Below are 56,325 nucleotides of genomic sequence, written 5' to 3'. Positions count from 1 at the left end.
ATGGCTATCCTGGCGATGGATCAGTATGGTCTTGAGCTTTGTGACCTCGCCACACAGGCTGCGCCGGCCTCCAGCTTGAATCAGGTCATAGAGGTGATCCGGAGCAGCCAACTTCCGGTCTATCTCCCCTCACGATCCCTTTTTCGCCACGATCCCTTTGCACATTCCTGGGGTGTCACCTCGGATTCGATCGCCGCCTATATTGCTGGACGTGTTGGAGCGGATGCCTTGCTGCTGCTGAAGTCTGTAGATGGGATCTTCGCACGCGATCCGACGGTTGACCCGTCGGCGCCCCTGCTGCCGTACATCACGCGCCCACACCTCTCGCGTTACAGCGGCGTGGATCGAGAGTTTGCCAGGTGGCTGAACGGGATCGACTGCTGCTGGATCATCAATGGGACGCATCCGGCTCGTGTCAAGGAGTGGCTGGAATGCAGGAGAACGGTAGGGACGTGTGTGGTTACGCGGAGCGCAAATCCCCCCCAGCCCCCCTTTGCAAAAGGGGGGCTGGGGGGGATTTGATATGCAAAGACACAGTCGCCTTCAGGCGTTCCACCAACGTCGTGGAAACGGAGCCGCTTCGTTGTCCTCCCTCACAGGCCGCAGTTCGTACGCCGACAATGTCGGCGCCAAGTGCCAGGGCTCTGGAGAGATCCGCCTGCTGTAGAGAACCCGCCAAGCCACAAAAGAGCCCCCGATCGTGACACTGCTGAACAAAGCGGCTGATGGCGTCCTCCGGGAGGCACTGAAAGAGCGTCCGTCCGTCTTTGATGGCGGTATCGATCAGGCACCCTTCGACAAAGGGGGCGGCGGCATCAGGAAGCTCAAGCGGATCGAGCGAACCAACGAGGGCGGCATCAGCGTAGGCGCAGGCTACCAGACCCACTGTGCCATTCGCCATTCGTAACGCGCTGCTGACGGCATCGAGCAGGTTGGCCGCCTCCGCTCCTGTCCGAGCCCCCAGCAGTCCCACCTTGACGAGTCGAACACCGCAGGCGGCCGCTCCCAAGCCGGCAAGTGCCACGGTCCCCGGAAGATTTGGGACGTCGCCGATCGATGCGCTGACAGGGACAGCAGCCCGGACAGTTCTTACGATTGCCGCGATGGTCTCCGGCCGCCCGGCGCCCAGCGATCCCTCGGCCGGGTTCTTCACATCGACGATATCGGCTCCCCCAGCCAACGCAGCTATCGCCTCTTGCTCGTCCCGCACACTGATCATGAGTTTCATCGCACTTCTCCCAAAGCTGTGCCTTCACGCGTAACCGTTGTCTTGTATCGGAAAGCGTCTGGAAGTGTCAAGGAAGAAATGCATGAACAACGCCGTTGGGTTTGACAGAGGTACGGCCTTTATGATACATATTCCCATATGAAGACTACCATAGAGGTGACTGACACGCTTCTTCGTGGCGCCAAGCAATTGGCTGCCAATGAAGGTACTACATTGCGGGCCCTCGTTGAAGAGGGTTTACGCCGAATTCTTGCTGAGCGGGAACAAGGTGGCAGGTTTCATCTCAGGAAAGCCACTTTTAAGGGTAGCGGGATTCAGCCCGGCCTGGCCACGGCCTCATGGGATCGCATCAGGGAGATGATCTATGAGGGACGCGGCGGTTGATCGGCGTTGACACGAATCTGCTGGTTTATGCTCATCGGGAGGACTCCCCGTGGCCTCCCGTCGCTTACGCACGGATTGCCGAGCTGGCGGAGAGTCGAGCGCCTTGGGCAATTCCATGGCCCTGTCTTCATGAATTCCTGGCCATCGTGACCCATCCCGCGATTTTCGATCCCCCAACACCCCTTGCTGTCGCGCTCGATCAGGTCGATGCCTGGTTGGAGTCGCCGAGCCTTATGCTCCTCACCGAGATGAACGGGTACTGGCTCCAACTGCGTAACGCCATCCAGAAGGGACAGATCGTCGGTCCACAGGTACACGATGCGCACATTGCCGCCCTCTGTCACCTGCATGGCGTGCGCGAGTTGTGGACCGCTGATCGCCATTTCGGTCGGTTTCCGGCTCTCTCCGTGCGTAATCCACTCGTCGAGTGAGAGAGAAATCCGGGCCGGCCTGCCATTCCCTCTTTACGCACTGAAGTCCAGAAATAGGTATGGTGTCCCTGGAATTCCTTGGGCCATACCGGAAGAACTCTGGGTGGCGATAGAAGAAGGCGCTACCTAGTTGACGGTGACTCCTTGTCCCCGCCAATGCCGCCGTGCGCTTTTCGCGCACCATACCAACCAACCGAATGAACGGACTGCGGCCCAGTAGAGCCGGCGTGGTGCGAATTCGGACGCCTCCATCAGTTTCAAGAACGCGTGATCCGCCTGGCGGCGACTAAGCGGGGAGCCCGCTCTGAGGAACTGATACAGCGCATCGTGCACCATGGAGGCGTAGTACGTCTTGGGGCGACCGGTCCTTTCGTACACGACCCCATCTGGTGTGCCAATGAGGAAATCAAAGAAACAGATCTTCGGACTGCAGCCATTCCAGGCGTAACCTCGGGTGACGGTGATTCGGCCCCCAACCTCCAAGATCAACCGGACCTTTCCACAGGAATCAAGGAAGTACATGTCCTTGGGGATATCGAAGCCAGATTCCCAACTGTAATTCTTATCGGCTTTGTACAGCCATGTAACGCTATTCTTACATGCAACCATACGGCCTCGTTGCAGGCTAACGCCTCAAATCAGCCTCGCTATAACGCCTCGGCTGCATATGATTGTAAGGCCCGCATCTAGGCTTCGACAATGTCTGGTTTCGTGCTTTGGACAAATGCAACGACCCCGTCACGTTCAGCCTGAGGGACCAGAAACGCCTCGAGCGTGGCATGGAGGTGCCCTAAAAATGCTGACCAATCGCTTTCACTGATTTTCATCCCTTTATGGGTGGTCTTCATATCTCGTCCGGTGTAGTACAGGGGGCCGCCTGCATTCGCACATAGAAAATCAATCAGGAGCTGCTTTTCCCGCTTGACACCATCCTTCCCTCGATGCTGCCAGAAGCGAGCCAGTTGCGCATCCCCTTGTAAGCGCGGCAAGAGGTCGTTAGCAACGGCACAGATGGCGTCATAGCCGCCAAGACGTTCGTAGAGTGTTGTCTTACTCATTGCTTTATCTCCTTCCGGTCAGAAACTGGCACAACTATTATGTACGTTGATCAGTCTATCCCGGCCAACCGTTTTTAAAGCCATGGCAAATAGTACCGTCTTCTCGCGTAGTTAGCAACAGGTTCCTATATAGCCTGACGACGACAGATGCTGCGCCTATGTCAGCGATTCAACCTTCCCGCTGGAACTGCTCAGGCTAAATTCGGCTCTATCGTTGAACTTTGGACACTCCTGTCGTCGTGAGATCTTGCGCCGGCTTTTGGCCCTGAACCTGAAGATTGCCGCCATGGAGCTCGCTCAGAGCCGACCAAGGGAAGCGCCTAGCACCCCGGAACGGTGAATGAGCCGAATGGCATGGTGTCCTCCTATTACTACTGATTGTTATGAATCTGTCCTTGGATGAAGGACACATCTCAGTGCGGCAGTTCGTCCGAGCGACGTTGCATAAACTGGTCTAGCGCGGTGTGATGCTCGGGCAAATCGCCGACCCTATTTGTGCTTGCCGACGTTACTTCCCTCCGTTATAGTGGCATCGATCCTTCCAATCACTAATCACTACTCACTAATCGCTGGAATCACATGGCATACGAGGATCTGCGGGCCTTTATTGCGGCGCTGGAGCAGCGGGGACTGCTGAAGCGGATCAAGACCCGGGTCGATCCGATTCTCGAGGTCACCGAAATCACCGATCGAGTCAGCAAGCGGCTCGGACCCTCCCTGCTCTTTGAGCGAGTCAAGGATTCGTCGATGCCGCTCCTGATCAACGCCTTCGGCTCTGAGGCGCATCTCTGCCTGGCGCTACAGCGCGCCTCGCTGGACGAACTGGCCGGAGAACTGGAAGGCCTCTTCGAGATCAAGAGCCCGGAAGGATGGATCGAGAAACTCCGGATGTTACCGAAGCTCACAGAGATGGCGAGCTACCTGCCCAAACGGGTGAAGGATGGCCCGTGCAAGGAGGTACGCATCACGAAGGATCCCTCATTTGACCTGTTGCCGGCCATCAAGTGCTGGCCGCTGGACGGCGGCCGATTTATCACGTTCCCCCTGGTCTTCACCAAAGATCCGGAGACCGGCACGCGCAATTGCGGCATGTATCGCATGCAGATCTTCGACGAACGGACTGCGGGTATGCACTGGCACATTCATCACGGCGGGGCGAGACACTATGAGAAAAACCGGCGGCTGGGACGGCGCACCGAGGTCGCCGTGGCCATTGGACCCGATCCGGCCACCACCCTGTCGGCGGTCATTCCGGCGCCAGACGGGATTGACGAAATGCTCATCGCCGGCTTCCTGCGGAAGCGGTCCGTCGAGCTGACCCAGTGCGAGACCGTCGAGCTGGAGGTTCCAGCCAATGCCGAAATCGTACTGGAAGGATACGTCGAGCCCGATGAGCTGCGCCTGGAAGGGCCGTTTGGCGACCACACCGGCTTTTACTCCCTCCCTGACTATTACCCCGTCTTTCACCTGACGGCCATCACCCATCGCCGGGACCCAATCTACCAAACCACCATCGTCGGCCGCCCACCTATGGAGGACTGCCACATGGGGACGGCCGTGGAACGGATGTCCCGCCCGCTCCTGAGAAAACAGTTGCCGGAGATCGTGGACTTCCACATGCCGTTCGCCGGGGTTTTCCACAACCTGGTCATCGTTAGTATCGATAAGGCGTATCCGGGCCACGCGCGCAAGATCATGCACGCGATCTGGGGCCTCGGCCAGGCGATGTTCTCAAAGGTGATCGTCGTCGTGGACAAGGATGTGAACGTCCGTGATCCGGCCGAAGTGGTCTGGAAGGTCCTGAACCACATCGACCCGGAGCGCGATATCGAGTTTGTCATGGGACCGGTCGAAACCCTGGATCATGCCAGCCGGCTGCCGCGGTATGGCTCAAAGATGGGGATCGATGGAACGCGGAAGTGGAAGGAAGAGGGGTTTACGCGCGAGTGGCCGGAGGAACAGGTCATGGATCACGAGATCAAGACCCTTGTGGACCGACGCTGGACAGAATACGGCCTGGATGGATGAGAAGCTGTCAGCCAACAGCTCTTTATTTGGAGGAATGAGATATGAGTCATCACCTGCGACGAGCGATGTTCACAACCCTGCTGATCGGCACACTGCTGATTGCCCAGGCAGCTCACGCTACGCCTGTCCCGGACTTTACGCTCTCGCTCCTGGATGGAAAGTCCATCGCGCTGAAAGACTTTCGCGGTAAGCCGGTTCTGATCAATTTCTTCCACTCCAAATGACCACACTGTCAACGGGAGGCTCCCGTTCTGGTAAAGATCTACCAGCAGTACAAGGGCAAGGGCCTCGTGATGCTGGGCGTGAACGTCGCCTGGGATAACGAAGCCGACGCGCGAAAGTTTATTGAGACGTACAAGATCCCTTACCCCGTAGGACGCGACAGCGTCGGTGACATCGGCAGGCGCTATCAAATCAAAGGTACGCCGACTACGATTCTGGTCAATAAAGACGGGAGCTTATACGGACGCTCGGACGGGGCGATGACGGAGGAGGAGTTTCAAAGATCGATCAATGCCCTGCTCAGTCAGAAGGGAAAATAATAGGCTGTCCGGATTGAGAGGAGGTTCCCCATGAAGCTCTCTTTTCTGCTCCTGGCGACCACGGCCCTGCTCCGTTCAGTCCGTCGGCAATGTCTCGATTGGCGTCAAGCCATGAGGCAGTCGCGCGTACTCCTCGCGCTCGGCGTCCTGCTCCTCGCGGGATGCGCCCCGACACTGACTCCATCGGAACGCACCTGGATGCTGGACCAATACGCCGCGTGGGCGCCCGACATTGCGTTGTACGCGCCCATCGCGCAGGCAGCCTATCGAACGTCGCCTGTCATGCCGACCCTTCCGAACACCGGGTTCGTCCGCGTGACCAACCTTCCCGTCGCCGGGGGCGTGCCGGGGACGACGACGGCGTACGTGCTCGGGACGGACGACACCACCCACAGGCACTATATCGGCATTGAGGGAACGCAGGACTTCCGCCAGTTGCTGACCGATGCCGAGGCGGTGCCCCGGGAGGATCACACACTCACCATCCGCGTCCATCCCGGCTTTGCGGCCGTTGCGCGCGCCGTGGATGAGGACTTGAAGGCAAAGCGGCTCCTGAAGCCGGGCTATACCGTGGGCCTGACCGGGCATTCTCTCGGGGGCGCCGCGGCGCTGCTGCTGGCGATGCGCCTCGAGCAGGCGGGTAGCACCGTAGAGCGGCTTGTCACCTTCGGTCAGCCGAAGGTGACCGACACTGCGGGCGTCTCCGCCTTCAATCGCCTGATGCAGAAGACCACGCGCGTGGTGGGTTGCGACGACGTGGTGCCGTTCGTCCCCTCCCTCGGCTACGCGCACGGCGGGAGCGTCCTGCTGTTGCTCGACTCCCCGTACTTCGAGGCCGCGCGGGAGGATCTGTCTCACAGGCCGTTCGGCATCGCGCTGCTGGACGATCTTAAGAACGTGCGCGATAGCGGCGCCTTCCACGGCCATCAGATGGTCACCTACATCGCGCGCCTCGCCCAGCCGCGCACCAAGCCGTGGATTTATACGGCCGCAGACCCGATAGTGTGTAGCGGGCGCTAACGCGCGACCACGCCGAACTGACACTGGCAAGGCACTAAGGCCAGGGTGCTCGCAATCGCAGTCGCACCGGACACGAGTACGGCCCTTGTGTTTTCAGGCTGGCATGGCCGGGCGGTAATTCTCAGATGGATATCGTGTCACATGGGCTCTGGGGCGGGATCGCCTTCGGAAGAGAAAACCGGCGGAGTTACGGGCTGGCGTTTTGCTTTGGCATCCTCCCGGATCTGAGTGCGTTCGGGCCCTTTTACCTCGCCGTGGTCCTCGGCCTAGCTGAACGTCCGCACTTTGGTCACGAACCCCCTGACCCTTCGCTCTTCCCGGCCTACGTCCATCGCGTGTACAGCGTCACACACAGTCTGGTCATCTTCCTCGTCGCGTTCGCGCTCCTGTGGGTGGTGGTCCGGAAGCCGATCTGGGAGACGGGCGCCTGGGGGCTGCATATTCTCGTTGACATCTTCACACATTCCTATCGATTTTTTCCCACGCCGTTTCTCTGGCCGATATCGGATTTCAAGGTCAACGGCTGGCCGTGGGGGAGGCCGGAGATCTTCATTCCCAACGTGATCCTCCTCACCCTGCTCTATGCCTGGTTCTTGCTTCGTCAGCGTAGGGTATCGAATTATTCATCGTGAGCTGTCCTCCAAGGGAATCAGGAGTCTCGGTAACCCGGCAACCCCGCGAAGCCGTACGAGACGTTCGAGCCATTTATCGAGAGGGCAAGCGTCAATGGGTGAGGCGTCCGGAGCGCATCAAGACGCCCAGACTAACTCCATGAACCGGAAGAAGTAGCCCGTCCTTGGGGTTAAGACGTGCGGGCTCTCGGCTGCTCCGCTCTGGCGATATGGTAGCTGAGCGTCTTCAAGAGGGCTGACAGGTCAACGTTCTGGACCTTCACCGAATCGGGGACTGTCAGTTGGGTGGGGGCGAAGTTTAAGACCGCAATGACCCCCCCCTTCACGAGCGCGTCGAGGATGGCCTGGGCGCCGGCGGCGGGAACAGCCAAGATCCCAATCTTGATTTTCCGCTTACGGATGACCGAAACGATCGTCCCGGTATCCATCACCTGGATCCCTTCAATCCGCCGACCGATCTTGGCGGGGTCCCGGTCGAACACGGCAGAGATCTTGAATCCCTTCTCCTGGAACCCCTTGTAGGCAATCAATGCAGAGCCCAGGTTCCCCAACCCGACCAAGGCCACCTCCCACGCCCGCTTGAGGCCAAGAATCTCCTCCAGACTATGCCGGAGAGGGGTCACGTAGTACCCCAGACCCCTGATGCCGAACTGGCCAAAGTAGGCAAGGTCTTTTCGCACCTGGGCGGAATTCAGGGCGAAACGATCGGCCAGTTGCTTGGACGAGACGCTCGCCGTCCCTTCATTCTCTAACTCTTCCACGCATCGCAGATAGATCGAAAGTCGGGTTATGGTTTTCTCGGGAATCTTGATCGCTTTCATGGATACAGACCCTCTCATCCTACAATAGCGGAGACCGACTGCCGCGCCAGATCGAGCAACCTCGCCGGGAACAGGCCAAGGTGAAGGGTTCCCAGCACAGAGACCAGCACGGCCAGGACGGCCGCCGCAGATGCCGGGACGAGCGGTGGCGGGGAAGCTGCCTCACTCATGTACATGATGACGATAACCCGGAGATAAAAGTAGACCGAGACCACGCTGTTCAGGACACCGATCACTGCCAGGCCAGGATAGTGACCTTCAAGGGCGGCGCTGAAGATGTACAGCTTACCCATGAAACCGGCTGTCGGAGGGATCCCGGCCAGCGAGAACATGAAGACAGCCATGCAGGCGGCCAGGACCGGCCGTTGCCATCCGAGACCGGCGTAGTCGGTCAGCAACAGCCGCTCTCGCTCATGACCTTGCAACGCGATGATGACAGCGAAGGCGCCCAGGTTCATCAGGGCATAGGCGACCAGGTAGAAGAGGATGCTGGCAACTCCGGATGATCCGCCGGCGACCAACGCGACCAACAGATATCCGGCATGGGCGATCGAGCTGTAGGCCAGCATCCGCTTGATGTTGCTTTGAACCAGGGCAACCAGATTGCCCACGGTCATGGTGAGGACCGCCAGAATCCAGATCGCAACCGACCAACGCACGTGAAGGGCAGGTAATGCCAGAAGAAATACCCGCAGGAAGGCGGCAAAGGCGGCGGCCTTGGTCCCGGCGATCATGAATGCGGTGACCGAGGTTGGCGCCCCCTCATAGACGTCCGGGGCCCACATATGGAACGGGACGGAGGCGATCTTGAAGCCGAACCCAACCAACAGCAACCCTCCCCCGATCATGAACAGGGGCGCGGGGGGATGCCCATCAGCCAGAAAGGCCGCAATCTGCCGGAGTACGGTCGTGCCGGTTGCCCCATACATCAGGGCAATACCATAGAGGAAAAATCCGCTGGCAAAGGCCCCGAGCAGGAGGTACTTCAGCGCCGACTCGTTCGAGCGAAGCTCGGCCTTCCGGAACCCGGCGAGCGTGTACAGGGCGAGCGAGAAGGTTTCCAGCCCCAGAAAAATCACGATCAGGTCCCCCCCTGCGGCCATGAGCATCATCCCCAACGCCGAGAAGAGCACCAGGCTGTAATACTCGCCCTGATCGGCGACGGTAGTGTCAAGATAGCCCATCGACAGCAGGATTGTCAGTATGCCAATCAAGCCAAGCACAAGATAAAAGAAGAGCGAGAATCGGTCTAAGACGACCGCGTCATGAAGCCCGTAGCGAACCATTCCCCGATCTGGGTCGAGGACAGGCTCCCATAAGCCGATCGACAGAAGGATCGACACAGCGAGGGCCATCAGGCTTAGGATAGCGGTGAGATGCTTCCGCTCTGGCGGGAGAAAGAGTTCTGCCATCAACGTCGTGAGACCGCCCAGGGCTACCGGTGCAAGCGGCGCAAAGGGAGCCCAGTCAATCTGAGGCAGCACAAGCTCCATCAATTCGCGCTCCGCACTTCGGACGTCGCGCTCCGCATGCCGTCCAAGAGCTGCCCCACCGACGCATCCATCCTTCTGAGGAGGGGATTGGGATTCAGGCCAATCCACAGAATGAGCAGGATAATCGGGATCAGTATCGCCATCTCACGGCGGCCGATATCGTTGAGCGTAAGATTCTCAACCCGTCGGCTTTGCCCCCACATTACGCGTTGCCACATCCAGAGCATATAGACCGCTGCCAGGATGACCCCAAGGGTCGCGAGGACCGCAAATCCTTTGTGGACGCGGAATGTCCCGGTCAGGATCAGAAACTCACCCACAAATCCGTTCAGGCCTGGCAGGCCAATGGACGACATCGTGACAACCAGGAAACAGAGCGCGAAGCGGGGAACCGTCCGGGAGAGTCCACCGAACTCTTCTATCATCCTGGTGTGGCGTCGCTCATAGATCATCCCAACCAGCAGGAAGAGGGCACCAGTGGAGAGGCCATGATTGACCATTTGGAGGATTGAGCCCTCGACGGACTGCAGGTTCATGGCAAAGATACCCAGCATCACGAATCCCAGGTGACTCACTGAGCTATAGGCCACCAGCCGCTTGAGATCATCCTGAACCATGGCGACCAGCGCGCCGTACAGGATGCCGATCACGGCAAGCGCAGAGATTAAAGGGGTAAAGGCGGCGGCCGCTTCCGGAAAGAGCGGAAGCGCGAATCGGAGAAACCCGTACGTCCCCATCTTCAAGAGCACCCCGGCCAATAGGACGCTTCCCGCCGTAGGCGCCTCCACGTGGGCGTCCGGAAGCCAGGTGTGAAACGGAAACATCGGCACCTTGATGGCAAAGGCGAGGGCAAAGGCGGCGAAGAGCCACAGTTGCGTCCCATACGGGATCGATCCGCCGATCAGTTCCAGGAGGTCAAACGACAACCGACTCGCGCTCCCTTGATGCAGGAAGGCTAGGGCGATCATCGCCAGCAGCATCAGGACGCTTCCCGCCATCGTATAGAGGACAAACTTCAACGTGGCATAGATCCGCCTTTGGCCGCCCCAGACCCCGATCAGAAAATACATCGGGATCAGCATCCCTTCCCAGAAGACGTAGAAGAGCACCAGATCCAGGGCGACAAACACGCCGATCATGCCGCCTTGGAGCAGCAGCATGCAGATCATGTACGCCTTTACCCGGCTCGTAATCCCGGAGAAGGAGGCAAGGATGGCGATAGGCGTGAGAAACGTCGTGAGGAGCAACAGCGGCAGGCTGATCCCATCCACGCCGAGAACATAGCTGCTGCCGATTGAGGGGATCCACGGCGCGCGCTCAACGAACTGCATGCCGGCCTTGGCCGGATCGAATTGCGCGTACACGATCAGGGAAAGGAGCACATCCAGGCATGAGACGGCCAGCGCGAGCCGCTTGATCAGCGCTTCTCGCGCCCCATCGACATATGTGAGCAGGAGAGCGCCACCCAGTGGAAGCGCGATAAGTATTGAGAGGATCGGACCACCCGTCTGAGTCATACCTTCCTCTGCGCGCTATCCGGAAAACACCAGGTACCCCAAGAGGACCACTGCACCTACCAGAATCGACAGAATATAAGCCGGAACATGGCCGGTTTGAAGCCGCCTCAGCAGGCTCCCGGTACGGGTTGCAATCGCAGCAACGCCGTTGACCGACCCATCGACCATGCGCGCATCGAACGACTCCGATATGGCGCGGGCCGAGGCGATGGTCGGGTGGATCACAGCCGCGTCGTATAGCTCATCAACCCAATATTTGTGAAAGAGGGTACGATACAGCGAGGGATATCGCGCGGCAAGCGCCTCAGCTCTTTCAGGGTTCAGAAGATAGTAACGAAAGGCTATGGCGATCCCACCTGCTGCCATCACAAGGGCCGCAACCGCAAGCACAGCCCCGGAACTCGACTCGGCCGAGCCTTCATGCACCGACGCGGGGAAGACTGAGCCCAGAAAGCGCTGAAACTGGCCAGACCCTGGCGGGACACCGACAAACCCTACAGTCGCGGATCCGAGCGCCAACAATACTAGTGGCAGCCGCATGCTCCACGGCGCCTCGTGCAGGTGGTTAAGCGTATGGGCGTCGAGCCTCGACTTCCCCTCGAAGGCAAGGAAGTAAAGGCGAAACATGTAGAACCCGGTGCCGGCCGCGGTCAGCACTCCAATGACCCAGAGCGCCTGATGCCCAGAGCCATAGGCGGCGGAGAGGATCTCATCCTTACTCCAGAAGCCGGCAAAGGGGGCAATCCCGGCATTCGCCAGCGCGCCGACAAGAAAGCTCCCCGCAGTGACGCGAAGGGATTGCCGTAGCCCTCCCATATTCCGTATATCCTGCTCGCCGTCCAGCGCATGAATCACCGATCCCGCCGACAGAAAGAGGAGAGCCTTGAAAAAGGCATGGGTCATCAGGTGAAAGACCCCCGCGGCGTATGCCCCGACTCCCAGGCCCAAAAACATGTAGCCGAGCTGAGAGATGGTCGAGTAGGCAACAATCCGCTTGATATCAGTCTGTACCAGGGCGATGCTTGCGGCATACAGGGCCGTGAGGCCGCCGACCCAGGCGATGACCTCCAGGCTGACGGGCGCGAGCTGGAACAGGGGAGCGGAACGCGCGACCAGATAGACGCCCGCTGTCACCATGGTAGCCGCATGAATAAGCGCTGAGACGGGCGTAGGGCCCTCCATCGCATCAGGCAACCAGACATACAATGGGAGCTGCGCCGACTTACCGGTCGCCCCAATGAAGAGGAGGAGGGTAAGCAGCAATGCGGTCACAGAGCCGTGCGTAAGCACGGTCGGCGCTTCTGTCAATACGGTCTGAAAGTCCAGCGACCCGAACAGCGCAATCATCCAGATCAGCCCCACAACCATCGCGCTGTCGCCGATCCGGTTCACCAGAAAGGCCTTGGTCCCGGCGGATGCCGCAGCCGGTCGCTCAAACCAGAAACCGATCAACAGGTACGAACAGAGGCCCACCCCCTCCCATCCTACAAAGAGCAGGAGGTAGTTATCGGCCAGGACCAGGACCAGCATCTCGGCCAGGAAGAGATTGAGCAGCGAAAAGAAGCGGTGGTAGTCGCGGTCCTCCCCCATATAGCCGATCGAGTAGATGTGGATCAGCAGGCCCACGCCGCACACCACCAGCGCCATGATGGCAGAGAGAGGATCAAACAGAAACCCGAACGAGACCGAGAAATCGCCGGAGGCGATCCAGGAGCCGAGGGAGGAGCGGAGCAGGCGCCCTTCCGCCGGCATCTGCAGGAGACGGACAAAGGCCATCAGGGAAAGTAGCAGCGAAAGCGATGGGGCGCCGCAGGCGATCACCGCCACCAGCCTTCGCGGCATCCGGCGGCCGATCAGACCGACGACGAGACTTCCCGCCAGCGGAACAACGGGAATCAGCCAGATCATCGTGCGTACCCCTCCCGCGTCATCGCGCTATCCCTTCAGCAGATTGATCTCGTCCACATTCACGGACTCTTTGTTTCTATACAGCGCAATGATGATGGCCAACCCCACTGCCACCTCGGCCGCTGCCACCGCCATCACAAATAACACAACGATCTGTCCATCCATGGAGTGAAGAAACCTCGAGAACGCCACAAAGGTGAGATTGACCGCATTCAGCATCAACTCGATCGCCATGAAGATCACCAGTACATTGCGCCGGATCAGCACCCCGGCGACCCCGATGACAAAGAGAGCGGCGCCCAGGATCAGATATGCGCTCAAAGGCACAGTTGCTGTCATCGCCCCCCGCACCTCGTACCAAATCTCCCCAACCCCCCTTTAATAAAGGGGGGTTGGGGGGGATTTTGCGCTTCGCACCGCATTTCGCTACCTCCTGGCCAAGACCATGGCGCCAATGATGGCGATAAGGAGGATGATAGAGGTGATCTCAAATGGGATGAGAAAATCGGTAAATAAGAGGCGTCCGACGAGTTGAGTATTTCCGACGGTGCCTACGAGTTCTGATGTATAGGGGCCCTGGGGAGCACGAGAAGTGCTGGAGCCGATGGGGATCGCCAGCTCAATGAGCAGCAGTAGCGTCAGACTGATGCCGAGTACGAGCCTGGGCCGATCTCGTTGCAGCCAGGCGGGTGGTTCATGACCCAGGTCGAGCAACATCACCACAAACAGGAACAAGACCATGATCGCTCCGGCGTAGACGATTACCTGTACGACGGCGACGAATTGCGCCTGCAGCAGCAGATAGATCCCCGACAGCGCGAAAAACGTCCCGATGAGCGAGAGCGCGCAGTAGACCGGGTTTCGCAGGACGATGACCAGTACCGCGGTGACAAGCGCCATTGCGGCCAGCGGCACAAACACCAGCCATTCCATCCTTACCTCAACGCCACAAACACAGCCGTCACCATAATGTTAGCCAGCGCGACGGGCAGCAGAACCTTCCATCCGAATCGCATCAATTGGTCGTATCTGAAGCGCGGCAGCGTGCCTCGGAGCCAGATAAAGAGGAAAATAAACAGGTAGAGCTTGGCGAGAAACCAGACCACCGGCGGCAACCACGGCCCCCTCCACCCGCCCAGAAATAGCGTCGTCGCCATGGCCGACACGGTGATTATGTTGGCGTACTCAGCCATGAAGTACATGGCGAACTTCATGGAGCTGTACTCGACGTGGAAGCCGGCCACCAGTTCCGTCTCGGCCTCTGGAAGGTCGAAGGGAGCGCGGTTGGTCTCGGCGACAGCGCAGATCAGGAAGATAATGAATCCGATCGGCTGAAGGACGATAAACCACGTCCTTGCTTGAGCGCCCACAATCCCCACCAGGCTCAGCGACTGCGACAGCATCACCACACCCACCACCGACAGGCCCAAGGAGAGTTCATAGCTGATCATCTGGGCTGAGGAACGCAGCCCTCCAAGCAGCGCGTACTTGTTGTTCGAGGCCCATCCGCCCAGGACGATCCCATAGACGCCGAGCGAGGCCACACCGAACACGTATAGCAGCCCGATATTAACGTCAGTGATGACCATGTCGATGGTCCGTCCGAAGAGTCGGACCTGGTCTCCGAAAGGAATCACTGCGAAGGAGATAAAGGCGGGGATCAGCGCGACCGCGGGGGCCAGGATGTACAGCGTCCGGTCTGCCGCCTGGGGAATGATGTCTTCCTTGAACAGGAGCTTGAGCGCGTCGGCGATCGGCTGTAGCAGACCGTGGGGCCCAACCCGCATCGGACCGAGCCGGACCTGGATGTCGCCGATGACCTTGCGTTCCAGCCAGGTCAGGTAGGTGACACTCAGCAACATCAGCCCGAACACCACGACGATCTTCGTCACCATGATGACGAAGAAGGCGCCCTCTGGCATCATGCTCCCTTGTCGCCCGTCTACGATCGGTGTATGGGTCCGAACGGGCAGCCGCGCTCCACGACGTGCTGCTCGAATTCATCGCGAAAGTACTTCAGGTAGCTTTCAATCGGCATAGCGGCGGCATCGCTTAAGGGGCAGATAGTCTTGCCCTTCATGTTGTCGCAGATGTCCAAGAGCAGATCGAGATCTGCTGTCCGCCCGCGACCCTCTTCGATCCTTCGCAGCGTTTTGTGCAGCCACGCCGTCCCCTCGCGGCACTGCGTACACTGCCCACACGACTCATGGTGATAGAATCGAGAGACGACCTCTCCCACTCGAACCATACAGGTGGTCTCATCCATCACGATGACGCCGCCGGACCCGGCCATAGAGCCTGCTGTGGCCAACGACTCAAAGTCCATCCTGGTATCCAGGTGTCGCTCAGTCAGCACCGGCACCGAGGAGCCGCCGGGAATGACCGCCTTCAGACGGCGCCCTTCACGCATCCCGCCCGCATGCTCAAAGATCAGCTCCCGCATCGGGACGTCGATCGGGCACTCGTAGATACCGGGCCGGCGAACGTGGCCGCTTACCCCGAAAATCCGGGTACCCGTACTCTTGGGGGTCCCAATGCTCGAGAACCACTCGGCGCCACGCATCACGATGTGCGGAATGGTGCTGAGGGTTTCCACATTGTTGACGACGGTGGGCTTGCGATAGAGCCCGGACGTGGCGGGAAACGGAGGCTTGAGTCGCGGTAACCCACGTTTGCCCTCCAACGATTCGAGTAGCGCGGTCTCCTCTCCGCAGATGTAGGCGCCGGCACCCCGGTGCGCGTGGACGTCCACGCTGAAGCTGCCCCCCAGGATATTCTTCCCCACGAGACCACGGGCGGCCGCATCGCTGATCGCCTGTTCGAGGATGCGCGCGCCCGCAATGAACTCGCCCCTGATGTAGATATAGGCGGTCCGACACCCGATGGCGAAACTGGCCAGCAGGATTCCTTCGATGAGCTGGTGCGGGTCCCGCATGATCAGTTCCCGATCTTTGAACGTTCCCGGCTCGCTCTCATCGGCATTACAGATGAGATACTTGGGTAGTTCCGAACCCTTGGGCACAAAACCCCACTTGACGCCGGTGGGGAAGCCTGCGCCCCCCCGTCCTCTGAGCCCCGACCGCTTTACCAGATCGATCAGGCTGGCGGGGGTATGCTCTTTGAGCGCCTTCGCAATGGCCTGATACCCTCCGGTGGCCACGTACTCCTCGCAGGTCCCGCCATACCCCGGGATCTCAAATCGCTTCGTGAGAATCTTTTCGCTCATAGAAGTGTAGGGGCGCTGCCTGCTGCGCCCCCTTTGGGCAGGGCATGCCCTGCCCCTATAATTGATCGCTGTCGGCTAATTCCTTTCGCAGTCGCGCTACCAGCTCATCGACATCTGTGGCCGAGACCGGGCCATAATAATCCGGTCCCACTTGGATCGCCGGGGCGCGCCCGCAGGCCGCAAGACACTCAACCCGCTTGATCGTAAACAGTCCATCGGATGTTGTCTCTCCAGCGCTGATCCCCAGCGCCTCTTCGAGACGCCGGATCACCTGTTCGGCGCCCAAGAGCGCGCAACTCAAATTATGGCAGACCCAGATCTCTCGCTGTCCGCCCGGCTTCAGGCGGAACATGTCGTAAAACGTAGCGACCTCCGCCACCTGGATCGGCGGCAGATCAAGACGGGCCGCCAGCTCACGCATAGCGTCCTCTGTCAGATACCCGGCCTCCTCCTGACACAGGTGCATCAGCGGCAACAGCGCGGAACGGCGATCCGGATATCGAGCCAAGATCGCTTGAATAGTCTCTTCCGTCATCGCATCCAATACCAGTTCCCCCCAACCCCCCTTTGATAAAGGGGGGCACGGGGGGATTTCGCGCGTCGTAACGTCCGTTTCACCGATCCACCTCGCCGAGCACGATATCGATGCTGCCGATGATCGCCACCAGATCGGCCACCAGTCGCCCCTCCACCATCCGGGGTAACGCCTGCAGGTTCACAAAGGAGGGTGCGCGAAAATGAACGCGGTACGGCTTGTTGCTGCCGTCGCTTACGAGATAGACACCGTACTCACCCCTCGGCGACTCGATACTCTGATAGACCTCTCCTGCCGGTACGGTAAATCCCGCCGACCAGAGCAGGAAGTGGTGAATGAGTGCCTCCATACTCTGTTTGATCATCGGCTTGGGCGGCGGGATGAGCTTCGGATCGGCTACCACGACCGGTCCGGCCGGAAGGCGTTCCAGAGCCTGACGAACGATGGCAACGCTCTGCCGCATCTCAAAGATACGGCAGAGGTATCGGTCGTAGACATCGCCATGGCTTCCTCGGGACATCTCGAAGTGAAATTGGTCATAGCCTGAATAAGGATTCGACTTGCGGATATCCCACGCGACTCCGCAGGCCCGCAGGCTTGGACCGCTTAAGCCGAGGTCCACTGCGTCTTCCGGCTTAATCACACCCACCCCCCTGGTCCGCTCGATCCAGATCGGGTTTCGCGTCAGCAGGTCTTCGTACTCGGCCAGGCGGTCGGGAAAGCTGGCGATAAACGACCGTACTGTCTGCTCGAACCCCTCCGGCAGATCGGCGAACAGGCCGCCGACCCGAAAGTAGCTGGACATCATCCGGGCCCCGGACACCTGTTCGTACATATCCAGGATCGCCTCGCGCTCCCGAAAGGCGTAGAGAAAGACGCTCATGGCTCCGATGTCGATGGCATGGGTCCCGAGCCAGACCAGGTGGCTTCCGATCCTGGTCAGTTCCGTCAGCATTACGCGGATGACCTGCGCCCGCGGAGGGACCTCGATGCCGAGCAGTTTCTCGACGGCCAGCACATAGGCGAGGTTGTTGCTGAGGGGGGCCAGATAATCCATCCGGTCCGTAATCGGGATCACCTGCTGGTACCGCTTGCTTTCTGCGATCTTCTCCATCCCGGTGTGCAGGTAGCCGATATGCGGCGTACATCGGACGATAATCTCTCCGTCCAGTTCCAGGACCAGACGCAGCACGCCATGGGTGCTGGGGTGCTGCGGCCCCATGTTGATGGTCATGGTGCGCCGTTCAGTCACCCGTCGTCTCCTCTTCCCACCATTTCGGCGAGGCCTGCACCGGATAGTCCTTCCGAAGCGGAAATCCCTCCCACTCCTCCGGCATGAGGATCCGTCGGAGATCGTGGTGACCCTCAAAGCGGATTCCGAACATATCGAATACTTCACGCTCATGCCAATCGGCCGCGCCCCAGACCGACGTCACGCTGGGCGTCGCCTCACCCTCCTCAACGTGCACCTTAAGCCGGAGCCGCCATTTGTACTGAAGGGAATAGAGATGGTAGACCACCTCGAAACGCGGGTGGTCTCCGAACCGATCAACCGCGGTGAGATCAGAAAGGAAATCGTAGAGAAGACCGGGATCCTCTTTCAGGTAGCGACAGATCCGAATGATGTCGCCGGACCTGACGAGGAAGGTCGTTTCGTTTCGAAAGCTTCTGGTCGAGAATGTCGCCTCCGGGAACCTTTCCCGCAGCTTTGAAACGGTGAGATTCTCCTCCGCCTCCTTTACGTGATCCATTCCAGGCCCCCCTTCTTCCAGACATACAGGAGCCCGATCAGGAGGATACCGAGGAAGAGAACCATCTCGATCAACCCGAATAGTCCGAGACCATTCAGGATTACCGCCCAAGGATACAGGAACACGATCTCGATGTCGAAGATGATGAACAACATCGCGACCAGGTAAAACTTGACCGAAAATCGCTCCCGGGCGGAGCCCACCGGGTCGATCCCGCACTCGTACGGGGTGAGCTTCGCGTGAGTGGGCCGTCGCGGCCCGAGCACATGGGATGCAAAAAGGGTAGCGAGGGCAAAACCGGTCGCCAACAGGATCAGGATAAAGATCGGCAGATACGAGAGAAGCACCGCGTCCTTCTCCTGGGCGATCGGCTATCGCCCTTCAAACCTCACCCTTCGCTATGCACCGGGAACCACGTACTTGATGAAGGGATTCGCAAAGAAGATGATCAGGGCAACGAGCAGGACGTAGATAGCCAACGACTCGATCAACGCGAGGCCGATGATCATCGCAACCTGAATCCGCGGAGCCGCCGCCGGCTGCCTCCCGATCGCCTCCAACGCGCTGACGATAGCGCGGCTCTGACCGATCGCCGCCGCGCCAGAGGCGATGGCCATGGCGAATCCACCCGTGAGGACCGACACCACAAAGAATGTTGAAGAAGACTCAGGCGCGGCCCCTTCAGCGGCAAACGCGATCTGGGACCCAAAGGTCAGCATAACCGTCACTACCAGCAGGGCGAGCGCTCCTTGCGTGCGACTCATCGGCACAACTCCTTTCAAAGTGAGATGGGGTTAGTGATGCTCTTCGTGTTCGACTTGAACGGCTCCCGCGATATACACCATGGACAGCATGACAAAGATGAAGGCCTGGACAAAGCTGGTGAAGAGACTCAGGGGCATCATGATGCCCAGATAGATGACGTACGGAATCCCCAACCAGATCAAAGACAGCAGGATGGCTATGACACTCTCCTCCCCGAAGATATTGCCGAATAGTCGGATTGACAAGGAAATCGGCCGGGCAAGATGGCCAATGAGCTCGATAGGGAACATGATGGGCGCCAACCACAAGATCGGCCCGCAAAAGTGGCGGAGATAGGCAACGATCCCGTGCTCCCGAATGCCGAAGTAGTTATAAGAGAGGAATATCGTGATAGCGAGGGCGGCTGTGGTGTTGAGGTTCGCCGTTGGCGGCTTGAGACCGGGGAGCGCGCCGAGGAGATTGCCAACGAGAATGAAGAGGCCGGCCGTTCCGATCAAGGGGAGGTACCGTTTCCCGTTAGATCCGATCATCTGTGTAAGCAGATCTCCGAACGTCTCGACCACGACCTCCATGAAGTTCTGGATCGGCCCCGGTACAGCCTCGAGTCGCCTCGTAGCCAGGTACGATACGCCGACCAGGATAGCCATCACAAGCCACGCCATCGCCACATGCTCCGGCACCCAGGCTCCGGGAATCCCGATCGCCCCAAGAAAATTAGGAATCTGGAAAATTGTAGGGTGGTGCTCCATCACGCCTCCCAGTTATTGTGCTGGAAATCACATATTGGCTGCAAAAAAATCAACTTCCCCAATGCTTGAGATCTTTTAGAAGGTTGGCAAACCCCGCTGCAACCCCAAAGATAAAAAATAAAATCATCAGCCACGGTGACGTCCCCAGCCAGCGATCCAGGGCAATACCGATCGCGGCCCCGATCGCAATCGAAGCGGCGAAGGTAATCCCCAGTGAACTCAGCCCTGCGAGCTGCCGCCACAGTCGAGCCTGATTGTCCTTCATCGTCCTGCCGATGAAACCCCCTCTTGTCCCCCTTTATAAAATGGGGGATGGGGGGATTTTCTCTTGCTGCATTCAACTGTACTCTAGCCCTCCCCTTCCACCCTGTCAAGGCGCTGGTCTCCTGAATGCTACCAGAGCCCGGTGACCGAGGCCCTAGCCAACTCCAGGAAAGGGCCTGGGTAGATTCCAATAGCGAGGGTGGCCACCAGGGTCACAAAGAGGGCCAGCCGTAACGGCCTGGAAGGACTTAAGGTCAGGCCCTGTGGCGGTAGGTCGCGCATGTACATCGCCACCACCACCTTCATGTAATAGAAGAGCGAGATGGTTGAATTGATCACGGCAATGATCGCAAGCCACACATACCCTCGTTCGATGGCTGCGCCGAACAGGTAGAACTTTCCGACAAAGCCCGCGGTCGGAGGAACCCCCGCTAATGAGAGAAGGAAGATCAACATGGCAGCGGCCGCCAAGGGGCTTCGCTGCGCCAGACCGGTAAAGTCGTCAATGCGCTCCCCTTTCACCTCCCCCGCGCAGAGCAGGATCACCATGGCAAAAGCGCCCAGTGTCATCAGGGCGTAGATCAGGGTATACAGCAGTACGGCTGAGATCCCCAGCTCCCGTCCCGCTACCAACCCGATCAGCAGGTAGCCGATGTGGGCGATGGAGCTGTAGGCCAGCATCCGCTTGATATTACTCTGCGCTATCGCCACAACATTTCCGACCGTCATCGTGAGCAACGACAGGACGTAAAAGAGCAGCGTCCAGCGATCCTGTAGGCCCGGAAACACTACCAGAAAGACTCGCAGGAGAATGGCGAGACCGGCAACCTCTGAAGCCGCCGACAGGAGAGCCGCCACAGGGGTCGGGGCCCCTTCATACACGTCAGGAATATACATGTGGAACGGAACCGCCGCAATCTTGAACCCGAAGCCGGCCACCAGCATCACCATGCCCAGGATGAGCGCCGGATTCGAGAGTGTGTCCCCGGAGATCGTTGAGGCAATCTCTCTCAGGCCGATGGTGCCGGTCAGGCCATACAGCATCACAATGCCGTACAACATAATCGCAGAGGAAAACCCTCCCATCAGCAGGTACTTGAGCGCGGCCTCGCTGCTGCGTCGCTCCCGCTTCAAAAACCCGGCCAGAATATAAATAGAGATCGACATCATCTCCAGGCCGACGTACAGGATCAGGAGGTCTACAGCGCTAACCATCAACATCATGCCGAGTGTGGCGAAAAGGATCAGAGGGTAGAACTCGCCTTTATCAATCCGTTCGCTCTTCAGGTAGCCGATCGACATCAGCAGGATCAGCGCGGCAGAGATCAGAAAGACGATCTTGAAGAAGAACGCGAACGGATCACTGACGTATTGCCCGCTGAAGGCGGGCTGCGTGACGCCCCATTGGCGGATCAGGATCATGAAGGTGCCAAGGACGCCAAGGATACTCAGATATCCCAGCCAGTCTCGTCCGCCCTTCGGAGCAATGAAATCGAGCATAAGGATCGTCATGGCCACCAGGCTCAGGATCACCTCTGGGGAGGTCGTGGAGAGATCGGTCATGTTGAATACTTGAGTCATCTGGACCCTTTGACGGAGCTCAGGACAGGCTCTTCGGCATGGGCAGAGACAGGCGCCCGAACCGGCAAGACAACAGCTCCCCTTTGACCCGACCCATGACCGGCTTCAATCTGGCCTGTGGCGGGCTGTGTCGAATCACTCAGGTACGGCTCGGCAACGGCCTGCTGTTTATGGACCCGCGCCAGGACATAATTGACCGACGCCTCTGTCCGGCTCAGGAAGGGGGAGGGGTAGAGACCGATCCAGAAACACATAATCACGATCGGCACAAGGGTGCTAATCTCTCTGGCGCTCAGGTCAGCAAGATCCGCATTCTTCGGGTTCTCCAGCGCCCCAAACATAGTCCGCTGGTATAGCCAGAGCATATAGGCTGCGCCGAGCACAATTCCTGTCACGGCAAAGGCCGCCCAGACATAATTGACTTTGAAGGCGCCGACGAGAATCAAAAACTCACCGATGAAGCCGTTCAGTCCGGGGAGCCCCATCGAAGAAAACATGATGATCGCGAACAGGGTAGAGTAGACCGGCATCTGCTTGGACAGGCCCCCAAACTCCGAGATCTGCCTCGTATGTCGGCGATCATAGATCAGACCCACGATTAGGAAGAGGGCGCCGGTCGAGAGGCCGTGGTTAATCATCTGGATAATACTGCCCTGGACCCCTTGGGAATTCAGGGCAAACATACCCAACATCACAAATCCCATGTGGCTGACGGAGCTGTAGGCGATCAGCCGCTTCATGTCGGTCTGGACCATACAGACCAACGCGCCGTAAATGATCGCGATGATCGACAGGATCATAATCATCGGAACGAAGTGCTGGGTGGCCTCCGGAAGCATCGGCAGATTGAACCGGATGAAACCGTACGTCCCCATCTTCAGGAGGACACCGGCCAGAATCACGCTGCCGGCCGTCGGCGCATCGGTGTGCGCGTCAGGCAGCCACGTATGGAAAGGAAACATCGGGACCTTGATGGCGAAGCCCAAAAAGAAGGCCAGCCAGACCAGATCCTGAAACGATAGCGGAACACCCAGCAGTGTGAAGACAGGTGTAGATGGATACGACAGCTTCATCAACTCAAAAATATCAAACGTATAGGTTCCCGTCTGGGCACCGTGATAAAAGTAGACGGACAGGATCCCCAGCAGCATGATGACGCCGCCGAACAGCGTATACAAAAAGAACTTGATGGCCGAGTAGAGGCGGCGGTCGCTTCCCCAGATGCCGATCAGGAAATACATCGGGACCAGCATCACTTCCCAAAAGATATAGAAGAGAAAGAAGTCCATGGAGAAAAAGACCCCGAGCATACCGGTCTCCAGCATCAGAAGAAAGGCGTAATACTCCTTCAACCGCATGCTCACCGATTCCCACGAGCAGATGACGGTGATGACGGAGAGGAAAGTGGTCAGCAAGGTAAGCCACAAGGTGATCCCATCGAGCCCGAGAAAATAGGTCACACCAATCGACGGAATCCATGAGACCTTCTCGACAAACTGCATCTCGGCAGTCGTCGAGTCAAAGAAAGCGGGGAGCCACAAAGACACCAGGAGGCTGGCTACCGTGAAAGCCAGGGCGGTCCAGCGAACGCCGTTTTTCGACTCCTTCGGAAGCAGCGAGATTACGACCACCCCGGCGAGGGGCAGGTACGTCATCAGCGACAAGATCGGAAACCCAAGAACATTCATTTATGAAATAGTCCTCCTGTCGGTACCCTGGCCATTGTACTAACCGTTACACCGCCATTGCCCAGGAAGTCCTCCCTCACCCTCGCCCTTTCCCCCCAAAAAGGGGGTGAGGGGCAACAAGAAAGCCGCCTCTCCGTACCCAGAGGGTATCCGGGGAGAGGATAAAGGTGAGGGGCCTTTCAAAGCACAATGACGCCCATTATTGCGTGTGTAATAGAGCCTCTTGGAGAATTAGAGAAACAGATAGAATACCACCATACCAACAATACCCAGCGCCATAGCCAGAATATAGTTCTGGATGGCCCCCGTCTGCAGCCGCCGGAGAGTTCCGCTTCCGCCCTGGATCAGATCGGCGATAGCATTGACCAGACCATCGACAATCTTCATGTCGTTCCAGGACGAGATCACACTCAAGCGCATGGTAAGCCAGCTACTGCCGTTGACTGCGCCGTCCACAACCCGGGCATCAACCCCCCACAGGAAGCGACAGAAGGCCTTGCCGAAATCGATGAAGATTGCCTGATACAGCTCGTCTACCCAATACTTGTTCAGCAGCAGACTGTGTAGACCTTGTGCCTTATCGGCCAGTGCCGCCGGCAAATCCGGCCGTTTGACATAGAACAGATAGGCAAGGCCGATCCCGAGCAGCGCAACGGCGAGAGACACCGCGGCCATCACGACTTCCGACGCGCCAGCCGCATGCTCTGTGGCCGCTTCCGATTCGTGAGCAACTTCAAAGATCGGCGCAACGAAGCGATGGTACAGCCCGTGGTCTGGGGGGAATCCGAACGCCAGTCCCGCAATCACCGAAAGAACGCCGAGCACCAGCAGGGGGTACGCCATGTTCGGCGGCGATTCGTGCAGGTGATGGGCAGTATGGTGGTCGCCGCGAAAATGCCCTGTGAAGACCTGGAAAAAGAGCCTGAACATATAGAAGGCCGTGAGAAACGCGCCGATCAGTCCCAGGAGCCAGGGGATCGTCAGCCCACGTTCGAAGACGTTGAACAGGATTTCATCCTTGGACCAGAAACCTGCCAGGGGAAAGATCCCGGCGTTCGCCAGCGAGGCCAGCAGAAAGGTCCAGGTTGTAATCGGCATCGCCTTCCGCAGTCCGCCCATCTTTCTCATGTCCTGCTCGCCATGCAATGAGTGAATGACCGAACCGCAACCAAGAAACAGAAGCGCCTTGAAAAAAGCGTGAGTGCCAAGGTGAAACACGGCGGACGGGTAGGCGCCCGCTCCAGCGCCGAGAAACATATAGCCGAGTTGCGAGATTGTGGAGTAGGCCACAACCCGCTTGATGTCGTTCTGAACCAGCGCGATTGTGGCCGAGAAGACCGCCGTCAGCGCGCCGACCCAGGCCACCACTTCGAGGCTGAACGGGGCCAGATTGAAGAGGGCGTTCGATCTGGCTACCATATACACACCCGCCGTCACCATCGTGGCGGCATGGATCAACGCCGAGACCGGTGTGGGCCCCTCCATGGCGTCGGGGAGCCAGACATAGAGCGGGAGCTGGGCCGACTTGCCTGTCGCGCCCACGAACAGGAGCAGCGTGATGGCGGTGTAGATCCCGGCGCCCAGAGCGGGATTGACGGCCGCAAACACTTCAGTATATTTCAACGATCCGAAGGTGGTCCAGATGAGGAAGAGCCCGAGTATGAACCCGGCATCCCCGATCCGGTTGACGACAAACGCCTTCTTACCGGCATCCGCAGCCGATTTTTTCTCATACCAGAAGCCTATCAGTAAATACGAGCAGAGCCCAACCCCCTCCCACCCCAGAAACATCAGGAGGTAGTTATTGGCGAGAACCAGCATCAGCATGGAGAACATGAACAGATTGAGATAGGTAAAGAAGCGAGCGTAGCCCCGATCACCGTGCATATAGCCGATCGAGTAGACATGGATGAGGAACCCGACGAAGGTGACCACCAGCATCATAACGGTCGAGAGCGGGTCGACCAGGAACCCGATCGGCACCTTGAGGTCTCCGACCTTCAGCCACGAATAGACGTCCCAATCGAGTGTCGCGCCACCCAGCGTCTGAAAGAAGACGACAAACGCCACCAGACATGACAGCCCTGCGGCGGGGACCGCGATCAGATGGGCGCGCTCCTTGATCCAGGCGCCGAACAATCCGTTGATCAGGACCCCGATCAGCGGCAGGAGTGGCACAAGCGCAACAAGTTTCATGATGGTATTACCATTTCATCAGGTTGATTTCGTCGACGTTGATCGTCTGAAAGTTCCGGTACAGTCCGAGGACAATCGCCAGTCCCACCGCGGCCTCTGCCGCCGCCACGGTAATGACAAAGATGGCAAAGATCTGCCCCTGGAGCAGCGGCTGGGGTAGATACCTGGAGAATGCTACAAAATTCAGGTTGACCGCGTTGAACATCAACTCTAGCGCCATGAGAATCCCGATGGCATTGCGGCGGGTCAGGGCCCCGAACATCCCGATGCCGAACATGAGCGTGCTGAGGATCAGGTAGTACGAAAGTGGCACCATCCGTCAGTCCTTCTCCCGCTCGCGTCGAGCCAGAATGATTGCGCCCACCATGGCCGCCAGAAGGAGGAGCGATACCACCTCAAACGGCAAGACGTAGGTAGTCAGCAGGAGCTTTCCGATCGAGGCGGTATTATCCGGCATCGTCAGAGGCGGCACCAGGGCGGAAAAGCCCTTCAGGTTAGCGTAGGCCAAGAGCCCGACGATCGCGAGGACCACCACCGCGCTGATCCCTACCTGTTCGTTCATGATCTTGACCCCTCTCGCCGAGATCCGGCTGGTCAACATGATAGCGAACAGCAGGAGGATGGTGATCCCCCCCACGTACAGCAGCACCTGCGCGGCTGCCAGAAATTCGGCATCGAGCAGGACGAACAGCGCGGCCACGCCGAAGAACGCAAAGACCAGCGCGATGGCGCAATGTACGATATTTTTGGCCAGGACCACCAGAAGGGAGGCTCCCACGGTGAAGGCCGCCATCAATAAGAATACGACGTAAGTCACAGTCACGAGCGCCACTCCACCATGCTACCCTCGCAGCACCAGGATCAATCCGGTAATCCCCATATTCAAAAAGGCCAGCGGCAGTAAGAACTTCCACCCAAGATTCATGAGTTGATCGACCCGCAGTCTGGCCAGCGTCCAGCGCAGCCACATCATTACGAAGATAAGGAAATAGGTCTTCAGAAGGAACCAGAGCCATCCCGGCAGTAACGGCCCGTGCCATCCGCCGAGAAATAACGTGGTGGCGATGGCCGAGACGACGAACATATTAGCGTACTCCGCCAGGAAGAAGATGGCGAACCGCATCCCGCTGTACTCAACATGAAAGCCGGCCACCAGTTCCGACTCGGCCTCCGGGATATCAAACGGCAACCGGTTGCACTCGGCAATCGACGCGGTCAAATAGATGAGGAAGCCGAGCAATTGCGGAACCACAAACCAGATCTGTTGCTGTGCCTCCACAATCCGGACCATACTCATAGAGCCGACCGTCATGATGACCCCAATGACCGAGACCACGAGGGGGATCTCGTAGCTGACCGCCTGCGCCGCCGAGCGGAGGGCGCCCAAGACCGAATACTTATTATTTGAGCTCCAGCCGGCCATAATGATCCCCACGACCGTCAGAGAGGAGATCGAAATGTAGAAGAGCACGCCGATATTCAGGTCGCCGGCGATGAGGCCCGGACCGAACGGGATGATGACAAACGCGGCGAGCGAGGCCGCAAAGACCACCATCGGCGCCAGGGCAAACACCAACCGGTCGGCCCCCGCCGGGACGATATCCTCCTTAATGAGGAGCTTGATCCCGTCGGCGATGCTCTGGGCCCAGCCGTGCCAGCCGCCAACCCGCATCGGCCCAAAGCGGACCTGGATGTGGGCGCTGATCTTCCGCTCCCACCAGACCATAAACATGACGGAGACGGCAGTGAAAATGAGCACAGCAGTGGCCACCGCCAGCATCACGATCAACTGGGGAATGAACAGGGGTATCCCCCTAGTACTAAAGATGTCGTAAAAGCTCTCCATCAATGCTTCTGTGCTCATACAAGTGACAAGTTTTGAGTGTTTAGTGTTACGTAGTTAGTTTCTAGTTTTGAGACTGAAAACTCAAAACTGAAAACCGCTTTTCTAGCGATCCACTTCGCCCAGCACGATGTCGATGCTCCCCAGAATGGCCACGAGATCAGCAACAAGGTAGCCTGTACCGATTAGGGGAAGTATGCTCAGGTTAACAAAGGTCGGAGAGCGGACCTTGTACCGGTACGGTTTCTCGGAGCCGTCGGATACGATATAGAACCCCAACTCGCCCCTGGGCGACTCCACCCTGGAGTAGATGTCTCCGGCAGGCGGCTTCAGCTTCTTCGGCATCTTCGCCATGATCTCGCCGGACGGCAGCCCCTGGAGGGCTTGCTCAACGATCTTCACACTCTCTTCTATCTCGATGCGCCTGACCATATATCGGTCCCAGACGTCGCCGGAGGTTCCCACCGGGATGTCGAATTTAAAGCGATCATAGATAGAGTATGGATCGTTCCGGCGCAGATCCCACTTGATCCCGGAGGCGCGGAGCATCGGCCCGCTGATGGCGTAGTTGATGGCGGTCTTAGCGTCGAGTTTCCCGAGGCCCTGCACCCGCTTTTGGAAGATGATGTTGTCGGTCATCACCGCATCGTACTCCGGCAGGCGCGGCTTGAACCATTCCAGAAACGCCTTGCAGTCGGGCACGAAGGAATCAGGGAAGTCCAGCGGCATCCCGCCGATCCGGTAGAACGCGTAATTCAGCCGCTGACCGCAGACTGATTCGAACAGGTCCAGGATCTTTTCCCGCTCCCGGAAGCAGTACATAAAAATGGTGAAGTTGCCCAGATCGAGGCCGAAGGTCCCCAACCAGATCAGATGGCTGGCGATTCGTTGCAACTCTCCCAGAATCACTCGCATATACTCGGCCCGCTCCGGTACAGTCACCCCGAGGAGCCGTTCCACCGTCAACACGAAGCCGAAATTGTTATACATCGATGCGAGATAGTCCAGCCGATCGGTGTACGGAATGATCTGGGTATAGATGCGGTTCTCGCCGATCTTTTCATGGCAGCGGTGGAGGTAGCCGATGTACGGGATGATCTCGGTCACGACCTCGCCATCCAGCTTCAACAAAAGGCGAAGCACGCCGTGCGTGCTGGGATGCTGCGGACCCATGTTGACATAGAACTCCTCCATCGTCTCCTGGGTGCGCCCAGCGATCTCAATCTCGTGCGGATTCATCTGCCTGCCTCAACGGAACCGATCACTACACCGGCTCGTACGGAACCAGCCGTTCGTCCTGATAGTCCTTGCGCAACGGATACCCTACCCAGTCTTCAGAAGTCAGGATCCGTCGAAGGTCAGGATGACCATCGAAGCGGATCCCCATCATGTCGAAGGCCTCCCGTTCATGCCAGTCTGCCGTACCCCACAGCGACACCACGCTCCGGATAATCGGATCCTCCCGCGGAACCCGTACCCTTACCAGGACCTTCGTCGGCAGCGACAGGGAGGAGAGGTTATAGACCACCTCGAGCTCGCCGCTTGCAATCCTATCCACAGCGCTCAGGCAGTTCAGATAGTCGAACCCTATCCCCTTAAGTGCGGTGAGGATCTCGTAGCCTTTCTCGAGACGGATATCCATTCGGGCCTCGACACCCTTGACCTCTGACGCCTTGACGGCATCACCGAACTGTGACTTGATGGCTTCAATGACCTCGTCCGGCGTCATCAGACCCACTCCAGGGCGCCCTTGCGCCAGGCATAGGCGAAACCTATCAGCAGAATGGCGATAAAGAGCATCATCTCGACAAAGGCAAACATCCCCAGCCTCCGGAAGACGACTGCCCAAGGCAGCAGATAGATCGTCTCCACCGCGAAGATCACGTAGACCAGGGCGTACAGGTAGTACCGGACGTGAACACGGATCCAGGAGGCGCCGACCGGGTCTTCGCCGCACTCGTACGTGGTCAACTTTTCCGGCTCGGGGTTAGTGGGGCGCAGCAGTCGGGAGACGACGTCGACATTCACCACAACGAACAGCAGCCCAACAATCAGAAAGATGCCGACAATTGCATAATCTGCTGCCATCTCACCACCTGTATTCGAAGTGCGTATCCGACGTGGACGAGGCTCGCCTTGCGGGTTGGCCTCGTAAAGGGGATCGCCGGGCCCGTGATTTATCCCGGCGACAAAAAAAATTGCCCCGCGCAGGGCATTCTGAAGGGTGTGCCGACTGTTCGCTGCAGGGCCTTCCGGGATTTCCCAATCAACTTCGTGAAATTTTTAGCATACTAGCACAACCGCCATACCCTGTCAAGGACAAAAGCAAATGTTTAGTGTGCTGCGCCCGTGGACTTTGGCGATCCTGGCGCCTTCGCAAATCCCCTGACGTACGTCACCAGTTCTTTAATCTGGGTATCGTTAAAATCCAGCCCGAACGCGGGCATTCCCGTCTTACCACCCCCCTTAATCATCTGAAAAAGGGCGTCATCGGACCGTGTTTGCATATAGGCTGAATCGGTCAAGTTAGGCGTCTTCATCCAAAAAACCATTTTTGCCTGCCACCCATCGCCTTTACCGCTTACACCGTGGCATAAGGCGCACCTTGACTCGTAGGTCGACCGAGCGCTTGCTGCCGCACCTTCGTTCCCCGCGCCAAACGCGGGAGACGCCACTACGACGAACAACAGCAGAACTGCCAAAAACCACTGGGAACGGAGTCGGAACAGGATATCGATAAGCAACTCAACAGCCCTCCTTTGATTCGACTACATGATGAATGATGATGAGTGATGAGACGTTAACGAGCGCGAAGTGTGGCCAGGGCTTCCTGTGCCGCCAGCAGGGTCGTCTCGATATCGGCGGCAGTGTGCGCATCGGACAGAAAAGCTGCCTCGAACTGGGAGGGCGGGAGATAGACCCCCCGTTCAAGCATGGCCCAGAAGAACGCGGCATAGCGATCGGTGTCTGCGGTCCGAGCCGTCCGGTAGTCGATGATCGGTTGCTCGGCGAAGAAGGCGGTACACATCGAGCCGACCCGTTGACACTGAAGCGCAATGCCCTCCCTTGCCGCCGACTCTCGCAGCCCTGCTTCCAATTGCGCTCCTTTCGCCTCAAGCCGCTCGTAGAATCCGGGCTCGTCGAGGAGGCGAAGGGTCTCGATGCCGGCCCTCATAGCCAAGGGGTTGCCGGAGAGAGTCCCGGCCTGATAGATGGCCCCCAGGTGGGCGACCTGCTCCATGATCCTGCATGGACCGCCGTACGCGCCGACCGGCAGGCCGCCGCCGATAATCTTCCCGAGACAGGTCAGATCCGGCTGAATACCGTAGAGCGCCTGGGCGCCACCTTTGCCCAACCGGAATCCGGTCATGACCTCGTCGAAGATCAGCAGCGAGCCGTGGGCGGCAGTGATCTCTCGCAACGCCGCGAGAAACCCCGGCCTCGGCGGAACGACCCCCATGTTACCGACCACCGGCTCTACGATCACGCAGGCAATCTCGTGGCCGACCGACCGGAACGCCGCCTGAACAGCCTCGCCATTATTGTAAGGCAGCGTAATCGTCAGGCCAGCGAGATCCGGCGGAACGCCGAGGCTGTCCGGCACACCAAAGGTCATGGCGCCGGAGCCGGCCTTCACCAACAGGCTGTCGGCGTGCCCATGGTAGCATCCCTCAAACTTGACGATCCGGTCGCGCTTCGTGACGCCACGGGCCAACCGGATAGCACTCATGGTTGCCTCAGTCCCGGAGTTTACGAACCGGACCAGTTCGATCGAGGGGATCGCCTCGACCACCATTCGGGCCAGCGTCGTCTCCCAGACCGTCGGCGCGCCGTAGCTGACGCCTTGAGCCGCCGCCTCCTGGATTGCCTTCACGACGGCAGGATGGGCATGGCCGACAATCATCGGTCCCCAGGAGCCCACATAGTCGATATAGCTTTGATCATCGACGTCGTAGAGGCGGCAACCTTGGGCCCGCTCGATCACCACCGGGTCCCCGCCCACAGCTCGGAATGCCCGCACGGGGCTGTTCACACCTCCCGGCAGCAGGCGCGTCGCCTCTTCAAAGAGCGCTTTCGAGCGCGGACCTGTCCGGGTGCGGCGCACAGGCGGGCTGGTCACGGTCTGTTCTCCAGCAGGCGCGCGGCCTCCTTGGCGGCATAGGTCAGGATCAGGTCGGCGCCGGCTCGCTTGATCGATGTCAGCGTCTCCATTAAGACCCGCTCTTCATCGATCCACCCCTGTCGTCCGGCTGCCTTCAACATGGCGTATTCGCCGCTCACGTGATAGGCCGCGACCGGCCCGCCAAACTCCTGCTTTACTCGCCAGAGGATATCCAGGTACGGAAGGGCCGGCTTTACCATCACGATATCCGCCCCCTCCTCCAGATCAAGCCCCACCTCCCGGAGCGCCTCGTCACTGTTCGCCGGATCCATCTGGTAGGTGCGGCGATCCCCGAATTGGGGCGCTGAGCCAGCCGCATCGCGAAACGGACCATAGAAGGCGCTGGCATACTTGGCCGAATAGGCCATAATCGGCGTGTCCTCGAAGCCATCATCATCCAGCGCCTCACGGATAGCCGACACCCGGCCATCCATCATGTCGGATGGTGCGACCATATCGACGCCGGACTCGGCATGAGAGAGCGCCGTCCTGGCCAGCAGTTCCAGCGTGGGATCGTTTTTGACCTGGCCCCGTTCTACGACACCGCAGTGGCCGTGGCTGGTGTATTCGCATAAACAGACATCCGTAATGACCAACAGATCGGACACTGTATCCTTGATCGCGCGCACTGCCTGCTGGACGATCCCATCCTCAGCGTAGGCCTCAGAGCCTACAGCATCTTTCGCAGCCGGCAGGCCGAACAGGATGACTCCGGGAATACCCATCGCTGCTGCCTCTTTCGCCTCCTTGGCCAGCTCATCCACCGAAAGATGGAAACAGCCCGGCATCGAGGAGATCTCCTGACGCACGCCGTGTCCGTGGACGACAAAAAGCGGCTGAATCAGATCTTCAAGATGCAGGTGCGTCTCTCGTACCAATCGACGAAGGGTATCATTCTGGCGCAGGCGCCGTGGCCGAAATACCGGGTAGTACATGGCTCCTCCTCGAAAGGGCTGCTCTTGCAACGTGGTCCCCTTCTTATGGCAGTCATTCTACCCGCGCCTCCCATCCTGGTCAACTGCCTTCAGCGCTGCAGGTACTTCGCGCCCCGTTCCGGAGGCGGCGGGGCCCCGCCTGTCAGCAGCTCGAAGAAGAACTCGACGCTGTTCTCGGAGCCCCTGATCCCTGGCACCACTGAGCGATTGAGGTAACGAAGCCCCATCATCCAGCAACAGGTGGCGTAGGTCAGGACCACATTGTTCTCCAGGCTGGTATCCCGACGGGGGTCGTACCGCCCGTAGTAGTTGATGGCAACATTTTTGATCGGCGTGAGCAGCAGCCGGCCAATAACGCCCGAGGTCTCCCGATCGCGAAATGGACCGGAAGGCTGCTCCGCCGTCGTGCCACCGCGGATGAAGGAGTGGGCCAGCTCCACCCGTCCGTACTCAGGGTACGCAAGTTGGACACCGGCCTCGATCCCATCGACTCGATTGCTTTCGGTGTTGAAGGCAGTGACCCCATAGAAGGTCAAATCCCGCAAGGGGGAGGCGCGAAGGTCGGCCACCAGGTTGGAGAAGCGACGCTCCTGCACGTCCGAGAAACCTGTACGGCTGGCCGGCTCGCGGGTCGCTTCACGGACCGCCTGGTCGATTCGTTCCGGTGTCAGCGCATTCAGAAAGAGGTCGGAGAAGGTTCGCCTCTGGGGATTCAGGTTGACGCTCTGGCTGAGTGAAAAGGAGAGGAGTTCATGGGTGCGGATGGAACCGTCGGTCTCCTTGAGTTTGGCCAGCAGGCGATTCGTAAGGGAGTAGGTCAGCCGGTTCTGTGGGCTGATATAATCGACGCCATCAAATTGCGGAAGCCTCTGTTGACTGACAGGATTGATGTACCAGTAACTGAGGCGCGGCTCGAACAGGTGAACCAGCCGATCGACCCGCGCGCTTGACACCTCGAAGTTGCGGAAGAATCGAGTGATAAGCTCGTTTCGAGCCTCAAACAGCTCTCGGCTTGTGCCGCTCCCGCTTCCGTCGAGGCGCTTCGTGTAGGCGGTCTCGCGGAAGCCCACAGACGGCATCATAGTGGCCCAGGTCAGCAGGCGCCACGGCAGTAACAGTTTCGGAAACAGATCGGCCCGACCGCTGTCCGGCGTATCTTTCCGCCGGAGATAGGTCCCGGCGAGTTGCCCCTCCAGAAGGATGGGCGAGCCGAACAGTCGCTGTGGAGAGGCGAAGAAGCTCACATCAGGAACTCGAGTGAGGCGGCTGTCGCTGGTATCAAGATTCAGGGTACGGCTATCGTCGAGCTGGAGCTCGAGGCCGTAATGCTGCCACATTTGCGTGAGAAAGACGCGCGAGTTGGTGAAGCTCGCGGTCCTCGCCTCAGGTGGGGAATCGGGAAACGCTCGTTGAATCAGCCGGTCGCTCACGTAGTTGATGTCGCTTTTCAGGCTCAGCTCCGGGTTGAATTGCTGATCGTGGCGGGCGGTGACGATGGTTCGCACCTCGCTCTGCGTTCCGCTCAGGCGATCCTGGATCACTCGGGCATCCAGGAAGCCTCTCGCCTCCGGTCCCAGGATATACCGGTAGGCAACCTCACCCTCAGCGCCCCGATTGGCCCGGTAGACGCCGGTCAGGGTGAGATCCTGGGACTCATCGATGGCCCAGAAGAACGGCTGCTTATACGTGAACCCTGATCGACCGCCGCCGCCGACATTGGGGATCAGCCAGCCGGTGCGCCGCGGCCCGACAGGGTAGACGAGATACGGGACAGGAGGTGAGGGTAGGCCACGGACCCAAAACGACGCCCACTTCGCCTCGAGATACTCATCTTGTTCGAGGACAGCCTCTTTCGCGTGAATCTCCCAATCGACACCGCCAAGCTCAGGTTGACAGATGCGGCAGGTGGTGAAATTACCATCGACCAGCCGATACCTGCGCTCTCCTTCCTTATGGATCTCGACGCCTCCAAAGGTGGTCGCGGGAAGAATCGCTCCTTTGGCCTGATACATGACACCCGTATTGGTGCGGTAGTGGTATTCCAGTCGATCGCCGTCCAGACGGCTTGCCCCATCGATGAGTTGAACTCTTCCTCTGGCTCGAATGACCTCCTGAGCCTCATCCACCTCGACCTCATCGGCGCTGAGGATACGGTTCTCCATCTGGATTCGGACGTCGCCTCTCGCGATGGCGAGCTTGTCGCGCTCACGGCGCTCGATCTCATTCGCCTCGATCCGAACGGCCGATTTGAGTTCATTGAGCTTATTAAGGAGATCCCGGGATTCCGTGTCCTGTGCCAGAACCACTGGTGTGAACCAGGGGGAGGCAAAGAAGAAGAGCACCAACAACAAGAGGTAAAGTGGCATCGACAAAGACCTCGTGAGGGTGCCGCAAAGACCTTCGTAGAGGCAGGGCAAGCCCTACCCAGGATGGACGCACCACAGGCAGCGCCCCTACAGGATCGACCGAAGATGCCTTCGCCTTATATCAGAGCGCCCCACCGAAGGCAAGAAGTTTTGCATTGTCGATAAGCCTTATACTGCCCCCCTTGAGCGGTGAGAACGAAAAGGGGATCGCCCGGCAGGACATGAGAGGGGCGGAGGATTCGGAGGGCGCAAGCCTACAAATCATTCCCCGCGTATGAGAGGTTGAAGCTCTTATTGACGAGCGGAAAATCGGGCACGATATTTTTCAGAATGGCGTAATGAAGCGCCGGCCAGTTGGCGAATGACGGATCTTTGATCTTCACGCGCGTAAGCCGATTCTGCTCACCGGCGACAAGCCAGTGCCAGATCGGACCGCGCCACCCCTCAACGAGGCCAAACCCGCTCGCCCCTATCCGTAGTGTCGGGAACGGCGACGAGACTTTGCCGTCAGGGAGTCCATCCAATGCGTGTATAATCAGATTGGCGGTCTCTCGCGCCTCCTCTACCCGCACCATCAGTCGCGCCCAGACATCGCCTTCACTGTACACCGGCACATGCGGCGGCAGATCCGCATACGCGGCAAAGGGATGATCCCGCCTGGCGTCCCGATCGATCCCGCTGGCGCGTGCCGCCAGCCCGACGACCTGCAACTCGCGTGCGGTTTCTCTCGACAGGCGCCCTGTCCCGTGTAGGCGGTCCAGCACTAAACCATTGTTCAGCGCGATCTCTACGACTTCGTCGAAGTCAATCGCCGTGCGCCCCACCGTCTCCCGCGCATCTGCGATCTGCTCCGCCGTGAAATCGTGCGTCACGCCACCCGGAATCAGCGTCCCGCGAAGCAAGCGATGGCCGACCAATCGGGCATTCAAGCGGAGCAGATCTTCGCGCAGGCGCATCGCGTGGGCATTGGCGACCGCGAAGCCGGTGTCGGTACAGATCGCGCCGACATCTGCGATGTGATTGTAGAGCCGTTCAAGTTCAAGCAGCGCCACACGCAGATAGGCTGCGCGAGGTGGGATCTGTAGTGCCGCCAGCGATTCGAGCGCCTGACAGAACGCGAGCGTGTGCGCCACGCTGCTGTCCCCGGAAATCCGTTCAGCCAGTTCCACCCCGCGGGTGAGCGGGAGCGTCTCAAATAGCCGCTCAATCCCTTTATGAACGAAATAGAGCCGGGACTCGAGATTGACAATGGTTTCGCCCTCGACACTGAATCGGAAATGGCCGGGCTCGATGACGCTCGCATGCACTGGGCCCACGGTGATTTCATGGATCCCCTCGCCCTCAACGCGGCGAAACGGGAAGGGTGTGCCATCGTCCGCAAATGCAGGGGGCGACGAGGCATCCTTCAGCAGGGGGTGATACGCTGTGGGCCAGAACTGATGCAACGGCAGGCGGCGCAGGTCGGGGTGACCGGTCGGTACAAGGCCAAACAGATCATGAATCTCGCGCTCGAAACGGCTGGCCAGATACCAGCGGGTCGCCAGCGATGGGAATCGGCGGTCACCCTCCGGGACTGTCACCGACGCGACGATGAACAGATCGGCGCTTTCGATCTCGAAGAGGTAGCGTAACGTAAAGGTGTCGCGCTCCGCGCGTGTATCCTCGGCTACGATCAGTTCAGGTTTCGCACAAAACCTGTCACGCACATAATCAGCAAACGCGGGTATCTCGTCCCGTTCGACACTTACTCGCACCTCCCGCGGAGGGTGCATCCGAAGGTCGGTCAGCTTCAGCGTCGTCGCGTGAAGCTGCCGGGTGACACTATTCAGATCAGGCATGGGAGACCCCGAGCACCCTGAGCGCCTGCTCCAGGGCCTCTGCAATCGTGTGCGGGAACGTCAGTCCGAGCACAAGCAACAAGGCGAAATTGACCGCGAGCGGCGCCAACGACCATCTGAGCACATCTCCGTGCTCCACCTTCTCGGGGGGCGCCCCGTAGAGCATCTGGTTCACGCTGCCGAGCATACCGGCGAACACGACGGCGAGCAGCGCCACCCCCAGCATCACCACCCACATGGGTCCGCTCTCCACGCCCGCGCGAAAGATAAGGAACTCACTCATGAATAGTCCGAAGGGGGGGAGACCCAGCAGCGCAAGCGTACCCGCTGCAAAGGCGCCGGCCGTCAACGGCGACGCCCGCAACAGCCCGCGCACTCGCCGGATATCGGTGGTCTGATATTTCAGCAGGATGTTTCCCGACAGGATGAATAACGACGACTTTGACAGCGCATGATTGATTATGTGCAGGAGGGCGCCCAGTACGCCCCAGTAACCCCCAAAGCCCAATCCCATGCAGATCATGCCGACGTGTTCGACGCTTGAATAGGCCAGCATGCGCTTGTAATTGCGCGATGCAACAAGAAAGGCCGCGGCCACTGTGAGCGAGAGCAATCCGATACCTAAAAGCCAAGGGCCGGCGAAGTGTACGCCGACCGCGATGTCCGTCACCACCTTGAAACGTATCAGCGCGTACAGTCCCACGTTGAGCAGGACGCCGGACATCAATGCACTGATCGGAGCGGGCGCCTCACTATGAGCATCCGGCAGCCACGTATGCATCGGCGCCAGACCCGCCTTTGTGCCGTAGCCGACAAGGATGAAGGCGAAGGCGAGCCGAACCACCTGGGGATTCAACGATGACGCGGCGGCTCGGAGAGAGGTCCAATTCACTGCAATCTCGCCTGCGTGCGAGGCGCCGGCGTAATACATCAGCGCTGTGCCGATGAAGGCGAGCGCGATGCCTACCGAGGAGAGGATAAGATATTTATAAGCTGCCTCCAACGATCCCGGCGTGTTGTGCAGGTTGACCAGAAAGGCGGTCGCTAATGTCGTCCCTTCAATCGCCACCCACATGATGCCGAGGTTATCGGTCGTGACCGCTAGGAGCATGGTAAAGATAAAGACGTGAAATAGCGCGAAGAAACTGCGTACGCGGGCGAGATGCGTATCGTCGTATTCCGCCCGGATATAACCGAGCCCGTTCAGCGCGGCGATCGCTCCCAACAGGGTGATCACGACGACCATCAACGCCGAGAGCCCATCTGCGCGAAGCAGTCCCCAGACGGCAGTAGGCACCTCGCCCCGCCACACTCGCGTGGCAATAATGAGACCGGCGGCCAGTCCGCCAAGCGCTGCGAGCGCGTGGATACACTCGAGCCACGTCCGCTGGCGTGCTAGGACCAGGAGGGCTGCCGCGATCAGCGGCATAAGCACCAGCGCGCCCAGTATCACCCCTTGAGCCTCCCTAACCGGTCCACCTCAATCGAATCAAAATTCTCTTTGATGCGATAGATGAACACCTCCATGATCAGCACAACAACCAGCACATCGAGGAACACTCCCATCTCCACGATGAACGGCACCCCATACGTGGCCAGCAGCGCGAGTAGGAATATGCTGTTCTCCAGCATTAAGAAGCCGAGGATCTGCGTCAATGCGCGCCGACGATTCACCATCACGAAAAAGCCGATAAGCACGCCGGCAAAGGCGATCGGAATAGCCTCAGCGGTAGGGAGCGGGTTGGACGCGGCGACAGGAGCCATCACGTAAAACGCAATCGTCACCAAGCCTCCGCACACCACCAGCGCCGCGGGCGTACCCAGATACGGCAAGGCGGCCGGCTGCAAACCGATCTTGACCACCGCGCGTGTAAGCACACGCGGAATGATGAACACTTTTAAGAGCGCCAGCGCCAGCGCAACACTGGCCAATTCAGCACTTCTCGTGAACGCGGCGACGACTGCCGCCAGAATGGTCAGGATGAGTGATTGCCCCGCGAATAGTCTGACCTGTCCGGCCAGGTCCCGGCACACGATCAGCAGAAACGCCGTGCCAAGCGCCGCGAACGAGAGTAACGTGACCAGCCTTGGAAAGAGTTCGGTAACCATTTGCCTACCCTATTTGACGAACAAAAACGAGATGACGGCCAACAGAGCGAGCGCAAACGATCCGCTCAACAGCGCCGGCAGCCGGAACAGCCGCAACTTGGCCACCGCCGTCTCGAGCGCCGCGATCCCTGCTGCGAGCGCGCCCACCTTCACGATCAGCGCACCGAAGGCCACCGCCAGCGCGAACGGCGTGACCGTCAACGCAACACCCCACGGGAAAAATAAGTTCGAGAGCAGCGCCAGGAAGATCAGCAACTTCATCCCTGCGGCCCACTCGATCAGCATGAGGTGCCGCCCCGAGTACTCCAGAACCATCGCCTCATGGATCATCGTCAGTTCCAGGTGTGTCGCGGGATTATCAACCGGTAATCGCCCCGTCTCTGCAAGGGCTACGATGAAGAACGCCATAAATGCCAGCAGGTGCCCGGGGGTCAGCAGCAAAAGCGAATCGGATGCGCCGCGTCTGACAATCTCATCGAGACCAGTATTGCCGGCGCGCAGGGCTATCGCGAAGATCGCGATCATCACGGTCGGCTCAGCCAGGGCGGCAACGGCCATCTCACGGCTCGATCCCATGCCGCCGAACGCGCTTCCGGCATCGAGACCCGCCAGCGCCAGAAAGAAGGTGCCGAGCAGGAAGAGATACATCAGTACGATGATATTGCCGAGAAAGCCGAGCGGCGTCCGGGTTGTAAGTAGCGGAACGAGAAGTGCTGAGAACAGCATCGTCGCCGCAAGCAGATAGGGTGTAAACCAAAAGATCCACGAGGTGGTCTCGGACACAATCGTCTCTTTCACCAGGAGCTTGCGTAGATCGGCGTACGGCTGCAGCACGCCTGCCCCACGCCGTCCTTGCAGCCGCGCTTTGACCCGCCGAACCAGTCCCACCAGGAGCGGCGCGCCAAGTCCGACCAGGAGCAACTGGATCACTTCGATCAGAATCTGTGTGAGCATCCGCTCGCTAACCCGCCAGCGCCAGGAGGACCACCAGCGCCGCGAAGATATACAACAAATACAGATGCACGTTCCCCGACTGTACGATGCGCGCCCGCTGCGCGCCGCGCTGCACAAGCCGTGACAACGGGCCATACAGCGCCTCCTCGAATATTGAACGCGCCTCATTGCGGTAGGTGATGGTCTCCACGAACATTCGAGATTCCGGATGGAACTGAATGTCCAGCTCTTTCACCGGACGGTACAACAGACCAAACACCCGCTTGAACGGATTGGCGAATGCCGTCGCCGTATACTCAAAACGCGACGTCTGCAACGCGCGTCCGCACCCCCATGTCTCGTACGCGCGCCATCTTGTGTTCGCGCCGATGACGCGTAAGACCACCGGAACCAGCACAAGCAGCAACACGAGAGCAGCCGCGATCCACAGCGGCGATACCATCGCGAACGCGTCATTGGCGACAATGACGTTCCAGTTGAAGCGCACGTCCGCATGCGCGCCTGTCAGGTCGGCCGCTGTCGTATTTAAGAGGCGCACAATGCCCACCGGCGCGACCCCGAGCGCCAGGCATACGACCGCTGATATCGCCATCGTCCCACGCATCATCCGCGGCGCCTCTCGCGCCTGGTCGGCCTGTGTGCTGCGCGGGAGCGCCAAAAAGGTAATACCAAAGGCTTTTACAAAACAGGCGGCCGCGAGCCCGCTGGTTAACGCGAGCGCGGCGATCGACAACGCGAAGAGCAGATTGGTTCCTGTTGCGGAGATCTGGAAGCTGAGGAGAAGCGATTGAAACATCAGCCATTCGCTGATAAAGCCGTTGAACGGCGGCAGCGCCGCAATCGCCACCGATCCGACGAGGAAATATGCGGCAGTCTGCGGCATTCGCTTGATGAGCCCGCCCATCTCCTCCATATTGCGGGTTCCGGTTGCATGCACAACGGCGCCTGCACCCATGAAGAGAAGGGGCTTGAACGTCGCGTGATTCAATGTATGGTACAGGCTCGCTACCAGCGCCAGTGAGGCCAGGGCGTCGAGGTGGTAGCTCTGGAACAGCATCCCGGCCCCCACCCCGAGTAGGATGATGCCGATATTCTCGACGCTGGAATAGGCGAGCAGGCATTTGAGATCCTGTTCGACCAACGCATACAGTACGCCGAGCACCGCGCTTACCGCCGCGACGACCAGTATTGCGCCGCCCCACCAGGATGCGCCGACCCCAAGCCAATCAAATCCGATTCGGACAAGGCCGTAGATGCCGAGTTTGATCATCACCCCCGACATCAGGGCGGATACGTGACTGGGCGCCGCCGGATGGGCTTTCGGAAGCCAGATGTGCAAGGGAACCACGCCTGCCTTTGCCCCAAAGCCGAGCGCCAGCAGGATGAACACCGCATGGCGCATTGGACCGCTCAATGCCGCCGATGCGGCCCGCCATCCGCTCAGATCCATCGTGCCCGTCGCGCGCGCCATCAAGAGAAAGCCGATCAGCAGGCAGGCGAAGCCTGCGTGCGTCATCACCAGATAGATCCAGCCCGCGTGCTGTGTTTCCCTATGCTCAGCCTCTGTCATCACGAGGAAATATGACGCCAGCGACATCGCTTCCCACATGACCAGAAATGTCAGCACGTTGCGCGCCAAAGCGACCAGCACCATGCCGGCCAGGAAGGCGTTGAATCCAAGACCCATTCCCGCCAGCGAAGCTTTTCCCTCATAGGTGCGGGTGTAGGCGATGGCATAGACCGCGGACGGGACCGCCGCCACCGCAATCACCAGGACAAAGAACGCGCTGAGGCGATCCATTCCGAGGGAGAGTCCGCCGACGGGGATAAGCGCCGGGATCATGACATCCAGCGCGCCGCCCGCCAAGCCTGCCGCGCCCAGCGCGAAGGCGGCCACGGCGCCAATGAGCGCGCACACGTGCGCCGCCAACCGCGAGACGCGCGGCCGGCGCGCCGCCAGTACCGCCCCCGCGGCGCCTGCGCCGAAGCCCCCGAGCGTCAGGAGCAGCAGGTTCAGCATCACCGCCTCATTCAGCGCCATCGTCACTTACCGAGCCATCCTTGGGTCGAATAAATTAACGGTCGCATAAATAGTTTTACATTATCGAACATCCCTCCTCACCTCCCTTTGCCAAAGGGAGGATTTACCCCTCTTTGGAAAAGAGGGGTGAGGGGAGATTTTCTCAATGGATATCGAACAATTATGAGACTGTTAATATGGTTACTCGCGTCTCTCGAGTGCCGTCAGGATCCCGGCCAGGATCATCAGCGGGGGCGGCGGGCAGCCGCCGACGACCACATCGACCGGCACAACGGCCGACACGGGTCCTACCACCCCATAGCCGCCCGCGAAGATCCCGCAATCCCTGGCGCAGTCGCCGACGGCGACGACGATCTTCGGATCAGGGATCGCGTCATAGGTGCGCTTGAGGGGATCGGCCATATTGCGTGTGACCGGACCGGTGACCAGCAGACAATCCGCATGGCGCGGTGAGGCGACGAAGTGCATTCCAAACCGCTCCAAGTCATAGTAGGGATTATTCAGCGCCCCGATCTCCAACTCGCACCCGTTGCACGAGCCCGCATCCACCTCTCGGATGTGGAGTGAGCGGCCGAAGAGGCGCCGCGCGCGCTCGTCAACCTGGCGCGCGACGGCCTCGATCTGTCTATCGTCATGCGTCCTGACTGGCGGCTCAGTTACCACCGGTGTGGTCCAGATCTTTCTCACCAGTGTCAGCATCTCAATCCGCGTTCTCCTGTCACCTCACTGCGGCGATGTTCTTATCCCTCTCCGCGTCGCTTGGGTGTATGTGTCCGCTCGAGCCGTATCTCCTCAAGCATCCCGCGAACGCCGATCAGGTGGTTATTGAAGATTTCCCTGGCCGCGTCGAGCAGCTTAAAGATCGACGGGTCGCTTACGGAATAGTAAACATTCGATCCCTCTTTGCGGGCCACCACAATCCCCTTATTACGAAGGACCGCAAGCTGCTGCGAGGCGTTGGCGGGCTCAATCGAGAATCGCTGACTGATCTCGTTCACCGTGAACTCTCCATTGCGGAGCGCATCAAGGATCGAGATCCTCAGTGGGTGCGCCAGCGCTTTAAAGAAGTCCGCCTTGAAGTTGCTCAGTTGTTGTCTCATGGCTTTCGGATACTCACACAATTGCGCATTATTGCATCTGCAAGTATTCATATATGTACACCATTTGTTCACGCTCGTCAAGGTCTCGGCGTCAGCCCCTATCTTCACCCTTTCCAAAACACCCACAGTTTTGGGATACTGACACGCGATACGATTAAAAATAGCTGTTCCGGAAATCTTACGGGTATGGCAGGAGCCGGAACGACCTTCGCCGGAGGAGCGGGGTACCCACCGAGTCGCGGCCGGGAAGGAATACGGAAACTGACCGAGTCTGCGAGGGAATTTCCGAAGGCTGCCGCCCGGCAGCGACCGGCAGGGTCGTTTCGAGAGGCGGGAGAGTGACGGCTGCCTGCCATACCCAGGAGCATATCGGAATGTGGAAACGGCGGCGGATCGAAAGAATCTATCGGCCCGGCGAAGGGCACGAGGCGAAACACAGCATTCTCAGCGAAACGCTCCTGCGGCTGATACGGCAAGAGCCGTTACGCGAGCGGATCGTTCTGGATGTCGGGTGCGGCAATGGGCGCTTGACCTTTGCCCTGGCAGAAGAGGCCGGTCGGATTATCGGGATCGACTGGTCGGAGCAGGCTATCGAGCAGGCCAGTCGGCAAGCCCGCGCCCGCGGTCTTGACCACGTCACGTTCGTGCGCTGCGACGCGGAGCGGACCGACTACGGTGAGTTTGGTGCGATCGACCTGGTGGTCGCCCATCTCTGCATGTCAGACGAGATCCTTCGACGGGCGGCCGCGGTTCTGGCGCCGGGCCGCTGCATCGCCTTTTCGACCCTTCACCGGGACCAATGGAAAGAGAGCGGCAGGAGTTCGCGATTTGCCTACGGAGAACAGGATGTTGAAGCGGTGCTCGCCACAACGGGATTCGAGCCCGCCTATCTCGAGACCGAGCATGAAACACTGTCCTTTGCCGCTGCGGCTGACGCCCTGGCCTACATGGAGGCCCTAGATCTCATCGGGAAATGGAAGGCCGATAGTCGGTGGGAGGGGTTTCTCGCCTATCTGGAGCGCGGCGGGAGAGAGCTGACGATCAGGGCCCGTGTTACTGTGAAAGCGCGCAGGCGGTAAGCGCCTGGGCAATCTCCCTTTGTGCGTCGGGATCGGTCTCGCGGGTACGCGCCTCGCCGAGCGCCGCGCGCGCCTCAGCCGTGCCGATCCGTCCCAAGGCCCAGGCGGCGTGACCTCGGACCAGCGGCTCCGGATCAGAGAGGAGTGTCGCCAGAGCCGGGACCGATGTCTCGGCGTCCAGGTTGCCAAGCGCGACGGCCACGTTTCGCAGAAAGCCGCGCCGTTTTGAACGCTTAATGGGGCTCCCCTTGAACCGCGACCGAAACTGGTCGTCGTCGAGCGCAAGGAGAGGGATCAGCTCCGGCGCATGCAGACCCTCACGGGGGTGAAAAGTGGGCTCTACTGAGGCTCCGATATTGACATTGTACGGGCAGACCTCCTGGCAGATATCACAGCCAAAGACGTGGTTGCCGATCAACGACCGTATCTCGGTCGGGATGCTGCCTTTCAGCTCGATCGTCAGGTACGAGATGCAACGGCGGGCATCCAGCCGATAGGGGCCGACAAAGGCGTCAGTCGGACAGGCCTTCAGGCACAGATCGCACGAGCCGCACCGATTCTTGATCGGCTGGTCCGGCGGCAGATCCAGGCTGAGAAACAGCTCGCCCAGAAAAAAATATGAGCCATGCTTCGGGGAGATGAGGAGCGTATTCTTGCCGATCCACCCGATCCCCGCCAGACCGGCGACCTCCCGCTCCAATACCGGCCCGGTATCGACGTACACCTTGCCCTGGACCTCCTCGCCGACGGCATGACGAATCCGGTCGAGCAGGGTGGCAAGCCGGCTCTCCATCATCGTGTGATAGTCGTCCCCCCACGCATAGCGGGAGATCCATCCCTTGGGTACGTCGGTATGGTCTGTCTCGCGCGGGAATGGGGTGTAATAGTTGATGGCAACAGCGACGACCGAGCGCGCCCACGGAAGCCAAGTGTCCGGGTGGCGTCGCGCCTGCTCGGTCCGCGCCATATAGGCCATCTCGCCGCTATATCCCTCTTGCAGCCAGTCGGCGAATGACTGTTCATGGGGAGGGTCGCTGACCGGCGAGATGCCGACCAACTCAAATCCCAGGCTGTGGGCCTCCTCTTTGATCGCCTGAGCCAACTGCCCAGGGGTAGATGTGACCGTGTCGGGTTCCCGCTGCTTTACGTCCATGTGCGCTTACCGCACCGCCTTCACGAATCTCGGGCGCAACACGTCCGTTCTCTCCTCCAGCAGCGCCTGCAATCGAACCGCATCCTCGGCCATAAAGAGATTATTGAACAGACAGTAGGTCGGTAGGGTGCCCTCGCATGCGGCCTTCAGCCGCTCAAGGTCCTGATCGGTGTGGACGTATCGGTAGCCGGTGAGGCCGTGCAGCCGGTAGTAGCGGATCACGCCGTACAGCGCCGTCTCCTTGAGCGGATCAACGACATGAATCAGGTCTAATTCGCGGCAGAGACCTCGGATCGTATCGGGTGCCCAGGCATCGCGCGGCTCCCAGGCCGCTTGCCAGCCGGCGCGGTCGATCGTGGTGAAGAAGTGGCGCAGGTTTGCGATGTGCTCGGGCGTCGGCGTAAAGCTTGGCGGGCACTGAAAGACGATGACCGTGGCGCCCAGGGCTGCCGCAAACGCCCGCGTCCGGGTCCAGGCGTCGATGACTTCATCAGTGGGCCGGAACGCGCCGTAACGATCTTTCAATTCAGGTGGGATCGGCTTGGCGAGGCGGCGATAGGTCGGGCTTGAAGGCTCGTGCGTAATGAGTTGCCATGCCTTCATCGTAAATGTGAACCCGGTCGGCGCTCCCGCCCGCCATCGCGTGCCTGTACTGACCCGCGGCAGTTTGTAAAAGGTCTGTTGGATCTCAACAATCGGGAAGGTTTTGTAGTACTCCTGCTGTCCCATGGCGAAGCCACAGGTCCCGATCTTGGCCTGGATCACTGAATCTTCTCTTCATCAAATGGGGTGTCTTCTGACGAAGAAGAAGACGACTGTGGCCGAGGACTGCTCGGGCCCATCCAGGTTCGCGTGGCGGCAAGGGCCGATATAAGGAAGGTCGCGCCGGTGAAGAGGTATTCGGTGGTCAGCCAGTGCACGACCCAGACTGTCTCGGGGACAGGGGGCGGCCCAACCCACAGCCACTGCACCGCCTTGACAAGAAGCAGCAGAAAGGCTACCCAGGCGATGATGGCGACGAGCAGCCAGTGCCTGGATCCAGGTGTCCGTCGATAGGTCCGGAGCACCAGTGCGGCCAGCAGGAGCGATGCGCCGGGGATGAGCCACAGAAGCGGCTCATGCGGTATAGTATGGCCTCTGAGTGTCCGGCCGAGGGCGAGCTCCAGGCCGGCAATCGAGATGACCCGATGAACCCCGTATTGGCCGGCGATTACCCAGGGCAGAAAGAAGAGCCCCAAGGGGATGACCCCTACCCACGCCACCTTGTCCCAGCGTCGAGGAGACACGGGCGTGGTCGGCAGCGCAGCGAATACAGCGCCGCACTGCCAGCACGCGCTGGCTCCGGATACCTTGCGCGCGCCACAGGCCGGGCAGGCGCCAATCGGTTGAGTGCTCATCGGTACTCACGGACCGTGCATGAAAAGGTCCGCCTCCCCACACCACTATACTGTGAACGCCAAGTCCCCGCTGTCAAGACTTTTCCATCCTTATCGCCTTCAGCCTTCAGTCTATTATGAAAATCTCCCCCCACCCCTCTTTTCCAAAGAGGGGTACATCCTCCCTTTGGCAAAGGGAGGTCAGGAGGGATTCTTCGATAACGTAAAGTTGTGAGACAGTTAGTGACTACATCAGACCGGATATTCGATCCCATTCCGCCGTCAATTCCGTCACCCTTCGCTTGGCCTGAGTATGCGCATCCAGCGTTTCAAGGCATCGTTCCTTATTCTGGTAGATCTCCGGGTCGGCAAGAGCCTGGGAGAGATCCTGGAGAACCTTTTCGGCCTCGGCCACCTCCGCCTCGATCTTGGACAGCGACGAGAGAAGAGGGCTGGACTTCCGGTGCATCCGGTTGCGCGCCTCGGCCTCAGCCCGTTTCTGCTCCTTCGTCTTCCGTTCCTTCGAACGTTCCTCCTTCGCTCCGGGTCCCTGTGCCGGGGAGACAGGGGTATCTGGAGAGGAACGGATTGTACCCCCGGTATTCAGACCTGTAGAACCGGATTCGGCTTGGCCGCTGCCGGCGGCCTCTTCCGCCATCAGTTGCTTTTTATAGAGGAAATAATCGTAATCCCCGGCATACGGCGTGGCCGCTCCGTCCCGAACATCGATGATTCTGTTGGCCACGGCCCGGATAAAATGCCGGTCATGGGTGATGAAGCAGATCGTCCCGGAGAAGTCGCGGAGCGCTTCTTCCAGCACATCGCGGGAGGGGATGTCCAGGTGGTTCGTGGGCTCGTCCAGCAGTAGAAGGTTGGCGGGACGGATCAGCATCTTGGCCAGGGCCAGCCGGCTCTTCTCTCCGCCGGAGAGGACGGCGACCTTCTTCTTCACATCATCCCCGGAAAAGAGAAACCGCCCCAGAATCGCTCGGAGGAAGGACGACTCCTCCATGGGAGCGGCAGACGTGATCTCGTCAAGGAGCGTGTTGGCCGGGTTCAAGAGTTCCAACTGGTGCTGGGCATAGTAGGCTGTGGTCACGTTGTGGCCCAGCCTCCGTTCGCCCTTCTCGAACGGCAGGACGCCGGCCAGAAGCTTGAGCAGGGTGGATTTCCCCGCCCCGTTGGGGCCTGTCAGGGCCACCCGTTCCCCCCGGCGAAGCTCGACATTCAGGGCGCGGTAGATCGGATTGTCGTCATAGGACTTGTCGAGATCGATCAGCCGGATGACCGTCTCGCCGCTCCGTGGAGGCTCCGGAAATGAGAACCGGACCCGTTTCGCCTCAGGGGCCAGTTCCACCTTGTCCATCTTCTCCAGTAACTTGATCCGGCTCTGGACCTGGCGAGCCTTGGTGGCCTTATACCGGAAGCGGTCGATGAAGGCCCGGGTGTCCTCAATCTTTTTCTGCTGGTTCTTCGCGGTGGCCTCTAATATCTGCCGGGCCTCTGCCTTGGCCGCCACGAACTGGTCGTAGTTGCCGGTGTAGGCGATCAGTTGTTGTTGATCTACTTCCACCACCCGGTTGGCCAGGCGGTTCATGAAATTCCGATCGTGGGAGATGAGCAGGATCGCGCCGGCATATCCGGACAGAAACTTCTCCAGCCAGATGACCGACTCCAGATCCAGATGGTTCGTGGGTTCATCCAGCAGGAGCGCGTCCGGAGAGGAGAGGAGGATCTGGGCCAACGATGCGCGCATCCTCTGGCCTCCGGAGAAATTCTCCAGAGGCCGGGACAGGTGCTTCTCCTTAAAACCGAGGCCGAAGAGAATCTCCTTTGCTCTGGCCTCCAGGGAATACCCGCCGAGCTGTTCGTACTTGGTCTGAAGCGCACCGTAATGGGACAACAGTTCGTCCACTACTTCCGGAGGGGCCGTAGCGATCTCCTCCTCCAGAAGGCGGAGATGGCGCTCGATAGACGACGCCTCCGAGCCGTCGACCAGAACCTCTTCAAGCAGGGACTTGCCCTGATGGGCCTCCAGCTCCTGAGTCAGGTAGCCGATGACGGCCTTGTTGTTGATCGCGATCACTCCGCTGTCGGGCGTGATATTCCCCGCGATCATCTCCAGGAGCGTCGTCTTTCCCGCGCCGTTGGGTCCTACCAGCGCGACCCGGTCCTCAAGTCCGATCCGAAGAGAGACGTCTTTGAACAGCACGCGGCTGCCGAAGCGCTTGGATACCTGCTGAATCGAGATCATATAGTGTCAGTATAGGAGGACTTAAGTAGCGGTGTCAAACATGATAGAGGCCCTCGATCGGCCGAAAGATGCTTATGGAAGTAGCCGTGGCCATGCAATCAGGCCGGTCGCCTGTGCGGCGTTCCAGAGTTGCCGGTCATAGGTCGCCACCGTAACCGGCTCGCCCAGCATATCTTGCCAGAACAGAGCGGACGCCAAGTGAGCCGCATCGTAGCCGCGCAGGCCATAGTCCCAAGCAAGAGATGCGGCACGGGACACCAGAACCTCCGTCATCTGGAGGCGAACAAGACTGTCCCACTCAGCGCTGAAAAGCTGTAGCGCGGAGGCCCCTTCCTTGCGCGTCAACAGCGCCATGCGAACGGCCTTGGCCATCGCTGCGGCCACTTCCGCTCGGCTGATGATCGCTGTGCCGACCACCGCGGCCTGATCAATGAGCCCTCCAACCTCCGCAGAACCCGCCTCTGCCACGTACCGCTTGACAAGCGCGCTAGCGTCGAGATAGGCGATCACTCGCGGTCCTCAATCAGCAGATCGGCCACGGTGTGCTTTCCTCGGACCCGGGCCACGGGCGCCAAGGGTGTAAGCTTGCGCTTATTCCAGAGCACGAGGCCCGACTGGGCCAGCGCTTCGATGCGGCCTTCAATCGGCAGGATCGTCGGCACGATCCGGCCTATCGGCGTTCCCCGCTCGGCGATCTCTACCGACTCTCCGGCCTTGACCAGCCGCAGGTAGTGGCTCAGCCTGCTCTTGAGTTCCCGTATGCTGACTCTCGTGTGCTTCGTCACTCCTTCCACGACGTCACCCCCTTTATCGTGACCTCATTATATAACAGTGTGGTCACATGATGTCAAATCCATGGGAGTCCCCTAGCCAACCCGTCATCCCAGAACGTCTAAAAGCGGCTTGACCAGGCATAGGCCGTGCGCTATCATTTTGCTAGCGGTCGTTCGCTCGAAAATAAGGAGGTGGTGTATGGCACAACTCCTGGTCCGTGATCTGGATGATCGAGTCGTGCAGCGACTCAAGAGCCGAGCGGCCCAACACAAACGCTCGCTGCAAGCCGAGGCGAAGAAGATCCTTGAGGAAGCAGTGCCTGACTCTGACGCTGCGTGGAAGCGTATCGATCGCATCTTCAACCGCTTCAAACGCTCCGGTCGCCGATTTAGTGACAGCGCAGTGCTCATCCGAGAAGATCGCAATCGGTGAGCGCCTATGTGGTCGATGCCAGTATCGGCGTCAACATGGGTCCACTCTCGTTTCTAACTCATTCACTCCCTGTAGCTCTCTGACGAAGAGGCACGATCGCAGCCGGTGGGTTCGTCGCGAGTTCGTCATACCGGCGAAAGCCGGTATCCAGAGAGCCTGACTGGATTCCCCCGTATTACGTGCGAGGCAGGCTCGCCACGCACCTGTCTGCGTGCGGAGACGCACAGGCAGGCGGAATAACGTGTGTGTGCCAACTTGATGTTGCTCACTGTGATCATCTGAGTTGGCTTCCCTCCGCCGCAACAGGCCGTTCTCCTGGCTCCACAGCCTCATCCTTCATCAACTTTCTCTTGTCCGGTCAACACGAGTGATGTATATTGCAATGTATATGTGGAGGAGGATGAATCATGACACAGAAGATTCGCAAGCAGATCTATCTCGATCCCCGTCACGCTCAGCTCCTGAAACAGCTCGCTCATGATCTGAGTCTGTCCGAGGCGGAACTCATCCGGCGCGCCGTCGATCAGCAGGCCTCTCATCTTGTCCCCCGTCGCCTGGATCCAGCCGTCTGGAAGCGGGAACGAGCCTATATCGAGCGGTTGATCCGAGACGGCGCCGTCCCTGGCAAACGAACATGGACGCGAGATGGACTCCATGACCGCTGAGGTCTTTGTGGATACCAACGTCCTGGCGTATGCCTACGACCGCTCGGAACCGGCCAAGCAATGCCAAGCCTTGGCTGTGCTGGACGTCCTGGCCATGCGGGAACGAGGGGTTCTCAGCACCCAGGTCCTGGGAGAGCTGTTCGTCACGCTTACCCGTAAGCTGACGGTTCCAATAGGGGCGGCTGCGGCAACCGAGAGGATCCAACACTACCTGCTGAGCTGGCCCGTGCTGGAGGTGACGGGACTGATTGTGCTGGAGGCGGCACGCGGCGTCCAATCGCACCAACTTTCCTTTTGGGATGCGCAAATCTGGGCCACCGCCCGATTGAATCAGATCCCCGTCATCTTCAGCGAGGACTTCAGCACAAACCGGACATTGGAAGGTATTCAATTCATCAACCCGTTCGCCGCCAGCTTTCGCCTCGAGGATTGGTGTTGACCGCCCGACCGATGTCAAAGACGAACCCAGCCTGATCTGGCACTCTGGCGGCCTTCAGAAAGTGACTCCAGGTCAAGTCAAGCGCCCCCTTACCATCAGGTAGGGGAAGTCCTCGCATTGACAACGCAATAGGAACACGGAGCAATCCACGCGCCCGCGCGAGGGGCGACCTGCGGAGTTGGGGGGGTTGCCGCTACACTGGGGCTGCAGCTCCGAGACCTCGAAACATATCAGTTCGGACATCTCTGGTTTTTGGGGAATAGAAGAAGGCGATTGCATACAATATATCATTATGTTAGCATTTTTTAAGAATGGAGGAATTACGATGCCCATTACCCACCTCTCTGAAAAGGGGCAGGTTCTCATTCCCAAGGCGCTTCGCCGCAAGTTCGGCTTGAAGCCGGGCGCGAAGATCCAGTTGGCCGAGGAAGCGGGGCGGCTGATCCTCTCACCGGTTCCGCCTGATCCAATCGCCGCCGCCACGGGTTTTCTCGAAGGGGCATTCTCGCTGACGGCCGATCTCCGCCGCGACCATCAGGAGGAAATCCGCCGTGAGCGAAAAGTTCGTGCTCGATAGTTTCGCGCTCGTTGCGCTGTTTCACAAAGAACCGGGCTGGCAGCGCGTGCAAGCGGCCCTCTACGAACAGGAGAAGGCCAACTCGCGGGCGTTCCTCAATTGGATCAACTGGGGAGAATTCTTCTACGTCGCCAAGCGCCGGGTCGGAGCGGCCAAGGCGGAGGAAGCCCTGGGTCGGCTGGAGCAGTTACCGCTGGAACTGGTACCCCTGGACCTCCCCTTGGTACGGGCAGCGGCCGAGATTAAAAGCGAGTACACCGTCTCGTATGCCGATGCCTTCTGTGTGGCGACGGCCCAGCGGATCAACGCGACCATCCTCACCAGCGATCAGGAGTTTCGGGCCGTCGAGCATCTCATCAAGATCCGCTGGCTTGCCGGATAACTGCACCATCACGCCTCACTCGTCGCTTATCATCGCCTCACACTGCTACCCCTTTTAATCCACGCCCCCCGCGGGGGCGACTCTTGATAACAAGGCTACGTAGAAGTCTGGTTATTGTACCGTGTCGCCAAATCAAGTTGACCAAGCGATTTGACACTGGACAGGGATGGTACTACACTGTTAGTACGTTAAGATATCATGAGAGGAGGGATCGTCATGGTGAAGCACCTGACCAAGCATGGCAATAGCTTGGCTCTTGTGATCGATCGTGGGGTATTAGACCTTCTTGAGATCAATGCCGACACTCCCCTATCGATAACAACCGACGGGAAATGCCTGATCGTCACCCCGGTAATGGACCCGGAGAGACAGAAACGGTTTCGCGCTGCACTTGCGGAAGGACACCGGAAATACGGAAAGATGCTCAAACGTTTGGCAGATTAGCGAATGGCGCCCGTCTTCCTCAGTCTTGATGAGGTCATCGAGATCCATTGGGACATGATCGAACGGTATGGCGGAAGCGCCGGCATCCGCGATATGGGCCTGTTGCAGTCGGCTGTTGCCATGCCTCAGGCCGGCTTTGGGAACGAGTTTCTGCACGCTGATCTCTTCGAGATGGCCGCTGCCTACCTATTCCATATCGTACAAAACCACCCATTTATCGATGGCAACAAGCGCGTCGGATCGATGGGTGCTTTCACATTCCTCAAGCTCAACGGGCTGACGCTTGCCGCCCCCGAAACCGATTTCGAACTGGTCGTTCTGGAGGTTGCGCGGGGACGACTCAACAAAGCCGCGATCGCCGCGTTTCTCAAAACACACTCCCACCGTTAGCGTCGCACCGGCGCGACTCCAGGGCGGACGTAGCCGGTCAGTAGGGGCACGTTGCAACGTGCCCCTCCAGCAGTTTCAATCCACGCGCCCGCGGGGCGCGATCCAGGGGAGGGCTAAGGGAGGGTCAACGATAGAATCTTGAGCTTCAATGAGGCCACGGTACGAATGCCGCGGAAACAGCGGTGGGGGCCAAGCCTCTGTGCCGGCGGTGGCTTCACCTGCGCCAGGCCCAGGTTATTTTCTCACCTTAAGGTTTCCTTGCTACGACTTTGCCGTCTTGCCAAATATAGATAGGTGTATGGTGGACCTGTGCCGTTTTCCGCGCCACTTTGGCGGCCCGCCGCAGCGCGCGTCCAACCGCCCGCACAAATGCCTCAGTCTCCGCCGTGCCATTCGCAGGCTTCATGGACCTTCCTCCAATAATCGTGGAGCCTCCCCTGAATTGTCATATACAGCCCAAGTATCTGCCAGCGGTCGATAAGCGCCGCGAAAATTCGTCCAACTTCGATCAAAGCGCCGGACTACATCGGCGCGTGGGACGGTGTGTCCTCCCTGCCGCACACGGGCAGCAATACGCTGGAGCGCAAGCTGGACCGAAGGGAGCCAGAGGAACACCATGTCAATCCGATACCCGACGGCCCTCCATCGGTTCAGTAGCCTGAGATAGGTCCGTCCGCTTAAGGTGCTTCAAAAGCGAAATCTTCACGGGACTTGGCCAGCCTCTCCAGTTCAGACAGTACCAGTCTTCCCGCTTGTCGTGCCGCTAATTCCGGGCGAAGGGGTGACAGTCCACCGGCAATGAGGTCGGCATTCACAAAGTGAATCACGTCCACCTCGCGAGGCAGAAACTCTCTAGCAAACGTGGTCTTCCCCGCACCATTCGGCCCGGCAATCACGATGCACTGTGGACGCTTAGAAGTCGGGTTTTTCACGCCAATCTTACCAGCACGCGCAGGTCGGTGAGTTTCAATGCCTTTTCTCGATCCACTAACTATGCGCATACGAGATCGTATCATAGCAATCGGAGAGAATCCAATGCCCGGCCCATTTCAATCCACGCGCCCGCGCGGGGGGCGACCGGCGATCCCGATCCAGACCCAGAGCCAGTTTCAATCTACAGGGGGTTCATTCCCCGCTGCTGGCCGCGAGTTCGTCATACCGGCGAAAGCCGGTATCCAGCGAGCCTGACTGGATTCCCCCGTATCACGTGCGAGGCAGGCGCGTCACGCACCTGTCTGCGTGCGGAGACGCACAGGCAGGCGGAATAACGGGTGTTTGCAACTTGATGTGGCCCACTGTGATCATCTGAGCTGGCTCCCCTCCCCCCATCGAGGGGGAGGGTGCGGGTGGGGGGGTATACCAAACGCGTGAAGGACCCGCTATCGACGCAGATATCCTCAAGCTCCTAACGTTCCTCACCGGTTTCAATCCACGCCCCCGCGCGCGGGGCACACGCCTTCGCCAGACCTGAGGGCCTGCCTGTGTGGTCCACGCCGACAGGTCGCCGCTATGCGGCCAGGTCGATCTCGGTCTGAATCTTGTCCCAAGGCACCATCACGCGGTTGCGGGCATCTTTCTCGACCAGGCCGGCCTTGAGCAACAATTGGAGGTCGTCGTACACATTACGGTAGTCGCGCTGGACCTGCATGGCTAGATTGCGGATACTGGACGGCCCGATCTGGCGGAGGACCTTCAAGAGCGCCACGCGGCGGTCCGACAAGACCCTCTGTAACGTGGCCACGTTCAAGAAATAAAGGTGGACCTCCGGCTCTTTCAGCGCTCCTCGTTCTGCCTGCTTCCACGCCTCAACAAACTCCCGGTTGATAGCGGCTTCACCCTTGACCCCAATCCTGATTTGTCCACGACTCATGAACTCCTCCTGACGCGGTTGATATCCCGTTGAAAATGGGCAACCAGCGTCTCCACATCCCGGAAGTGATAGCGGGCTTCCTTCCCACAGAAATGGCGATGATCCCCTTTGCCTCGTTCGTTATCATACAGGACCATGCACCGTCCATGGCAGCGATCCCACGTGGTAGTCATGTGGGTGCGTGGCGGCCGCGTCGATGTTTCAATCCACGCCCCCGCGCGCGGGAAGTACTTTATCGGATAGGTTTGAATGGTAGAAGCACGATCATGGAGATGTCAATCAATGGGGTGCGGGAACATACGCTTCCTGATCCCCGCTTGGCTCACAACGATCATGTGACCATCCACGACTCCAGCATCACCGCGAATCAGTCGAAGGAGCAAAGCATTAAGTTCGTCCACCGTGGACGGGTAGATGCGGATATAAATCACTGAGCGCGGTGGCGGCTTTCGGTGCCGGAAGATCAGTTCGCCGTAATCCCGATCGAAGGTGAGTAAAATCCGGGAGTCCGCAGCACCCATACCGAGTACCGCCTCGTCAGCGATCCCCGGTGCGACTTCCTGGATTGACAGCACATCATAGCCTTGGGCTCTGAGCCAGGCGATGGTGGCAGCAGGAACATTCTCATCTGCCAGTAGCACGTCAGGCCGCCGGAGCCGATAAGAATATCTCGTCCTGGATGATCGTCTGCGCGTACGCGAACACGGCCTGTAGGTCCTCCAGAGTGATGTGAGGGTAGTTGTCGAGGATCTGTTTCTCGCTCCACCCCGCCGCCTTCAAGCCTAAAAGAAACTCGACGGTCAGACGGGTACCCTTGAGCCGCGGGCGCCCGCCGCAGACTCCAGGGTCCGTAACGATTCGATCTTTCCATTCCATAACCACACCTCCACCTAATGATGATGAGATCAGCATTGAAGTCATCATACATCCACGTACAGCCACCGCACAAGTTTCAATCCACGCGCCCGCGCGGGGCGCGACGGCTGCCTTTGCGCCGTTGCTGCATCCCGACGAAGTTTCAATCCACGCGCCCGCGCGGGGCGCGACTACCGGACGGAGACAAGACAGGTAGGCTAGGGTCGTTTCAATCCACGCGCCCGCGCGGGGCGCGACTCCCGCATGTCGCTCATGTTCTGGCTAGCCTGCTGTTTCAATCCACGCGCCCGCGCGGGGCGCGACGGCCACGCCCACGACGCCACAGCAGACGGGACCGGTTTCAATCCACGCGCCCGCGCGGGGCGCGACGGGTGCTGGCCGGTGAGTGTCCTGAATGTGGGGGGTTTCAATCCACGCGCCCGCGCGGGGCGCGACCGGTAAGCTCCATT

Annotated in this window: 63 protein-coding genes and 1 CRISPR repeat array (1 of these 64 only partly in view); of the genes, 16 read left to right on the top strand and 47 right to left on the bottom strand. The window is 59.3% G+C overall.

Features of this window, described 5'->3' with window-relative positions:
- Positions 1–522 carry the 3' portion of an aspartate/glutamate/uridylate kinase gene (locus tag KGL31_05300; protein MDE2321321.1) on the top strand. Its footprint begins 192 nt before the window's first position, so the window shows 522 of its 714 coding nt (coding positions 193–714); its start codon lies beyond the left edge, outside the window; the stop codon is at positions 520–522.
- Here KGL31_05300 and KGL31_05295 read toward each other — a convergent pair.
- A complete protein-coding gene (locus tag KGL31_05295) occupies positions 461–1,228 on the bottom strand; it encodes a (5-formylfuran-3-yl)methyl phosphate synthase (GenBank protein MDE2321320.1) in 768 nt (255 codons plus the stop codon). The genes KGL31_05300 and KGL31_05295 overlap by 62 nt on opposite strands.
- A 138-nt stretch (positions 1,229–1,366) precedes the next feature.
- Here KGL31_05295 and KGL31_05290 point away from each other — a divergent pair, with 138 nt between their 5' ends.
- On the top strand, positions 1,367–1,612 hold the full coding sequence (locus KGL31_05290; GenBank protein MDE2321319.1) for a type II toxin-antitoxin system VapB family antitoxin: 246 nt from the start codon (positions 1,367–1,369) through the stop codon (positions 1,610–1,612).
- On the top strand, positions 1,609–2,043 hold the full coding sequence (locus KGL31_05285; GenBank protein ID MDE2321318.1) for a PIN domain-containing protein: 435 nt from the start codon (positions 1,609–1,611) through the stop codon (positions 2,041–2,043). Before KGL31_05290 ends, KGL31_05285 begins: the two co-directional genes overlap by 4 nt.
- A 126-nt stretch (positions 2,044–2,169) precedes the next feature.
- Here the strand turns inward: KGL31_05285 and KGL31_05280 are convergent, their stop codons facing one another.
- Complete coding sequence (locus tag KGL31_05280) at positions 2,170–2,652, bottom strand: DUF1353 domain-containing protein (protein ID MDE2321317.1); 483 nt, start codon at positions 2,650–2,652, stop codon at positions 2,170–2,172.
- Positions 2,653–2,729: 77 nt separating this feature from the next.
- On the bottom strand, positions 2,730–3,101 hold the full coding sequence (locus KGL31_05275; protein MDE2321316.1) for a group 1 truncated hemoglobin: 372 nt from the start codon (positions 3,099–3,101) through the stop codon (positions 2,730–2,732).
- Between the two features lie 579 nt (positions 3,102–3,680).
- Between KGL31_05275 and KGL31_05270 the strand changes: the two genes are divergently transcribed.
- The 5 genes from KGL31_05270 (at position 3,681) to KGL31_05250 (ending at position 7,323) form a co-directional block, all read left to right on the top strand.
- Positions 3,681–5,129, top strand: a complete 1,449-nt coding sequence (locus KGL31_05270; GenBank protein ID MDE2321315.1) for a menaquinone biosynthesis decarboxylase — start codon at positions 3,681–3,683, stop codon at positions 5,127–5,129.
- A gap of 41 nt (positions 5,130–5,170) precedes the next feature.
- Positions 5,171–5,353: a redoxin domain-containing protein gene (locus KGL31_05265; GenBank protein MDE2321314.1), complete on the top strand. Its 183-nt coding sequence runs from the start codon at positions 5,171–5,173 to the stop codon at positions 5,351–5,353.
- A 27-nt stretch (positions 5,354–5,380) separates the two neighbouring features.
- Positions 5,381–5,671, top strand: a complete 291-nt coding sequence (locus KGL31_05260) for a TlpA family protein disulfide reductase (protein ID MDE2321313.1) — start codon at positions 5,381–5,383, stop codon at positions 5,669–5,671.
- A gap of 30 nt (positions 5,672–5,701) precedes the next feature.
- Positions 5,702–6,691, top strand: a complete 990-nt coding sequence (locus tag KGL31_05255; protein ID MDE2321312.1) for a hypothetical protein — start codon at positions 5,702–5,704, stop codon at positions 6,689–6,691.
- A gap of 125 nt (positions 6,692–6,816) precedes the next feature.
- Positions 6,817–7,323: a metal-dependent hydrolase gene (locus KGL31_05250; protein ID MDE2321311.1), complete on the top strand. Its 507-nt coding sequence runs from the start codon at positions 6,817–6,819 to the stop codon at positions 7,321–7,323.
- Between the two features lie 170 nt (positions 7,324–7,493).
- On the opposite strand, the gene KGL31_05245 is transcribed toward KGL31_05250, so the two are convergent.
- From KGL31_05245 to KGL31_05075, 35 genes are all read right to left on the bottom strand, one after another.
- Positions 7,494–8,144: a redox-sensing transcriptional repressor Rex gene (locus KGL31_05245; GenBank protein MDE2321310.1), complete on the bottom strand. Its 651-nt coding sequence runs from the start codon at positions 8,142–8,144 to the stop codon at positions 7,494–7,496.
- A gap of 14 nt (positions 8,145–8,158) precedes the next feature.
- Positions 8,159–9,637, bottom strand: a complete 1,479-nt coding sequence (locus KGL31_05240; protein MDE2321309.1) for an NADH-quinone oxidoreductase subunit N — start codon at positions 9,635–9,637, stop codon at positions 8,159–8,161.
- On the bottom strand, positions 9,637–11,154 hold the full coding sequence (locus KGL31_05235; protein MDE2321308.1) for an NADH-quinone oxidoreductase subunit M: 1,518 nt from the start codon (positions 11,152–11,154) through the stop codon (positions 9,637–9,639). Before KGL31_05235 ends, KGL31_05240 begins: the two co-directional genes overlap by 1 nt.
- Before the next feature lie 15 nt (positions 11,155–11,169).
- The gene (gene nuoL, locus KGL31_05230) at positions 11,170–13,062 is read right to left on the bottom strand and encodes an NADH-quinone oxidoreductase subunit L (protein MDE2321307.1); all 1,893 of its coding nucleotides are present in this window, start codon (positions 13,060–13,062) and stop codon (positions 11,170–11,172) included.
- Positions 13,063–13,089: 27 nt separating this feature from the next.
- The gene (gene nuoK / locus KGL31_05225; protein MDE2321306.1) at positions 13,090–13,389 is read right to left on the bottom strand and encodes an NADH-quinone oxidoreductase subunit NuoK; all 300 of its coding nucleotides are present in this window, start codon (positions 13,387–13,389) and stop codon (positions 13,090–13,092) included.
- Between the two features lie 99 nt (positions 13,390–13,488).
- Positions 13,489–13,995, bottom strand: a complete 507-nt coding sequence (locus KGL31_05220) for an NADH-quinone oxidoreductase subunit J (protein MDE2321305.1) — start codon at positions 13,993–13,995, stop codon at positions 13,489–13,491.
- A gap of 2 nt (positions 13,996–13,997) precedes the next feature.
- Complete coding sequence (nuoH, locus tag KGL31_05215) at positions 13,998–14,984, bottom strand: NADH-quinone oxidoreductase subunit NuoH (GenBank protein ID MDE2321304.1); 987 nt, start codon at positions 14,982–14,984, stop codon at positions 13,998–14,000.
- 20 nt (positions 14,985–15,004) lie between these two features.
- Complete coding sequence (nuoF, locus tag KGL31_05210; GenBank protein ID MDE2321303.1) at positions 15,005–16,288, bottom strand: NADH-quinone oxidoreductase subunit NuoF; 1,284 nt, start codon at positions 16,286–16,288, stop codon at positions 15,005–15,007.
- 55 nt (positions 16,289–16,343) lie between these two features.
- Complete coding sequence (locus tag KGL31_05205) at positions 16,344–16,823, bottom strand: NAD(P)H-dependent oxidoreductase subunit E (protein MDE2321302.1); 480 nt, start codon at positions 16,821–16,823, stop codon at positions 16,344–16,346.
- A 79-nt stretch (positions 16,824–16,902) separates the two neighbouring features.
- Entirely contained in the window at positions 16,903–18,075 is a 1,173-nt protein-coding gene (gene nuoD / locus KGL31_05200) for an NADH dehydrogenase (quinone) subunit D (GenBank protein MDE2321301.1), read from the bottom strand.
- On the bottom strand, positions 18,068–18,574 hold the full coding sequence (locus KGL31_05195) for an NADH-quinone oxidoreductase subunit C (GenBank protein ID MDE2321300.1): 507 nt from the start codon (positions 18,572–18,574) through the stop codon (positions 18,068–18,070). The genes nuoD and KGL31_05195 overlap by 8 nt, the downstream gene beginning before the upstream one ends.
- Positions 18,562–18,921: an NADH-quinone oxidoreductase subunit A gene (gene ndhC / locus KGL31_05190; GenBank protein MDE2321299.1), complete on the bottom strand. Its 360-nt coding sequence runs from the start codon at positions 18,919–18,921 to the stop codon at positions 18,562–18,564. Before ndhC ends, KGL31_05195 begins: the two co-directional genes overlap by 13 nt.
- 51 nt (positions 18,922–18,972) lie before the next feature.
- Positions 18,973–19,293 (bottom strand): F0F1 ATP synthase subunit C, encoded by a 321-nt coding sequence (locus tag KGL31_05185; protein MDE2321298.1) that lies wholly within the window; start codon positions 19,291–19,293, stop codon positions 18,973–18,975.
- Between the two features lie 75 nt (positions 19,294–19,368).
- Positions 19,369–20,088, bottom strand: coding sequence for a F0F1 ATP synthase subunit A (atpB, locus tag KGL31_05180; GenBank protein MDE2321297.1), 720 nt, complete (start codon positions 20,086–20,088; stop codon positions 19,369–19,371).
- A gap of 49 nt (positions 20,089–20,137) precedes the next feature.
- Positions 20,138–20,353: an AtpZ/AtpI family protein gene (locus tag KGL31_05175; GenBank protein ID MDE2321296.1), complete on the bottom strand. Its 216-nt coding sequence runs from the start codon at positions 20,351–20,353 to the stop codon at positions 20,138–20,140.
- A 128-nt stretch (positions 20,354–20,481) separates the two neighbouring features.
- Complete coding sequence (locus KGL31_05170; GenBank protein MDE2321295.1) at positions 20,482–21,933, bottom strand: NADH-quinone oxidoreductase subunit N; 1,452 nt, start codon at positions 21,931–21,933, stop codon at positions 20,482–20,484.
- On the bottom strand, positions 21,930–23,621 hold the full coding sequence (locus tag KGL31_05165) for an NADH-quinone oxidoreductase subunit M (protein ID MDE2321294.1): 1,692 nt from the start codon (positions 23,619–23,621) through the stop codon (positions 21,930–21,932). Before KGL31_05165 ends, KGL31_05170 begins: the two co-directional genes overlap by 4 nt.
- 231 nt (positions 23,622–23,852) lie before the next feature.
- Positions 23,853–25,817 carry an NADH-quinone oxidoreductase subunit L gene (gene nuoL / locus KGL31_05160; GenBank protein MDE2321293.1) on the bottom strand — a complete coding sequence of 655 codons (1,965 nt, stop codon included), beginning with the start codon at positions 25,815–25,817 and terminating at the stop codon, positions 23,853–23,855.
- A 7-nt stretch (positions 25,818–25,824) separates the two neighbouring features.
- Positions 25,825–26,133 (bottom strand): NADH-quinone oxidoreductase subunit NuoK, encoded by a 309-nt coding sequence (gene nuoK / locus KGL31_05155; protein MDE2321292.1) that lies wholly within the window; start codon positions 26,131–26,133, stop codon positions 25,825–25,827.
- A gap of 3 nt (positions 26,134–26,136) precedes the next feature.
- The gene (locus KGL31_05150; GenBank protein MDE2321291.1) at positions 26,137–26,640 is read right to left on the bottom strand and encodes an NADH-quinone oxidoreductase subunit J; all 504 of its coding nucleotides are present in this window, start codon (positions 26,638–26,640) and stop codon (positions 26,137–26,139) included.
- Positions 26,641–26,658: 18 nt separating this feature from the next.
- On the bottom strand, positions 26,659–27,663 hold the full coding sequence (gene nuoH / locus KGL31_05145) for an NADH-quinone oxidoreductase subunit NuoH (GenBank protein ID MDE2321290.1): 1,005 nt from the start codon (positions 27,661–27,663) through the stop codon (positions 26,659–26,661).
- A 102-nt stretch (positions 27,664–27,765) separates the two neighbouring features.
- On the bottom strand, positions 27,766–28,854 hold the full coding sequence (locus KGL31_05140) for an NADH-quinone oxidoreductase subunit D (GenBank protein ID MDE2321289.1): 1,089 nt from the start codon (positions 28,852–28,854) through the stop codon (positions 27,766–27,768).
- 70 nt (positions 28,855–28,924) lie between these two features.
- Complete coding sequence (locus tag KGL31_05135; GenBank protein ID MDE2321288.1) at positions 28,925–29,389, bottom strand: NADH-quinone oxidoreductase subunit C; 465 nt, start codon at positions 29,387–29,389, stop codon at positions 28,925–28,927.
- Complete coding sequence (locus KGL31_05130) at positions 29,389–29,748, bottom strand: NADH-quinone oxidoreductase subunit A (GenBank protein MDE2321287.1); 360 nt, start codon at positions 29,746–29,748, stop codon at positions 29,389–29,391. The genes KGL31_05135 and KGL31_05130 overlap by 1 nt, the downstream gene beginning before the upstream one ends.
- 245 nt (positions 29,749–29,993) lie before the next feature.
- Positions 29,994–30,350: a cytochrome c gene (locus KGL31_05125; protein MDE2321286.1), complete on the bottom strand. Its 357-nt coding sequence runs from the start codon at positions 30,348–30,350 to the stop codon at positions 29,994–29,996.
- Positions 30,351–30,460: 110 nt separating this feature from the next.
- Entirely contained in the window at positions 30,461–31,780 is a 1,320-nt protein-coding gene (gene hemL / locus KGL31_05120) for a glutamate-1-semialdehyde 2,1-aminomutase (GenBank protein MDE2321285.1), read from the bottom strand.
- Positions 31,777–32,757: a porphobilinogen synthase gene (gene hemB / locus KGL31_05115; protein ID MDE2321284.1), complete on the bottom strand. Its 981-nt coding sequence runs from the start codon at positions 32,755–32,757 to the stop codon at positions 31,777–31,779. The genes hemL and hemB overlap by 4 nt, the downstream gene beginning before the upstream one ends.
- Before the next feature lie 89 nt (positions 32,758–32,846).
- Positions 32,847–35,123, bottom strand: a complete 2,277-nt coding sequence (locus KGL31_05110; protein ID MDE2321283.1) for an LPS-assembly protein LptD — start codon at positions 35,121–35,123, stop codon at positions 32,847–32,849.
- Between the two features lie 254 nt (positions 35,124–35,377).
- Positions 35,378–36,961 (bottom strand): NADH-quinone oxidoreductase subunit C, encoded by a 1,584-nt coding sequence (locus tag KGL31_05105; GenBank protein MDE2321282.1) that lies wholly within the window; start codon positions 36,959–36,961, stop codon positions 35,378–35,380.
- Positions 36,954–38,414: a hydrogenase 4 subunit F gene (locus KGL31_05100; GenBank protein ID MDE2321281.1), complete on the bottom strand. Its 1,461-nt coding sequence runs from the start codon at positions 38,412–38,414 to the stop codon at positions 36,954–36,956. The genes KGL31_05105 and KGL31_05100 overlap by 8 nt, the downstream gene beginning before the upstream one ends.
- Positions 38,411–39,070 carry a hydrogenase gene (locus KGL31_05095; protein ID MDE2321280.1) on the bottom strand — a complete coding sequence of 220 codons (660 nt, stop codon included), beginning with the start codon at positions 39,068–39,070 and terminating at the stop codon, positions 38,411–38,413. The genes KGL31_05100 and KGL31_05095 overlap by 4 nt, the downstream gene beginning before the upstream one ends.
- Positions 39,071–39,079: 9 nt before the next feature.
- Positions 39,080–40,024 (bottom strand): NADH-quinone oxidoreductase subunit H, encoded by a 945-nt coding sequence (locus KGL31_05090; protein ID MDE2321279.1) that lies wholly within the window; start codon positions 40,022–40,024, stop codon positions 39,080–39,082.
- A 7-nt stretch (positions 40,025–40,031) separates the two neighbouring features.
- Entirely contained in the window at positions 40,032–42,071 is a 2,040-nt protein-coding gene (gene hyfB, locus KGL31_05085) for a hydrogenase 4 subunit B (GenBank protein ID MDE2321278.1), read from the bottom strand.
- A 174-nt stretch (positions 42,072–42,245) separates the two neighbouring features.
- A complete protein-coding gene (gene nuoB, locus KGL31_05080; protein ID MDE2321277.1) occupies positions 42,246–42,764 on the bottom strand; it encodes an NADH-quinone oxidoreductase subunit NuoB in 519 nt (172 codons plus the stop codon).
- Between the two features lie 41 nt (positions 42,765–42,805).
- A complete protein-coding gene (locus KGL31_05075; GenBank protein ID MDE2321276.1) occupies positions 42,806–43,165 on the bottom strand; it encodes a winged helix-turn-helix transcriptional regulator in 360 nt (119 codons plus the stop codon).
- A 374-nt stretch (positions 43,166–43,539) separates the two neighbouring features.
- Between KGL31_05075 and KGL31_05070 the strand changes: the two genes are divergently transcribed.
- Entirely contained in the window at positions 43,540–44,244 is a 705-nt protein-coding gene (locus KGL31_05070; protein ID MDE2321275.1) for a class I SAM-dependent methyltransferase, read from the top strand.
- Here KGL31_05070 and queG read toward each other — a convergent pair.
- The 6 genes from queG to KGL31_05040 all read right to left on the bottom strand — a co-directional run bounded on the left by queG (position 44,219) and on the right by KGL31_05040 (position 49,812).
- Positions 44,219–45,397, bottom strand: coding sequence for a tRNA epoxyqueuosine(34) reductase QueG (gene queG, locus KGL31_05065; GenBank protein MDE2321274.1), 1,179 nt, complete (start codon positions 45,395–45,397; stop codon positions 44,219–44,221). The genes KGL31_05070 and queG overlap by 26 nt on opposite strands.
- Positions 45,398–45,403: 6 nt before the next feature.
- Positions 45,404–46,162 carry a DUF72 domain-containing protein gene (locus tag KGL31_05060; GenBank protein MDE2321273.1) on the bottom strand — a complete coding sequence of 253 codons (759 nt, stop codon included), beginning with the start codon at positions 46,160–46,162 and terminating at the stop codon, positions 45,404–45,406.
- The gene (locus KGL31_05055; GenBank protein MDE2321272.1) at positions 46,159–46,794 is read right to left on the bottom strand and encodes a hypothetical protein; all 636 of its coding nucleotides are present in this window, start codon (positions 46,792–46,794) and stop codon (positions 46,159–46,161) included. The genes KGL31_05060 and KGL31_05055 overlap by 4 nt, the downstream gene beginning before the upstream one ends.
- Positions 46,795–47,020: 226 nt before the next feature.
- Complete coding sequence (locus KGL31_05050) at positions 47,021–49,027, bottom strand: ABC-F family ATP-binding cassette domain-containing protein (GenBank protein MDE2321271.1); 2,007 nt, start codon at positions 49,025–49,027, stop codon at positions 47,021–47,023.
- A gap of 72 nt (positions 49,028–49,099) precedes the next feature.
- The gene (locus KGL31_05045) at positions 49,100–49,537 is read right to left on the bottom strand and encodes a type II toxin-antitoxin system VapC family toxin (protein MDE2321270.1); all 438 of its coding nucleotides are present in this window, start codon (positions 49,535–49,537) and stop codon (positions 49,100–49,102) included.
- On the bottom strand, positions 49,534–49,812 hold the full coding sequence (locus KGL31_05040) for a type II toxin-antitoxin system prevent-host-death family antitoxin (protein ID MDE2321269.1): 279 nt from the start codon (positions 49,810–49,812) through the stop codon (positions 49,534–49,536). The genes KGL31_05045 and KGL31_05040 overlap by 4 nt, the downstream gene beginning before the upstream one ends.
- 187 nt (positions 49,813–49,999) lie before the next feature.
- Here KGL31_05040 and KGL31_05035 point away from each other — a divergent pair, with 187 nt between their 5' ends.
- The 7 genes from KGL31_05035 to KGL31_05005 all read left to right on the top strand — a co-directional run bounded on the left by KGL31_05035 (position 50,000) and on the right by KGL31_05005 (position 53,130).
- Positions 50,000–50,233 carry a hypothetical protein gene (locus tag KGL31_05035; GenBank protein ID MDE2321268.1) on the top strand — a complete coding sequence of 78 codons (234 nt, stop codon included), beginning with the start codon at positions 50,000–50,002 and terminating at the stop codon, positions 50,231–50,233.
- 407 nt (positions 50,234–50,640) lie between these two features.
- A complete protein-coding gene (locus KGL31_05030) occupies positions 50,641–50,898 on the top strand; it encodes a hypothetical protein (protein ID MDE2321267.1) in 258 nt (85 codons plus the stop codon).
- Positions 50,888–51,337, top strand: a complete 450-nt coding sequence (locus KGL31_05025; protein ID MDE2321266.1) for a PIN domain-containing protein — start codon at positions 50,888–50,890, stop codon at positions 51,335–51,337. Before KGL31_05030 ends, KGL31_05025 begins: the two co-directional genes overlap by 11 nt.
- 325 nt (positions 51,338–51,662) lie before the next feature.
- Positions 51,663–51,914 (top strand): AbrB/MazE/SpoVT family DNA-binding domain-containing protein, encoded by a 252-nt coding sequence (locus KGL31_05020; protein MDE2321265.1) that lies wholly within the window; start codon positions 51,663–51,665, stop codon positions 51,912–51,914.
- The gene (locus tag KGL31_05015; protein ID MDE2321264.1) at positions 51,889–52,296 is read left to right on the top strand and encodes a type II toxin-antitoxin system VapC family toxin; all 408 of its coding nucleotides are present in this window, start codon (positions 51,889–51,891) and stop codon (positions 52,294–52,296) included. The genes KGL31_05020 and KGL31_05015 overlap by 26 nt, the downstream gene beginning before the upstream one ends.
- Before the next feature lie 216 nt (positions 52,297–52,512).
- Positions 52,513–52,740, top strand: coding sequence for an AbrB/MazE/SpoVT family DNA-binding domain-containing protein (locus tag KGL31_05010; GenBank protein ID MDE2321263.1), 228 nt, complete (start codon positions 52,513–52,515; stop codon positions 52,738–52,740).
- Positions 52,741–52,743: 3 nt separating this feature from the next.
- Positions 52,744–53,130 (top strand): type II toxin-antitoxin system death-on-curing family toxin, encoded by a 387-nt coding sequence (locus KGL31_05005; GenBank protein ID MDE2321262.1) that lies wholly within the window; start codon positions 52,744–52,746, stop codon positions 53,128–53,130.
- A gap of 1,507 nt (positions 53,131–54,637) precedes the next feature.
- Here the strand turns inward: KGL31_05005 and KGL31_05000 are convergent.
- The 3 genes from KGL31_05000 to KGL31_04990 all read right to left on the bottom strand — a co-directional run bounded on the left by KGL31_05000 (position 54,638) and on the right by KGL31_04990 (position 55,876).
- Positions 54,638–55,000 (bottom strand): transcriptional regulator, encoded by a 363-nt coding sequence (locus KGL31_05000; GenBank protein MDE2321261.1) that lies wholly within the window; start codon positions 54,998–55,000, stop codon positions 54,638–54,640.
- A gap of 275 nt (positions 55,001–55,275) precedes the next feature.
- The gene (locus tag KGL31_04995; GenBank protein ID MDE2321260.1) at positions 55,276–55,641 is read right to left on the bottom strand and encodes a DUF5615 family PIN-like protein; all 366 of its coding nucleotides are present in this window, start codon (positions 55,639–55,641) and stop codon (positions 55,276–55,278) included.
- A gap of 1 nt (position 55,642) precedes the next feature.
- Positions 55,643–55,876 (bottom strand): DUF433 domain-containing protein, encoded by a 234-nt coding sequence (locus tag KGL31_04990; GenBank protein MDE2321259.1) that lies wholly within the window; start codon positions 55,874–55,876, stop codon positions 55,643–55,645.
- A gap of 73 nt (positions 55,877–55,949) precedes the next feature.
- Positions 55,950–56,311: direct repeats of the CRISPR family, unit length 32 nt; unit sequence GTTTCAATCCACGCGCCCGCGCGGGGCGCGAC.
- Positions 56,312–56,325 lie beyond the last annotated feature (14 nt).

The sequence above is a fragment of the Candidatus Methylomirabilota bacterium genome (assembly GCA_028870115.1).
In the GTDB taxonomy this organism is placed as follows: domain Bacteria; phylum Methylomirabilota; class Methylomirabilia; order Methylomirabilales; family Methylomirabilaceae; genus Methylomirabilis.
Note: the sequence above shows the minus strand (reverse complement) of the source record. Positions and strands in the feature narration are given on the sequence as shown.

Excerpts from the sequence above, each read along its gene's own strand:
- KGL31_05035 (MDE2321268.1), top strand. The coding sequence starts at position 50,000 with ATGGCACAACTCCTGGTCCGTGATCTGGATGATCGAGTCGTGCAGCGA.
- KGL31_05170 (MDE2321295.1), bottom strand. The coding sequence starts at position 21,933 with ATGACTCAAGTATTCAACATGACCGATCTCTCCACGACCTCCCCAGAG.
- KGL31_05185 (MDE2321298.1), bottom strand. The coding sequence starts at position 19,293 with ATGCTGACCTTTGGGTCCCAGATCGCGTTTGCCGCTGAAGGGGCCGCG.
- KGL31_05245 (MDE2321310.1), bottom strand. The coding sequence starts at position 8,144 with ATGAAAGCGATCAAGATTCCCGAGAAAACCATAACCCGACTTTCGATC.
- queG (MDE2321274.1), bottom strand. The coding sequence starts at position 45,397 with ATGGACGTAAAGCAGCGGGAACCCGACACGGTCACATCTACCCCTGGG.
- KGL31_05090 (MDE2321279.1), bottom strand. The coding sequence starts at position 40,024 with ATGCTCACACAGATTCTGATCGAAGTGATCCAGTTGCTCCTGGTCGGA.
- KGL31_05095 (MDE2321280.1), bottom strand. The coding sequence starts at position 39,070 with ATGGTTACCGAACTCTTTCCAAGGCTGGTCACGTTACTCTCGTTCGCG.
- KGL31_05105 (MDE2321282.1), bottom strand. The coding sequence starts at position 36,961 with ATGCCTGATCTGAATAGTGTCACCCGGCAGCTTCACGCGACGACGCTG.
- nuoF (MDE2321303.1), bottom strand. The coding sequence starts at position 16,288 with ATGAGCGAAAAGATTCTCACGAAGCGATTTGAGATCCCGGGGTATGGC.
- nuoH (MDE2321304.1), bottom strand. The coding sequence starts at position 14,984 with ATGCCAGAGGGCGCCTTCTTCGTCATCATGGTGACGAAGATCGTCGTG.
- nuoL (MDE2321293.1), bottom strand. The coding sequence starts at position 25,817 with ATGAAACTTGTTGCGCTTGTGCCACTCCTGCCGCTGATCGGGGTCCTG.
- KGL31_05270 (MDE2321315.1), top strand. The coding sequence starts at position 3,681 with ATGGCATACGAGGATCTGCGGGCCTTTATTGCGGCGCTGGAGCAGCGG.
- nuoH (MDE2321290.1), bottom strand. The coding sequence starts at position 27,663 with ATGGAGAGCTTTTACGACATCTTTAGTACTAGGGGGATACCCCTGTTC.
- atpB (MDE2321297.1), bottom strand. The coding sequence starts at position 20,088 with ATGGAGCACCACCCTACAATTTTCCAGATTCCTAATTTTCTTGGGGCG.
- KGL31_05020 (MDE2321265.1), top strand. The coding sequence starts at position 51,663 with ATGCCCATTACCCACCTCTCTGAAAAGGGGCAGGTTCTCATTCCCAAG.
- KGL31_05280 (MDE2321317.1), bottom strand. The coding sequence starts at position 2,652 with ATGGTTGCATGTAAGAATAGCGTTACATGGCTGTACAAAGCCGATAAG.
- KGL31_05175 (MDE2321296.1), bottom strand. The coding sequence starts at position 20,353 with ATGAAGGACAATCAGGCTCGACTGTGGCGGCAGCTCGCAGGGCTGAGT.
- KGL31_05050 (MDE2321271.1), bottom strand. The coding sequence starts at position 49,027 with ATGATCTCGATTCAGCAGGTATCCAAGCGCTTCGGCAGCCGCGTGCTG.
- KGL31_05110 (MDE2321283.1), bottom strand. The coding sequence starts at position 35,123 with ATGCCACTTTACCTCTTGTTGTTGGTGCTCTTCTTCTTTGCCTCCCCC.
- nuoB (MDE2321277.1), bottom strand. The coding sequence starts at position 42,764 with ATGCTGACACTGGTGAGAAAGATCTGGACCACACCGGTGGTAACTGAG.
- KGL31_05070 (MDE2321275.1), top strand. The coding sequence starts at position 43,540 with ATGTGGAAACGGCGGCGGATCGAAAGAATCTATCGGCCCGGCGAAGGG.
- KGL31_05275 (MDE2321316.1), bottom strand. The coding sequence starts at position 3,101 with ATGAGTAAGACAACACTCTACGAACGTCTTGGCGGCTATGACGCCATC.
- KGL31_05005 (MDE2321262.1), top strand. The coding sequence starts at position 52,744 with ATGGCGCCCGTCTTCCTCAGTCTTGATGAGGTCATCGAGATCCATTGG.
- hemB (MDE2321284.1), bottom strand. The coding sequence starts at position 32,757 with ATGTACTACCCGGTATTTCGGCCACGGCGCCTGCGCCAGAATGATACC.
- KGL31_05295 (MDE2321320.1), bottom strand. The coding sequence starts at position 1,228 with ATGAAACTCATGATCAGTGTGCGGGACGAGCAAGAGGCGATAGCTGCG.
- KGL31_05165 (MDE2321294.1), bottom strand. The coding sequence starts at position 23,621 with ATGAATGTTCTTGGGTTTCCGATCTTGTCGCTGATGACGTACCTGCCC.
- KGL31_05240 (MDE2321309.1), bottom strand. The coding sequence starts at position 9,637 with ATGGAGCTTGTGCTGCCTCAGATTGACTGGGCTCCCTTTGCGCCGCTT.
- KGL31_05235 (MDE2321308.1), bottom strand. The coding sequence starts at position 11,154 with ATGACTCAGACGGGTGGTCCGATCCTCTCAATACTTATCGCGCTTCCA.
- KGL31_05195 (MDE2321300.1), bottom strand. The coding sequence starts at position 18,574 with ATGGATCACGTAAAGGAGGCGGAGGAGAATCTCACCGTTTCAAAGCTG.
- KGL31_05055 (MDE2321272.1), bottom strand. The coding sequence starts at position 46,794 with ATGAGCACTCAACCGATTGGCGCCTGCCCGGCCTGTGGCGCGCGCAAG.
- KGL31_05250 (MDE2321311.1), top strand. The coding sequence starts at position 6,817 with ATGGATATCGTGTCACATGGGCTCTGGGGCGGGATCGCCTTCGGAAGA.
- KGL31_05025 (MDE2321266.1), top strand. The coding sequence starts at position 50,888 with ATGACCGCTGAGGTCTTTGTGGATACCAACGTCCTGGCGTATGCCTAC.
- KGL31_05010 (MDE2321263.1), top strand. The coding sequence starts at position 52,513 with ATGGTGAAGCACCTGACCAAGCATGGCAATAGCTTGGCTCTTGTGATC.
- KGL31_05030 (MDE2321267.1), top strand. The coding sequence starts at position 50,641 with ATGACACAGAAGATTCGCAAGCAGATCTATCTCGATCCCCGTCACGCT.
- KGL31_05290 (MDE2321319.1), top strand. The coding sequence starts at position 1,367 with ATGAAGACTACCATAGAGGTGACTGACACGCTTCTTCGTGGCGCCAAG.
- KGL31_05140 (MDE2321289.1), bottom strand. The coding sequence starts at position 28,854 with ATGGAGGAGTTCTATGTCAACATGGGTCCGCAGCATCCCAGCACGCAC.
- nuoK (MDE2321292.1), bottom strand. The coding sequence starts at position 26,133 with ATGGTGCCACTTTCGTACTACCTGATCCTCAGCACGCTCATGTTCGGC.
- KGL31_05130 (MDE2321287.1), bottom strand. The coding sequence starts at position 29,748 with ATGGCAGCAGATTATGCAATTGTCGGCATCTTTCTGATTGTTGGGCTG.
- KGL31_04990 (MDE2321259.1), bottom strand. The coding sequence starts at position 55,876 with ATGGAATGGAAAGATCGAATCGTTACGGACCCTGGAGTCTGCGGCGGG.
- KGL31_05075 (MDE2321276.1), bottom strand. The coding sequence starts at position 43,165 with ATGAGACAACAACTGAGCAACTTCAAGGCGGACTTCTTTAAAGCGCTG.
- nuoL (MDE2321307.1), bottom strand. The coding sequence starts at position 13,062 with ATGATCTGGCTGATTCCCGTTGTTCCGCTGGCGGGAAGTCTCGTCGTC.
- KGL31_05265 (MDE2321314.1), top strand. The coding sequence starts at position 5,171 with ATGAGTCATCACCTGCGACGAGCGATGTTCACAACCCTGCTGATCGGC.
- KGL31_05220 (MDE2321305.1), bottom strand. The coding sequence starts at position 13,995 with ATGGAATGGCTGGTGTTTGTGCCGCTGGCCGCAATGGCGCTTGTCACC.
- KGL31_05135 (MDE2321288.1), bottom strand. The coding sequence starts at position 29,389 with ATGACGCCGGACGAGGTCATTGAAGCCATCAAGTCACAGTTCGGTGAT.
- KGL31_05255 (MDE2321312.1), top strand. The coding sequence starts at position 5,702 with ATGAAGCTCTCTTTTCTGCTCCTGGCGACCACGGCCCTGCTCCGTTCA.
- KGL31_05000 (MDE2321261.1), bottom strand. The coding sequence starts at position 55,000 with ATGAGTCGTGGACAAATCAGGATTGGGGTCAAGGGTGAAGCCGCTATC.
- KGL31_05205 (MDE2321302.1), bottom strand. The coding sequence starts at position 16,823 with ATGACGGAAGAGACTATTCAAGCGATCTTGGCTCGATATCCGGATCGC.